This is a genomic window from Stutzerimonas chloritidismutans, assembly GCF_020783375.1.
GTDB classification, from domain to species: domain Bacteria; phylum Pseudomonadota; class Gammaproteobacteria; order Pseudomonadales; family Pseudomonadaceae; genus Stutzerimonas; species Stutzerimonas kunmingensis.
Genome location: NZ_CP086067.1, coordinates 963,287 through 1,018,641, shown reverse-complemented (window position 1 = coordinate 1,018,641; position 55,355 = coordinate 963,287). Strand labels below are relative to the sequence as shown.

The window sequence follows — 55,355 nt, the reverse complement described above, 5'->3', positions numbered from 1 at the left end:
CATCCTCGTCGATGACATGGTCGATACCGCCGGCACCCTGTGCCATGCAGCCAAGGCGCTGAAGGATCATGGCGCCGCCAAGGTCTACGCCTACTGCACGCACCCGATCTTGTCCGGCCGCGCCATCGAGAACATCGAAGGCTCCGTGCTCGACGAGCTGGTGGTGACCAACACCATCCCGCTGTCGGCTGCCGCACAGTCCTGCACCCGAATTCGCCAACTGGACATCGCGCCAGTGGTGGCTGAAGCGGTTCGCCGCATCAGCAATGCCGAATCGATCAGCGCGATGTTCCGCTAAGCGAAAAGCTTCGCGAATCGCACTGAACGTAATGTGCCCCGCCTCGTGCGGGGCTTTTTGCCCAACAGCCCGAGCGCTGGTCGCAAGCGCGACAGGTAATGTTGCTACTGGAGAATCACCATGAACGATTTCACTCTGAATGCCCAAGTGCGTTCCGACCTGGGGAAAGGTGCGAGCCGCCGCCTGCGTCGTAACGCCGCCCTGGTTCCGGCCGTCATCTACGGTGGCGATAAGGCCCCGCAGTCCATCAGCATCCTGGCCAAGGACTTCGCCAAGCTGCTGGAAAACGAAGCCTCCTTCAGCCACGTGCTGAACCTGAACGTCGACGGCCAGAACGAATCCGTTCTGATCAAGGCACTGCAGCGCCATCCGGCCAAGAGCTTTGTCCTGCACGCTGACTTCGTTCGCGTCGTTGCCGGCCACAAGCTGACCGCCACCGTTCCCCTGCACTTCATCAACCAGGAAACCTCCGTGGGCGTGAAGAAGCAAGGCGGCGAAATCCTGCACAACCTGAACGAAGTCGAAGTTTCCTGCCTGCCGCAAGACCTGCCGGAATTCATCGAAGTCGACATGATCAACGTCGAAGTCGGCCAGGTTCTGCACATGACCGACATCAAGCTGCCGAAAGGCGTTGAGCTGGTCGCCCTGGCCCACGGCAGCGACCTGCCGGTAGCCAACGTTCACGCTCCGCGCGTGAGCAAGGAAGACGCTCCGAAAGAAGAAGACGCTGCCGAGTAATCCACTCGCATAGTCGAAGAAGAGGCCCCCGTCGTGACTGCCGTAAAACTGATCGTCGGCCTGGGAAACCCAGGCCCTGAATACGACCAGACCCGGCACAACGCGGGGGCTCTTTTCGTTGAGCGTCTGGCTGCCCGTGAAGGCGTCTCGCTCAGCAACGATCGCAAGTACTTTGGCCTGGTCGGCAAGTTCAGCCATCAGGGTGAAGACATCCGCCTGCTTATCCCCACTACCTACATGAACCGCAGCGGTCAGGCGGTGGCGGCATTGGCCGGCTTTTTCAGAATTCCCCCCGAGTCCATCCTGGTCGCCCATGATGAGCTCGATATGCCCCCGGGCGTCGCCAAACTCAAGCAGGGTGGCGGTCATGGCGGGCACAACGGGCTGCGTGACATCATCGCCAAGCTCGGCAATCAGAACGGCTTTCATCGCCTGCGCCTGGGTATCGGCCATCCTGGCCACGCCAGCCTGGTCAGTGGCTACGTACTGGGCCGCGCACCGCAGACCGAGCGCGAAAAGCTCGACGCCAGCATCGACTTTGCGCTGGATGTCGTGCCAGAAATCCTGGCCGGCGACTGGACCCGCGCGATGCAGCGCCTGCACAGCCAGAAGGCCTGAACCTAACTCCGAGGCAAGATCACCATGGGATTCAACTGCGGCATCGTCGGTCTGCCCAACGTCGGCAAGTCCACCCTGTTCAACGCCCTGACCAAATCCGGCATCGCGGCTGAGAACTTTCCCTTCTGCACCATCGAGCCGAACAGCGGCATCGTGCCGATGCCCGATCCGCGCCTCGACGCGCTGGCGGCGATCGTCAAGCCGGAGCGGGTGATCCCGACCACCATGGAGTTCGTCGACATCGCCGGCCTGGTCGCCGGCGCTTCGAAGGGCGAAGGCCTGGGCAACAAATTCCTCGCCAACATCCGCGAAACCGACGCCATCGCCCATGTGGTGCGCTGCTTCGAAGACGAGAACGTCATCCACGTCGCCAACAGCGTGGACCCCAAGCGTGACATCGAGATCATCGACCTCGAACTGATCATGGCCGACCTCGACAGTTGCGAGAAGCAGCTGCAGCGCGTCGCCCGTACCGCCAAGGGCGGCGACAAGGAAGCGGTCGCACAGAAGGGGCTGCTGGAGAAGCTGATCCCGCACCTCACCGAAGGCAAGCCGGCACGCAGCCTGCTGAAGAGCTTCAGTGACGAGGAAAAGCGCCTGGCCAAGACCTTCCACCTGCTGACCACCAAGCCGGTGATGTACATCGCCAACGTCGCCGAGGATGGCTTCGAGAACAACCCGCTCCTGGACGTGGTCAACGCCATCGCCGAGGAAGAAGGCGCCATCGTCGTGCCGGTGTGCAACAAGATCGAGGCCGAGATCGCCGAGCTGGACGATCTGGAAGAGATGCAGATGTTCCTCGAAACCATGGGTATGGAAGAACCAGGTCTGAACCGTGTGATCCGCGCCGGTTACGAGCTGCTCAACCTGCAGACCTACTTCACCGCCGGCGTGAAGGAAGTCCGCGCCTGGACCGTCAGAATCGGTGCGACCGCTCCGCAGGCGGCCGCGGTGATCCACACCGATTTCGAGAAAGGCTTCATCCGCGCTGAAGTCATCGCGTATGACGACTTCATCCAGTACAAGGGCGAAGCCGGCGCCAAGGAAGCCGGCAAGTGGCGCCTGGAAGGCAAGGAATACATCGTCAAGGACGGTGATGTCATGCACTTCCGCTTCAACGTCTAAGCGTCCTCATGCTGAAAAGGCCCCGACTCGTCGGGGCCTTTTAGTTTCTATCGAAGGGAGTGCAATCCGTTAAAGCGGACCAGGGTCGGGCATCGGATCCGGCGGCGGAGCGACCTTCTCGAGTTGTTCGAGCACTTCTTCCGGCAGCTCGTCCGGGCCTTCGAACTCGGTATCGCTGTCGGCGTCGTCGAGGTCGTTAAGGGGCGATTCGTCGGCTCGCCAGGCCCAAGTGGGTTGCGGCTGCATTTGGGGTTCGGTGCCAGGCATGGCTCTGTCCTCTGAAAGGGGCCTGGGACGTTAGGCATGTATCCCTGCAGCGGGTTCGCCGATGGCGAGACCGTCCGGCGTAATCTGGACGGCCCCGCATCGGATCGCTACTTGAAGTTGCGCTTCACCAGCCGTTCCAGCCAGCCGACGATGCCGGAGCGGAACAGCAGCACGCAGAGCACGAAGATCACCCCGAGGATCACATGCACCCACTCCCCCAACGGTCCGTTGGACAGCGAGCTTTGTAGCGTCACCACCACGGTGGCGCCGACCAGCGGCCCGAGGATGGTGCCGACGCCGCCGAGCAGGGTCATCAGAATGACCTCGCCGGACATGTGCCAGTGCGCGTCGGTCAGCGAGGCCAGCTGGAACACCACGGTCTTGGTCGCGCCAGCCAGGCCGGCAAGCGCCGCGGAGATGACGAACGCCAGCAGCTTGTGCCGGTCGACGTTGTAGCCGAGCGACACGGCGCGCGGCTCGTTCTCGCGGATGGCCTTGAGCACCTGCCCGTAGGGCGAGTGGATGGTGCGCTGGATGATGGCGAAGCCAATGACGAACACCGCCAGCACGAAGTAGTACATGGCCATGTTGTTCTTCATGTCGACGAGGCCGAACAGATGCCCGCGCGGCACGCCCTGCAACCCGTTTTCGCCACCGGTGAACGGCGCCTGGACGAAGACGAAGAACACCAGCTGCGCCAGAGCCAGCGTGATCATCGCGAAATAGATGCCCTGCCTGCGGATCGCCAGCATGCCGAACAGCGCACCGAGCACCGTCGAGGCCAGCGTGCCGGCGAGTATCCCCAGCTCGGTGCTGAGCCCGCTGTAGCTGCTCAGCATGTAGCCGGTGATGTAGCCGCCGGTGGCGAAGAACGCCGCATGGCCGAAGGACAGCAGCCCTGCGTAGCCGAGCAGCAGGTTGAAGGCGCAGGCGAACAGGGCGAAGCACAGCAGCTTCATCAGGAACACCGGATACACCGCCAGCGGCGCCAACAGCGCGATCACCAGCAACACCGCGTAGAAAATCTTCTGCCGCCGTGCGGCCGCGTGCCTGCGCTCGCGTACCACACTGGCCTGCCGTAGCGATGCGGCCTGCACGTTTGCCGGATTCGTCATGCTCATGCCTCCTTACCAAAGAGTCCCGCAGGACGAATCAGCAGCACCGCCACCATGACCAGGAACACCACGGTGTTAGCAGCTTCCGGATAGAACACCTTGGTCAGCCCCTCGATCAGACCCATGGCGATGCCGGTGATGATGGCGCCGAGGATCGAGCCCATGCCGCCGATCACCACCACGGCGAACACCACGATCAGCAGGTTCGAGCCCATGCCCGGCGTCACCGCGTAGATCGGCGCAGCCAGCACGCCGGCGAAGGCCGCCAGAGCCACACCGTAGCCGTAGGTCAGGGTCACCAGCAGCGGCACGTTGATGCCGAAGCCCTGCATCAGTTTCGGGTTCTCGGTGCCGGCGCGCAGATAGGAACCCAGCCGCGTGCGTTCGATGACGTACCAGGTCGCCAGGCACACCACCAGCGCGGCGACGATCACCCAGGCGCGGTAGGTCGGCAGAAACATGAAGCCGAGATTGAAGCCGCCACGCAGCAACTCCGGCATTGGATAGGACGAGCCGGACACGCCGAACAGCTTGACGAAGCTGCCCTCGACGATCAGCGCCAGGCCGAAGGTCAGCAGCAATCCGTAAAGGTGATCCTCACCGGCAATGCGCCGCAGCAGCCCGCGCTCGATGGCCATGCCCAGGCAACCCACCACCAACGGCGCCAGCACCAGCGCGAACCAGTAGCTCACACCCAGGTAGTTCAGCCCGAGGAAGGCCACGAAGGCGCCCAGCATGTACTGCGCACCATGGGCGAAGTTGATGATGCGCAGCAGGCCGAAGATGATCGCCAGGCCCAGGCTCAGCAGTGCGTAGAACGCCCCGTTGATCAGGCCGAGCAGCAGCTGCCCGAGCAGTACGCTCAGGGGTACGCCGAATAGGAGAGTCATGGTTCACCACCCAAAGGAAGTCCGTGGCACCCGGCCGTTACCGACCGGGTGATGGCGCGGCCTAGCCGTTTACTCTTTGGCGACCAGCTTGGTGCACTGGGTTTCGGCGATCGGCCGGTAGGCCTGCTCTCCCGGGATGGTGCTGACGATCTTGTAGAGGTCCCACTCACCGCTGGATTCGGCCGGCGTCTTGACCTGCACCAGATACATGTCATGCACCATGCGGCCGTCCTCACGGATACGGCCATCCTTGGCGAACATGTCGTTGACCGGGGTCTTGGCCATCTGTGCACGCACCGCGACGGTCTCGTCGGTGCCGGCGGCCTTTACAGCGTTCAGATAATGCGTTGTGGCCGAATAGATGCCGGCGTGCACCATGCCCGGCATGCGCTTGGTGCGCTCGTAGTAGCGCTTGGCCCAGGCGCGGGTGTCGTCGTTCATGTCCCAGTACCAGCCGGTAGTCAGCATCAGGCCCTGGGTCACGTCCAGGCCCATGGCATGGATGTCGTTGAGGAACACCACCATGCCGGCGAGCTTCTGCCCGGACTGGGTGACGCCGAATTCGCTGGCGGTCTTCAGCGAGTTGACCGTATCGGCACCGGCGTTGGCCAGGGCGATCACCTCAGCTCCGGAGCCCTGCGCCTGCAGCATGTAGGAAGAGAAATCGTTGCTTGGGAACGGATGGCGGACCTTGCCGACGACGCTGCCGCCCTCGCCTTCCACCACCTTGGTGATGTCGTTTTCCATAGCGTGGCCGAAGGCATAGTCGGCGGTGAGGATGTACCAGCTCTTGCCCCCATCGGCGAGTACGGCCTTGGCCGTGCCATTGGCCAGCGCGTAGGTATCGTAGGTCCAGTGGATATGGTTCGGTGAGCAGAACTCGTTGGTGATGCTGGAGGCCGCCGCGCCGGAGATCAGCGCCAGCTTGCCGCCCTGCTCCACCACCTTGCTTGCGGCCAGCACCACGGAACTGGCGACCATGCCGGTCACCATGTCGACGTTGCGCTCGTCGATCCACTGGCGCACGGTATTGGCGCCGACGTCAGGTTTGTTCAGGTCGTCGGCGTGGAAGACGACGATCTTCTTGCCGTCGACCTTGCCGCCGAAATCCTCCACCGCCATCTTCAACGCTTCCAGGCCGCCCGGGCCGGAGAGGTCGCGATAGGTGCCGGACATGTCGGCCAGGTAGCCGATGCGGATTTCGTCGTTGCTGATCTCGGCCTGGGCGGCCGAAGCGATCAGGGAAGAAGCCAGGATGGCGCTCGCGCTCTTGCGGAAAAAGCTCATGTATTCACCACTCTCGATTGTTTTTGTTGTGGTTCGGGCCGGCATCCACTGCGGCCGGTTTACAGCTTCCTGAGGTTCACACCCCGAGACAGGAATTGAGGAAGTCCTTCTTCGAATCCAGCTCCGCCGCCTCGATCTCCTCGATGATGCGGCCGTGCTCCATGACGTAATGGCGGTCGGCCAACGGCGCGGCGAAGCGGAAGTTCTGCTCCACCAGGACGATGGTCAGGCCGCGCTGCTTGAGCTTGATCAGTACCTCGCCAAGCTTCTGCACGATGACCGGCGCCAGGCCTTCGGTGATCTCGTCGAGCAGCAGCAGGTTGGCACCGGTGCGCAGGATGCGCGCCATGGCCAGCATCTGCTGCTCGCCACCGGAGAGCCGCGTGCCCTGGCTGAAGCGGCGTTCGTAGAGGTTGGGAAACATCTCGTAGAGTTCGTCCAGGCTCATCCCGCCGCTGCGCACCGTCGGCGGCAGCAGCAGGTTCTCCTCGACGCTCAGGCTGGCGAAGATGCCGCGCTCTTCCGGGCAGTAGCCAACGCCCAGCCGCGGAATCTGGTGGGCCGGCATACCGATGGTTTCGTTGCCGTTGACCACGATGGAGCCGGTGCGCCGACCGACCATGTTCATGATCGCCCGCAGCGTGGTGGAGCGCCCGGCGCCGTTGCGTCCGAGCAGGGTCACCAGCTCGCCGCGGCCGACCACCAGATCGACGCCATGCAGAATGTGCGACTCGCCGTAGAAGGCGTGCAGATCGCTGACGCGCAGCTGATCGCGGTCCATGGGCGGGGTCATGCGTGCGCCTCCTCGAGAGCTGCGGCTTCGCTGCCGAGATAGGCTTCGCGCACCTGCGGGTTGGCCGAAACACTTTCGTAGTCGCCCTCGGCGAGCACCGAGCCGCGCGCCAGCACAGTGATGCGATCGCACAGGCGGCTGACCACGCTGAGGTTGTGCTCGACCATCAGCACCGTGCGGTTGGCCGCGGCCTTGCGCACCAGTTCGACGACCATGTCCACGTCTTCGCTGCCCATACCCTGGGTCGGTTCGTCGAGCAGCAGCACGAAGGGGTCGAGCGCCAGGGTGGTGGCCAGCTCCAGCGCGCGCTTGCGGCCGTAGGGCAGCTCGACGGCGAGGGTCTGGGCGAAGGATTGCAGATCGACTTCAGCGAGCAGCTGCATCACCTGGTCGTCCAGCTCGCGCAGGCTGCGTTCGGATTTCCAGAAATGAAAGGAATTGCCCATCTTCTGCTGCAGCGCGACACGCACGTTTTCCAGCACGCTCATGTGGCCGAACACTGCGGAAATCTGGAACGAGCGCACCAGGCCGAGTCGGGCGATCTCGTTGGCCTTCATCGAGGTGATGTTCTTGCCGCGATAGACGATCTCGCCGCGGGTAGGCGTGAGGAATTTGGTGAGCAGATTGAATACGGTGGTCTTGCCGGCGCCGTTGGGGCCGATAAGCGCATGGATGTGACCCTGACGGACCTTCAGATCGACGGAATCCACTGCGGTGAAGCCGCGGAATTCCTTGGTCAGGCCGCGCGTTTCCAGCACGAACTCTGGTTCCATGGGGTGCCCTCTAACCTTGATTGTTGTTGTTGGTTATGGCGCAGGTCGCTGCATGACCTTTACGTAAACGATAACAACCAGTTTCCGTATACGGCAAGTGGCTTTTTCAAACGGGTGATTGAGCGGTAAAGCGGGCAAATCAGAGGCAAAAGGCCAGTATTTGTCGCGCCATTGAGGTAGTTGGTTTGCATCGGCGATGCAAACCGCGAGCGCCGAAAGAAGGCTCGGCCGACGCAGAAAAAGCCGGGCCTATGCGGCCCGGAAATTTCCAACGAGGAGGTTCACAGCGGTTTCGCGGTTACCACAACGGCAGGCTGTAGCTGACGATGAAGCGGTTCTCGTCCAGGTCGCTTTGGAAGTTGCTTCGCGTGGTGGCGTTGCGCAGCTTGAGGCCAAGGTTTTTCAGCGGGCCGCTCTGGATGACGTAGGCGATGTCGGTGTTGCGCTCCCAGGTCTTGCCTTCGCTGGCGCCGGCGCCACGGTCGACGTTGTCACCGGAGACGTAACGGGTCATCAGGCTCAGCCCGGGAATGCCCATGGCGGCGAAGTCGTAGTCGTAGCGGACCTGCCAGGAACGCTCGTCCTGGTTACCGAAATCGTTGATCTGCAACAGGTTGATCAACGCGTTATCGCCACCGGCGACATAGGCGAAACCGGTATCGCCGCTCATGTGCTGATAGCCGCCGGTGAAGGCGTGACCGCCATGCTTGTAGGTGAACAGCGCGCCGAAGGCGTCGTTGTCGACATTGCTGCCGCCATCGTCGGTGGAGCGCACATAGCGCAGGTCGGTCTTGAAGCTCTGCGACTCGCCGATCGGCAGCACATGGACCAGGCTGAGGTTGTGCTGGTCGTAGATGCCGTCCAGCCCACCGTAGTAGTAGCTGGTGGCTAACTGTGGCGACCAGTCGTAGCGTCCGCCGGCAAAGAGGAACTCGTCGCTGCTGTTGCCGCCGCTACCGAAGGTGATGTTGCGCAGCCCGCCGTTGAACACCATCATCTCCTGGTAATCGGAGGAGTCGCGATAGCTCGTGCGATCGAGCATGCCGAGATCCAGCGTCAGGCCTGTGACTTCCTTGCTCTGCAGCCAGGCGCCGCGATAGATGTTCGGCAGCAGACGGCTGTCGTTGCGCATCAGCACCGGGATCACCGGTTGCAGGGTGCCCACGTGCAGCGTGGTGGCGGACAGCTTGGCCTTCGCGGTCAGGCCCGCCGTGCCGTAGTCGTCGGCTGGTTCACCGGAGGCCGAGCGTGGCAGCAGGCCGGTGCCACCGCGACCGGAGCCGGAGTCGAGTTTGACGCCGAGCAGGCCGATGGCATCCAGACCGAAACCGACCGGCCCTTCCGTGTAGCCGGATTCCATTTTCAGGATGAAGCCCTGGGCCCACTCCTCGGCCTTGGACTGGCCGTCCCCCGAACGGAAGTCGCGGTTCATGTAGAAGTTGCGCAGTTCGACAGCGGCCTTGCTGTCTTCGATGAAGGCGGCCGAAGCCGTGTTGGACATGCCCAGAATGGCTGCAGCCAGGCTGGAAAGCAGGAAGGTCCGGCTTGCTGGTTTCAGTTGCATAGCTTTCTCTCTTGTTGTTGTGATCGTTGATGCAGCTGTTGAGCCCGACTGCGAACTGCCCGGGCTCGGATTACCACTTCATGCGGTAATGCGGTGTCGCGCTCAGCGCGCGGTGCTTCTGGGCACGCGGCCCAGCAGGTAGAACTCGTCGTTGGGCGGGGTGCGCGCCATGGACACCAGCCGGTTGGAGAGGCCGAACAGCCCGGCGATGGCGCCGATGTCCCAGATGTCGTCGAGGCTGAAACCCTGGGCTTCCAGCCGCGCTTGCCAGGCGTCGTCCAGCACGCCGCGCCCTGCAGCAAGGTGCAGGGCGAAATCGAGCATCGTGCGCTGACGTTCGGAGATCGGCGCGGTGAGGTAGTTGACGGCGATCTGGTCGGCCAGCTGCGCGTCCTTGGCGAGGATGCGCAAAATCGCGCCATGGGCGACCACGCAATACAGGCAGCCGTGGTCGGCGCTGACCGCCACCACGATCATCTCCTTCTCGGCCTGGGTCAGGCTGTCGGCTTCGCGCTCCATCAGCGCATCGTGATAGGCGAAGAAGGCGCGAAACTCCGCCGGCCGATGAGCCAGCATGAGAAACACGTTGGGGATGAAACCGGCCTTTTCCTGCACGGCGAGAATCCGTTCGCGCAGGTCGGCGGGCAGCGAGTCGAGGCTATCGGGCAACGGAAAACGGCTGATCGACTGAGCAATAGGCAGCGCCATGGAAAGCTCCTTTTCGGATTAGCGAGTGGCCGGCCGGGCGAACCCGGCCGGTGCCGGTCAGTGCTGTTCGCTGATGCCCAGCTCGACCACGCTGATCTCGCGCATGCGGAACTTCTGCACCTTGCCGCTGATGGTCATCGGGAAGTCGTCGACGAACCGGATGTGCCGCGGCGTCTTGAAGTGGGCAATGCGGCCCTTACAGAACTCGCGCAGCGCCTCGGCCTCGACCTGATGGCCCGGGTGCAGCTTGACCCAGGCGACGATCTCCTCGCCGAACTTGCTGTCCGGCACGCCGATCACCTGCACGTCGGCCACCGCCGGATGGGTGAAGAGAAATTCCTCGATTTCGCGCGGGTACACGTTCTCGCCGCCGCGGATGATCATGTCCTTGTTGCGGCCGACGATCTTGATGTAACCCTCATCGTCCATTACCGCGAGGTCACCGGTGTGCATCCAGCGGGCGCCGTCGATGGCATCGCGGGTGGCGTCCGGGTTGTTCCAGTAACCGAGCATCACGCTGTAGCCGCGGGTGCACAGTTCGCCGATCTGCCCGCGCGGCACCACCGCGCCGTGCTCGTCGACGATCTTGCTTTCCAGATGCGGCTGCGTGCGGCCGACGCTGGTCACGCGACGTTCCAGGTCGTCGTCGGCGCTGGTCTGGGTGGAGACCGGGCTGGTTTCGGTCATGCCGTAGGCGATCTGCATTTCCGCCAGATGCATGTCGTCGATGACGCGCTTCATGACCTCTATCGGGCAGGTGGAACCGGCCATGATGCCGGTGCGCAGGCTGCTGAGGTCCAGCGACTGGCGCTCCGGGTGATCGAGCATGGCGATGAACATGGTCGGCACGCCGTACATGCCGGTGGCCCTTTCCTCGGCCGCGGCCTGCAGCGCCGCCAGCGGTTCGAAGGCGGCGCTCGGGTAGATCATGGTGGTGCCGTGGGTGACACAGCCGAGATTGCCCATGACCATGCCGAAGCAGTGGTACAGCGGCACCGGGATCACCAGGCGGTCGTGCTCGGTCAGCCTGAGGCTCTCGCCGACCATGTAGCCGTTATTAAGGATGTTGTAGTGGCTGAGCGTGGCGCCTTTCGGAAAGCCCGTGGTGCCGGAGGTGTACTGGATGTTGATGGGGTCGTCGAACTGCAGGCGTTCGCCGCACTGGCGCAGCTGTTCGGGGCCGACCTGCTCGGCCATCTCCATCAGCGCCTGCCACTGGAGCATGCCGTCCACCGGCTTGTCGCACAGGCTGATCACCCCGCGCAGCTCCGGCAGCATATGACTCTGCAGGGCGCCGACAGCGGCGCTTTCCAGCTCCGGCAGCAGCTCGTGGAGCATGGCGTGGTAATCGGAGGTCTTGAAGGCATCGGCGCAGATCAGCCAGCGGCAGCCGGATTGCTTCAAGGCGTACTCGAGTTCGCTGAGGCGGTAGGCGGGATTGATATTGACCAGCACCACGCCGATCTTCGCCGTGGCGAACTGGGTAATGCACCACTGGGCATTGTTCGGTGACCAGATTCCCACTCGTTCGCCAGCTTGCAGTCCGAGGGCCAGCAGGCCACGCGCGCAACGGTCCACCGCCTCCGCCAGTTCCGCCCAGGTGTAACGCAGCTGCTGATGGCGCACCACCAGGGCCTCGCGCTGGGGAAAGCGCTCCACGGTACGGTCGAATGCCGCGCCGATGGTCATGGGCAACAGGGGTTTGCTCTGCGGTCCGCAGGTATAGCTCGGAAGACTCATGACGATTTTCCTCAGTCTTATGTTTGTTATGAGGCGTGCTCGCAAGGGTGCTGGCGCTGCTGACAGTCACCCTAGGCCACGATTACGTTAACGTAAAGGTAACTAGCTGACAATATGTCGCAGGGTAGGCGAAAGTCGAGGAGCTCGAGCAGTCAAATGGCCATTATCTGGTGACGAATAACGGGGTCAGCCGCGGCCAGATCGGCGCTGACACGACGTGTCGGAAGGCATGCCTGATCGGCGCAAAACGGTTGCGCCAGAGCCTCTGCAACGATGCCGCGCATGCGTCTGCCGAAGACGCCTCGTCAGGCGCCTACACGCTGGTACTCGTGATGGAAGTCCAGCGCGGCGAGGTTCTTGTCCTTGGCTTCGAGCATGATGTCGAAGCGATCGAGAAACTGAAACGCATAGCGATTCGTCCAGTGGTTCCACATGCGTTTGCTATGCGCATAGAGGTCGCGCTTGTTGACCTGCTCCAGCAACTCGGGGATTTCCAGCTTCTGCTCCGGCGCGAAGCCTAGCTCCATCAGGCTCTCCTGCGGCTGCGAGTAGTGCATGGTCGGCCGTACGCCGCGCCAGCTTTCCAGAACGCGCTCGATGCGCGGGTCGTCCGGCTCGATGTAGCGGCCCTCGTGAATCCAGCAGTGATGGATATCCAGCACCACCGGCGCGAGGTCCGCGAGGCTCAGGCAATCGTCCAGGCCATAGGTCTTTTCATCGTTCTCGAAGGTGATGCAGTGGCGCGCCTCGCTCGACAGGCGCGGCCACACGGCACGCACGCCGTCGGCGCCGAGCCGCCCGGCGATATGCAGGTTGCATTTGAAGTCCTGGAAGCGCCGGCCGTAACCCATCATGCGGATCATGTCGGCGTGGTATTCGAATTCCGCCAGGCTGTTTTCCACCACCTGCGGCTTGTCCGATCCCAGCACGCAGTACTGGCCGGGATGCATCGACAGGCGGATTTCGTTGGCCCGTGCCAGTTCGCCGATCGCGGCGAAGCCAGCCTCGAGGCGGTTCCGTATCTCGGCGCGACGGTAGAACGGCGCGATCTCGGCATGGCTGTAGAACGGCAGCAAGTCGCTGGACAGGCGCAACATGCGCAGCATCGGCGGCAACGTGGCGACGTATTCGAGCAACACCCGCTGGGCATTCAGGTTGTGCTCGACGATCTCCTCCAGCCTCGCCTCGGCCGCGGCGCGACCGACCGAGGCCATCCAGCGCAGCGTGGTGCTGCGCGGATTGAAGGTGCGCTCGATGCGCTCCAACTCCTTCAGCGAGAGGCTCTGTTGCGGGTGGCGATACATGCAGGCGAAGCCGATGCGGGGCATGGAGTTTTCTCGTCGTGGCAGGCCGGCGTTGCGGCCACTGCCTGTTTAGTCCCGCCAGCCTCCAGCCAAGTGCCGCTCCACCGACGAAACACCACCGCCCCCCAGCCGGCGACCACACCTTGACGGGCCTATGCTTGCGGCATGCCGACTTGGCGGTGTGTTGACAGACCCGCAGCGGACCTTTACGTTAACGTAAAGCAGCGAGCGATCATCCATGTCGATGACGTCAGACCGCTACCAGAGCGCCGGCCTGCACTCCGCCGGACGAACGAATCCTCTGAAAACAGAACAATTACAAGACAAGCAGGTGGCCCCAATGAACTACTCCAGCCTCAATTTCGCCCTCGGTGAAACCATCGACATGCTGCGCGAGCAGGTCCAGGCCTTCGTCGCCGCCGAGATTGCCCCGCGCGCCGAAGCCATCGATCAGGACAACCTGTTCCCGGCGGACATGTGGAGAAAATTCGGCGAGATGGGCCTGCTCGGCGTGACCGTCTCCGAGGAGTACGGCGGCGCCGGCCTCGGCTACCTGGCCCACGTGGTGGCGATGGAAGAAATCAGCCGCGGCTCGGCCTCGGTCGCCCTCTCCTACGGCGCCCACTCCAACCTGTGCGTCAACCAGATCAACCGCAACGGCAACCCCGAGCAGAAGGCCCGCTACCTGCCCAAGCTGATCAGCGGCGAACACGTCGGTGCGCTGGCCATGAGCGAGCCGAATGCCGGCTCCGACGTGGTCTCCATGAAGCTGCGCGCCGAGAAGCGCGGCGACCGCTACGTGCTCAACGGCAGCAAGACCTGGATCACCAACGGCCCGGACGCCAACACCTACGTGATCTATGCCAAGACCGACCTGGACAAGGGTGCGCACGGCATCACCGCGTTCATCGTCGAGCGCGACTGGAAGGGTTTCTCCCGCGGCAACAAGTTCGACAAGCTCGGCATGCGCGGCTCCAACACCTGCGAGCTGTTCTTCGATGACGTCGAGGTGCCGCAAGAGAATGTGCTGGGCGCCGAGAACGGCGGCGGCAAGGTGCTTATGAGCGGCCTGGACTACGAACGCGTGGTGCTGGCCGGCGGCCCGACCGGGATCATGCAGTCCTGCCTCGATGTGGTGGTGCCCTACATCCATGACCGCAAGCAGTTCGGCCAGAGCATCGGCGAGTTCCAGTTCATCCAGGGCAAGGTGGCGGACATGTACACCCAGCTCAATGCCAGCCGCGCCTATCTGTATGCCGTCGCCCAGGCCTGCGACCGCGGCGAGACCACCCGCAAGGACGCCGCCGGGGTGATCCTCTACACCGCCGAAAACGCCACGCAGATGGCCCTGCAGGCGATCCAGATCCTCGGCGGCAACGGCTACATCAACGAATTCCCCACCGGTCGCCTGCTGCGCGACGCCAAGCTCTACGAGATCGGTGCCGGCACCAGCGAAATACGCCGCATGCTGATCGGCCGCGAGCTGTTCAACGAATCCAGGTGAGCCTGCGGGCGGAAAGAACGCCCCCAGCCTCGTAGGGTGGAAAACCGCGAAGGGTTTTCCGCCGCAGTCGGTGGATGGCAGAGCCATCCATGATGGAATTGAACGGAGCCAACCATGGCCATCCTGCACACCCAGATCAATACCCGTTCGCCGGAGTTCGCCGCCAACAGCGCGGCGATGCTCGAACAGGTGAACGACCTGCGCGCCCTGCTCGGCCGCGTCAGCGAAGGCGGCGGCGCCACCGCCCAGCAGCGCCATGTCTCGCGCGGCAAGCTACTGGTGCGCGAGCGCATCGACTGCCTACTCGACGCCGGCTCGGCCTTTCTCGAACTCGCGCCGCTGGCTGCCCATGAGGTGTACGGCGAAGACGTCGCCGCCGCCGGTGTCGTCGCCGGTATCGGCCGCGTCGAAGGCATCGAGTGCATGATCATCGCCAACGACGCCACCGTGAAAGGCGGCACCTACTACCCGCTGACGGTGAAGAAACACCTGCGCGCGCAGACTGTCGCCCGCGAGAACCGCCTGCCCTGCATCTATCTGGTGGACTCCGGCGGCGCCAACCTGCCGCGCCAGGACGAGGTGTTCCCGGATCGCGAGCACTTCGGCCGCATCTTCTTCAACCAGGCCAACATGAGCGCCATGGGCATTCCGCAGATCGCCGTGGTCATGGGCTCCTGCACCGCCGGTGGCGCCTATGTGCCGGCGATGGCTGACGAAACCATCATGGTGCGCAACCAGGCGACCATCTTTCTCGCCGGCCCGCCGCTGGTAAAAGCCGCCACCGGCGAGGTGGTGACCGCCGAGGAACTGGGCGGCGCCGATGTGCACTGCAAGACCTCGGGCGTTGCCGACCACTACGCCGAGAACGACGAGCACGCGCTTTCCATCGCCCGCCGCTGCGTGGCCAACCTCAACTGGCGCAAGCTCGGCCAGCTGCAGACCCGCGAGCCGCGCGCACCGCTGTATGCCGCCGACGAGCTGTACGGCGTAATTCCGGCGCAGGCCAAGCAGCCCTATGACGTGCGCGAAGTGATCGCACGGCTGGTGGACGGCAGCGAGTTCGATGAATTCAAGGCGCTGTTCGGCACCACCCTGGTCTGCGGTTTCGCCCACCTGCACGGCTACCCGATCGCCATCCTCGCCAACAACGGCATCCTCTTCGCCGAGGCGGCGCAGAAAGGCGCGCACTTCATCGAACTGGCCTGCCAGCGCGGCATCCCGCTGCTGTTCCTGCAGAACATCACCGGCTTTATGGTCGGGCAGAAATACGAGGCCGGCGGCATCGCCAAGCACGGCGCCAAGCTGGTCACCGCCGTGGCCTGCGCCCAGGTACCGAAGTTCACCGTGCTCATCGGTGGCAGCTTCGGTGCCGGCAACTACGGCATGTGCGGCCGCGCCTACGATCCGCGCTTCCTGTGGATGTGGCCCAACGCGCGCATCGCCGTGATGGGCGGCGAACAGGCCGCCGGGGTGCTCGCCCAGGTCAAGCAAGAGCAGAGCGAGCGTGCTGGCAAGAGTCTCGCCGACGATGAGGTGGCGGCCATCAAGCAGCCGATCCTCGAACAGTACGAGCGCCAGGGCCATCCCTATTACTCCAGCGCGCGGCTGTGGGACGACGGCGTGATCGACCCGGCGCAGACCCGCGAGGTGCTGGGGCTGGCGTTGTCCGCCGCGCTGAATGCGCCGATCGAGCCGACCCGCTTCGGCGTGTTCCGCATGTAATCCGTGCCGCCGGCAGCCGAACGCGCCGGCGACTGCAGTCGCATCGAGGATGCCGAGATGACCGATTTCCAGACCATCGAACTGAACAAAGACGCGCGCGGCGTGGCCACCCTCTGGCTCAACCGCGCGGACAAGAACAATGCTTTCGACGCCCGGGTGATCGGCGAATTGAACGCGGCCCTGGCCCAGGTGCAGGACGATGCGAGCATCCGCTTCCTGATCCTGCGCGGGCGCGGCAAGCATTTCTCCGCCGGCGCCGATCTGGGCTGGATGCGCGAGTCGGCCAAGCTCGACTACCAGGCCAATCTCGCTGATGCCCATGAACTCGGCGAGCTGATGCAACGCCTCTACCAGCTGCCGCAGCCGACCCTGGCCGTGGTGCAGGGCGCGGCCTTTGGCGGCGCCTTGGGGCTGATCGCCTGCTGCGACATGGCCATCGGTGCCAGCGATGCGCTGTTCTGCCTGTCAGAAGTACGCATCGGCCTGGCCCCGGCGGTGATCAGCCCGTTCGTGGTCAAGGCCATCGGCGAGCGCGCCACCCGCCGCTACGCGCTGACCGCCGAACGCTTCGACGGTAAGCGTGCCCGCGAACTCGGCCTGCTCGCCGAGACCTACCCGGCCAGTGAACTGGACGCCGCGCTCGAGCAGTGGGTCGACAACCTGCTATTGAACAGCCCGCAAGCGCTCAAGGCCTGCAAGGACCTGCTGCTGGAAGTGGGTGATGGCGATTTCAGCGCCGACCTGCGCCAGACCACCGAACAGGGCATTGCGCGCCTGCGCACCAGCCCGGAAGGTCAGGAAGGCCTGAGCGCCTTCCTGGAAAAACGCACGCCCGCCTGGCAGGAGCGCGCGTGATGACTGGGCTGCTGTGGGGTGCTCGCTCGTATACGTTGTCGCGTACGCGCGGTGAGAGGGTTGCGTTGTGTGGTGGTCGGGCGATGGTGCAAGTCCTCGACACCGCCCCCTCACCCCAGCCCTCTCCCCAAAGGGGTGAGGGGGTTGGTCTGTGCAATGGCTGGACGGGAGTGCACGTGCGTAGCATCGCCCCCTCACCCCAGCCCTCTCCCCAAGGGGGCGAGGGGGTTTGGCCGTGCGGGGTCTGGAGCGCGATGCAGTTGCAGCCAAAAAACCAAAGCGCACCACACGGCCACCGCCACGACGCTCGGCCTGCTGCCTCCATCCGGCAAGCCGCCGACAACCAAACCACATCATTCCTCCGCCTCACTCCGTCATCCCCTCGCCCCTCAGGGGAGAGGGCTAGGGTGAGGGGAAACCCACTGAAGGCCACGCAGGAGCCACAACAATGATTACCACCCTCCTGGTTGCCAACCGCGGCGAGATCGCCTGCCGCGTAATGCGCACCGCCAAGGCCATGGGCCTGACCACCGTTGCCGTGCACAGCGCCATCGACGCAACGGCGCGCCATGCCCGCGAGGCCGATATCCGCATCGACCTGGGCGGCGCCAAGCCGGCCGAGAGCTACCTGCGCATCGACAAGCTGATCGAGGCGGCCAAGGCCAGCGGCGCCCAGGCGATCCACCCGGGCTACGGCTTCCTCTCGGAGAACGCCGAGTTCGCCCGCGCCATCGAACAGGCCGGGCTGATCTTCCTCGGCCCACCCGCCTCCGCCATCGACGCCATGGGCAGCAAGTCCGCCGCCAAGGCGCTGATGGAAGAAGCCGGCGTGCCGCTGGTACCGGGCTACCACGGCGAAGCGCAGGACGTGGAAACCTTCCGTGCTGCCGCGGAAAAGATCGGCTACCCGGTGCTGCTCAAGGCCACCGCCGGTGGCGGCGGCAAGGGCATGAAGGTGGTCGAGCGCGAGGCGGACCTGGCCGAGGCGCTGGCGTCCGCGCAGCGCGAGGCGCAGTCGTCGTTCGGCGATTCGCGCATGCTGGTCGAGAAATACGTCCTCAAGCCGCGCCATGTGGAAATCCAGGTCTTCGCCGATCAGCACGGCAACTGCCTGTACCTGAACGAACGCGACTGCTCGATCCAGCGCCGCCATCAGAAAGTGGTTGAAGAGGCGCCGGCGCCAGGCCTCTCCCCCGAGCTGCGCCGCGCCATGGGTGAAGCTGCGGTAAAGGCGGCCAAGGCCATCGGCTACGTCGGTGCCGGCACGGTGGAATTTCTGCTGGATGCCCGTGGCGAATTCTTCTTTATGGAAATGAATACCCGCCTGCAGGTCGAGCACCCGGTCACCGAAGCCATCACCGGCCTCGATCTGGTCGCCTGGCAGATTCGCGTCGCCCGCGGCGAGCCGCTGCCGATCAGCCAGGAGCAAGTGCCGCTGATCGGCCATGCCATCGAGGTACGGCTGTACGCCGAGGATCCGGACAACGATTTCCTCCCCGCCACCGGCACCCTCGATCTCTATCGTGAAGCGGCGGATGGCCCGGGCCGTCGCGTCGACAGCGGCGTCGCCGAGGGCGATACCGTGTCGCCGTTCTACGACCCGATGCTCGGCAAGCTGATCGCCTGGGGCGAGAACCGCGAGGAAGCGCGTCTGCGCCTGCTGGCCATGCTCGACGAGACCGCCGTCGGCGGCGTGCGCACCAACCTCGCGTTCCTGCGCCGCGTCGTCGGCCACCGCGCCTTCGCCGAGGCCGAGCTGGATACCGGCTTTATCCCGCGTCACGAAAGCGAATTGCTGCGTCCGGCTGGCGAGCTATCCGATGCGTTTTGGCAGCAGGCTGCGGAGTGCTTCGTGCAGACCGAACCGACCAAGGTACGCGGCGACGATGCCCATTCGCCGTGGTCCAAACGCGACGGGTTGCGTTTCGGCATGCCGGCGCAGATCAGCCTGCACCTGCAGTGCAATGGCGAAAGCCGCCGGCTGAAGGTCGATCCGGCAGCGCCGCAGCCAAACGTCCGCACGCCCAAGGCGATCCGCCAGGGCGATGCGCTGTATCTGCAGTGGAACGGCGAATGGCTGGCCGTGCGCGCCTTCGACCCCATCGCCGAAGCCGAAGCGAGCCACCAGCATCAAGGCGGCCTGACCGCGCCGATGAACGGCAGCATCGTTCGTGTACTGGTGGAGGCCGGCCAGCATGTCGAAGCCGGCACCGCGCTGATCGTGCTGGAAGCGATGAAGATGGAACACAGCATCCGCAGTGCCCAGGCAGGCGTGGTCAAGAGCCTGTTCTGCAGCGAAGGCGAGATGGTCAGTGAAGGCGCGGTGCTGCTGGAGATGGAAGAGGCCTGAAGGATGCACAAGGTGGACAAGGCTTCGCCATTGTCCACCCTACGCACGAACGCAAAGCCGTAGGGTGGAAAACGCCGCAGGCTTTTCCACCGGTAGCCGGACGCCTCGGCTGACACACATGAACCGGCGAGCCCGCCAATCGCGCTCGCCCCTGGAGGACATATGAGCCTGCCCAAACAGGTCCGGATGGTCGAAGTCGGCCCGCGTGACGGCCTGCAGAACGAGCAGCAGCCGATCAGCGTGACGGACAAGGTGCGCCTGGTGGACGACCTCAGCGCCGCTGGCCTCAGCTATATCGAAGTCGGCAGCTTCGTCTCGCCCAAGTGGGTGCCGCAGATGGCCGGCTCCGCCGAGGTCTTTGCGCAGATCCAGCACAAGCCGGGCGTCACCTACGCGGCGCTGACGCCGAACATGAAGGGCCTGGAGGCGGCCATCGAGGCCGGCGTGAAGGAAGTCGCGGTGTTCGGTGCAGCATCCGAAGCCTTCTCGCAGAAGAACATCAACTGCTCCATCGCCGAGAGCCTGGCGCGCTTCGCGCCGCTGATGGAGGCCGCCCGCGAGCAGGACATCCGTGTGCGGGGCTACGTTTCCTGCGTGCTCGGCTGCCCCTACGAAGGTGAAGTGGCGCCAGCCAAGGTCGGCGAAGTCGCCCGCGAACTGTATGCCATGGGCTGCTACGAGGTTTCCCTGGGCGACACCATCGGCACCGGCACACCGGGCAAGACCCGCACCCTGTTCGATACCGTCGCCCGCGAGGTGCCGCGCGAACGGTTGGCCGGGCATTTCCACGACACTTACGGCCAGGCGCTGGCGAATATCTATGCCAGCCTGCTGGAGGGCATCGCCGTGTTCGACAGCTCGGTCGCCGGCCTCGGTGGCTGCCCGTACGCGAAGGGAGCCAGCGGCAATGTCGCCAGCGAAGACGTGCTGTACATGTTCAACGGTCTGGACATAGCCACCGGCATCGACCTCGACAAGCTGATCGCCGCCGGCCAGCGCATCAGCCAGCTGCTGGGGCGGGCCAACGGTTCGCGGGTCGCCCGCGCCAGGCAGGCCGGTTAGCGGCACCGATTTTGCTAAACCCTATTCGTCGGGCGGCCACCTATCGGACCACCCGGCACAGACAGAACAACAAGTAGAGGTAATTCATGAACAAGATTTACCCCAGCGCCGCCCACGCCCTGGAAGGCCTGGTCGAGGACGGCATGACCATCGCCGTCGGCGGCTTCGGCCTGTGCGGCATCCCCGAGCAGCTGATCGCCGCCCTGCGCGACAGCGGCAAGAAAGACCTGACTGCCATCAGCAACAACGCCGGCGTCGACGGCTTCGGTCTCGGCCTGCTGTTGGAGACGCGGCAGATCAGCAAGATGGTTTCCTCCTACGTGGGTGAGAACAAGGAGTTCGAGCGCCAGTACCTGGCCGGCGAGCTGGCCCTGGAATTCACCCCGCAGGGCACCCTGGCCGAGAAGCTGCGTGCCGGCGGCGCGGGCATCCCGGCGTTCTACACCAAGACCGGCTACGGCACGCTGGTGGCAGAAGGCAAGGAGACCCGCCAGTTCAACGGCGAGTGGTACGTGATGGAAGAGTCGCTGACCGCGGACCTGGCCCTGGTCAAGGCATGGAAGGCCGACAAGGCCGGCAACCTGCTGTTTCGCAAGACCGCGCGCAACTTCAACCCGCTGGCAGCGATGGCCGGCGAGGTCTGCGTCGTCGAGGTGGAGGAGATCGTCGAGACCGGCGAGCTGGACCCGGACCAGATTCACCTGCCGGGTATCTACGTGCATCGCATCGTGCACAACCCGAACCCGGAAAAACGCATCGAAAAACGCACGGTGAGGAGCTGAGACCATGGCCTGGACACGTGAACAGATGGCGCAACGCGCCGCCCAGGAGCTGCAGGACGGCTTCTACGTCAACCTCGGTATCGGCCTGCCGACCCTGGTAGCCAACTACATCCCCGAAGGCATGGACGTCTGGCTGCAGAGCGAGAACGGCCTGCTCGGCATCGGCCCCTTCCCGACCGAGGAAGAGATCGACCCGGACCTGATCAACGCCGGCAAGCAGACCGTCACCGCCCTGCCCGGCTCGAGCTTCTTCGACAACGCGCAGAGCTTTGCCATGATCCGCGGCGGCCACATCAACCTGGCCATCCTCGGCGCCATGCAGGTGTCGGAAAAGGGCGACCTGGCCAACTGGATGATCCCCGGCAAGATGGTCAAGGGCATGGGCGGCGCGATGGATCTGGTAGCCGGCGTCAAGCGCGTCGTAGTGCTGATGGAGCACACCGCCAAGGGCGGCGCGCACAAGATCCTGCCGGCCTGCGACCTGCCACTGACTGGCCTCGGCGTGGTCGACCGGATCATCACCGACCTCGGCGTACTGGACGTCACCGAGCAGGGCCTGAAGCTGGTCGAACTGGCCGAAGGCGTCAGCTTCGATGAGCTGCAAGAGGCTACCGGCAGCCCGATCCAGCGCTAAAGCCAGGGTGCGGGAGGGACGCCGGCGCCTACCTCGCCCGCTGTGTCTCCCGCCCGATCGAACGCCGCGAACCAGCTGCGTGCCAGCACTGGCCAGTCACTTAGGCGCCCGTATACTGCGGCATTGACTGGCCCGCCAGGCCGCTTCCCCCCTGTCGTTCGAGGTCACCCTTTCCCGGAGCCAGGCCGTGTGCCTGATCCTCGCGTTACGCCCCGGCGTAGCGCCTTTTTATTCGGAGTCCGTCATGCAAGACGTCGTCATCGTAGCTGCAACCCGCACCGCCATCGGCAGTTTCCAGGGCTCGCTGGCCAATGTGCCGGCAGTCGAACTGGGCGCCACCGTGATCCGCGCCCTGCTGGAAAAGACCGGTATCGATCCGGCCCAGGTCGATGAAGTCATCCTCGGCCATGTGCTCACCGCCGGCGCCGGACAGAACACCGCGCGCCAGGCCTCGATCAAGGCCGGCCTGCCCCACGCCGTACCGTCCATGACGCTGAACAAGGTCTGCGGCTCGGGCCTCAAGGCCGTGCATCTGGCCGTGCAGGCGATCCGCTGCGGCGATGCCGAAGTGGTCATCGCCGGCGGCATGGAGAACATGAGCCTGGCGCCCTACGTTCTGCCCGGCGCACGCACCGGCCTGCGCATGGGCCACGCACAGATGGTCGACAGCATGATCACCGACGGCCTGTGGGATGCCTTCAATGACTACCACATGGGCATTACCGCAGAGAACCTGGCCGACAAGTACGGCATCGACCGCGCCCAGCAGGACGCCTTCGCCGCGCAGTCGCAGCAGCGTGCCGCCGCCGCCATCGAGAGCGGCCGCTTCGATGCCGAGATCACCCCGGTCATGATTCCCCAGCGCAAGGGCGAGCCGCTCGCCTTCGCCCGTGACGAGCAGCCCCGCGCCGGCACCACGGCCGACTCCCTCGGCGGCCTGCGTGCGGCGTTCAAGAAGGACGGCAGCGTTACCGCCGGCAACGCTTCGACCCTCAACGACGGCGCCGCCGCGGTGGTGCTGATGAGCGCCAGCAAGGCCGAAGCCCTGGGCCTGCCGGTGCTGGCGAAGATCGCCGGCTACGCCAACGCCGGTGTCGACCCGGCGATCATGGGCATCGGCCCGGTCACCGCCACCCGTCGCTGCCTGGACAAGGCCGGCTGGACGCTGGCCGAGCTGGACCTGATCGAAGCCAACGAAGCCTTCGCCGTGCAGGCGCTGTCGGTGGGTAAGGAATTGGGCTGGGATGCCGATAAGGTCAACGTGAACGGCGGCGCCATCGCCCTCGGCCACCCGATCGGCGCCTCGGGCTGCCGCATCCTGGTGACCCTGCTGCACGAGATGCAGCGCCGCGATGTTCGCAAGGGCCTGGCAACACTGTGCATTGGTGGTGGCCAGGGAGTAGCCTTGGCAGTCGAACGCCCCTGAGCGCACCGTCGCGGCAGGGCATGCTGGCAGACACGCGCCCGGTTCGCCGGGCGCGACAGAGGATGATCGGAAGAATCATGGCGAAACAGACCTACAGTATTTCCGACCTGGCCAATGAGCTGGATATCACCACTCGCGCCATCCGCTTCTACGAAGAACAGGGCATGCTCACGCCGACCCGCCGCGGTCAGGAACGCATCTATTCACCCAAGGATCGCGTCGCGCTGAAGCTGATCCTGCGCGGGAAGCGCATCGGCTTTTCGCTGGCTGAATGCAAGACGCTGATCGAGCTCTACGACCCCAAGGCCGGCAACCAGAAGCAGCTGAACATCATGCTGCAGATGATCGCCGAGCGGCGCCAGCAGCTGGAGCAGCAACTGCTCGACATCCAGCAGATGCAGCTGGAGCTGGACACCGCCGAGGAGCGCTGCCGCAGCGCCCTGGAAAGCACCCTGGCCAAGCAAGCCGCCAGCTGATCGCACACCCTCCGCTCTACTCCTTTCATCTGGCGTCGCGCCCCGCGCAACGCCGGATTTTGTTTGTCCAGCAGTCAGTCATTGCTGACGTCCATGAAACTGGACATGTTCCAGAATTCCAGACACCGCCGCATGCCTACCTGAAACGTGTCTGCCGCAGCGGACACCGCCATCGCCCTGCAAGCATCCGAATGCCGCTGCAGACCGCGCCTTTCCTCGATCGCGAGTGATAGGCACAGAACCTGCAATCCACCCTGCGACGCCAGAACAAACCAAAGAACAAGACTGGCGCCGGATCGGCAGCATCGGCTCGGCCTCTGTTCTTGTTCTGGCCTGTTAACGCCTCTCGACCCACGGGCGGTTACGCGTCCGCCCTCGGGCACCAGAACAACAACAAGAAGGAAACCTGCATGTCGACCAAGAACAAACTCTCCCGTATCGCCTGCGCCATCGGTGCCACCACCCTGCTCGGCGCCAGCCTGCTCAGTGGCGTCGCCAGCGCCGCGGAAAAGATCCGCTGGCAGGTGCCGCTGGCCTTCCCCTCCCACCTGATCGGCCTCTCCACTCCGGTCAAGCACCTCTCCGAATCGCTCAAGGCCGTGTCCGGCGGCGATATCCAGCTGCGCTACTACGAGCCGGGCGAGCTGGTGCCGCCGTTCGAGATCATGGATGCGGTGAGCAGCGGCAAGTACCCGGCCGGCTACACCTGGATTGGCTACGACCAGGGCACCATCCCGGCCCTGCCGCTGTACTCCGGCGCGCCGTTCAACATGGAGCCGCCGGCGCACCTGGCCTGGTACTACCAGGGCGATGGCAAGAAGCTGCTCGAGGAGATCTACGCCGAGCGCAATATCCACCCGATGCTGTGCAGCATCATCGGCCCGGAAGGCGCCGGCTGGTTCGCCAAGCCCATCGAGAAGCTGGAGGACTTCGATGGCCTGCGTATCCGCTTCGCCGGCATCGGCGGCAAGGTGCTGGAAAAGCTCGGCGCCTCGGTGACCATGGTGCCGGGCGGCGAGATCTACCAGGCGCTGGAGCGCAAGACCATCGACGCCACCGAGTTCTCGCAACCGGCGGTGGACAAGATGCTCGGCCTGGACCAGATCATCAAGAACTACATCATGCCCGGCTGGCACCAGACGCTGACCACCTCGCACCTGCTGGTGAACAAGGACGTCTGGGACAAGCTCGCACCGGAAAGCCGCGCACTCATCGAGATGGGTTGCGAATCGGCCACCCTCAAGGGCTTTGCCGAAAGCGAGTGGGCCCAGCCGACCGCGCTGCGTGACTACCAGAAGCAGGGTGTGAAGGCCCAGGTGCTGCCCGAACCGGTACTGCGCGAGCTGCAGAAGGTCACCGACGAGGTGCTCGACGAGATGGCCGCCAAGGACGAGATGTTCAAGCGCGTGCTGACCAGCCAGCGTGAGTTCATGCAGCACCACTCGATCTGGCACGGCATGGGCTATCTGCCGCGCGACTTCTACAAGTACGACTGACAGCTGCGCGCTGTGGCCTGTGCGGTGAGTGGGTTGAGGCAATGAGCAGCAACGCTGTATCGGGGCCATGGGCGCCGAAATTGACCAACCAGACTTACCAAACAGGCCACTAACCCGCGCGCACGGCAGCGTGCCCGCCTCCTACCCCTGTGCCGAGATTCCGAGGTCCGCCGTGTCCTTCAAGCCCGTCTCTCCCGATGCGCCAGCGCCCGACGCGCTGCCGTACAACCGCATCTCGCGGCCGCTGGATCGCCTGCTGGTGGCCATCGGCGAAGCCAGCGCCTGGCTCTGGCTGGCCGTGCTGCTGGTCGTGCTGGCCAATGTGTTCAGCCGCTTCGCCCTCTCGCGTGGCTCCATCGCGCTGGAGGAAATGTCCTGGCACCTGTTCGGCGCCGCGCTGATGCTTGCCCTCGCCTATGCCGTAGTGCGCGACGACCATGTGCGCGTCGATGTGCTGAGCGAACGCTTCAGTCTGCGCAGCCGCGCCTGGATCGAGCTGGTCGCCATCGTGCTGCTGGCCCTGCCGGTGATCGCGCTGATGATCGATGCGCTGATTCCCTACGCCTACAAGGCCTACCTCTACAACGAGCGCTCCCAGGCACCCAGCGGGCTGCCCCATCGCTTCATCTTCAAGAGCGTGCTGCCCATCGGCCTCGCCCTGGTGGCGCTGGCGCTGCTGTCCCGCGCGTTGCGCTGCAGCACCCTGCTGTTCAATTTCCCGCGGGCCCTGACGGCCCCCTCGGACGAGCGCGACCGCACTCGTTCGCAGCCCTGATGGAGTAGTCGCAATCATGGGTCTGGAAGAAATCCTCGTCATCGCCATGTTCGCCAGCTTCATGGGCCTGCTGCTGCTCGGCTTCCCGGTCGCCTGGTCGCTGGCCGGCATCGGCCTGCTGTTCGCCGTGGTCGGCTATGTGCTGGTGGAACACTTCGACGCCAATCTCTGGTTTACCTGGGACGGCACCATCGGCGTGCTCGACGCGCGCATCTACGGCATCGTCGCCAATGAGCTGATGGTGGCCCTGCCGCTGTTCATCTTCATGGGCATCATGCTCGACCGCTCCGGCATCGCCGAACGCCTGATGCACAGCCTGGTGCGCGTGCTCGGCCCGCTGCGCGGCGGCTACGCGGTGACCGTGGTGGTGGTCGGCATCCTGCTCGCCGCCTCCACCGGCATCGTCGGCGCCTCGGTGGCGCTGCTCGGCATGCTCTCCATCGGGCCGATGCTGCAGGCCAACTACAACAAGAGCTTGGCGGTGGGCACCGCCTGCTCGGTGGGCACGCTGGGCATCCTCATCCCGCCGAGCATCATGCTGGTGCTGATGGCCGACCGCCTCGGCACCTCGGAAGCCTCGGTGGGCAAGCTGTTCATGGGCGCGTTGATCCCGGGGATGATGCTGGCGCTGGCGTACATCCTCTACATCGTGGTCGTCGCCTGGCTGAAAAAGGACTTCGCCCCGGCCCCGGTCAACCGGCCGAAGCTCGACGCCCGTGCCCTGCTCGACGTGTTCTGGGCCGTGGTGCCGCCGCTGGCACTGATCTTCGCCGTGCTCGGCTCGATCTTCTTCGGTATCGCCACCACCACCGAGGCCTCCGCCGTCGGCGCCTTCGGTGCACTGTTGATGGCAGCGGCCAGCCGCCGGCTGAACCTGCCGGTGCTCAAGGATGCGCTGTACCAGACCAGCCGCACCGCGGCGTTCATCTTCGGCATCTTCATCGGCGCCACGGTATTCGCCGCCGTGCTGCGCGGTCTGGGTGGCGATGACGTGATCCGCGCCGCGCTGACCGGCCTGCCGTTCGGCCAGACCGGCGTGCTGCTCACGGTGCTGGCGATCACCTTTCTGCTGGGGTTCTTCCTCGACTGGGTGGAGATCACCCTGATCATCCTGCCGCTGGTGGCGCCGGTGCTGTTCTCCATGGGCGTCGATCCGCTGTGGTTCGCGATTCTCTTCGCGCTCTGCCTGCAGACTTCGTTCCTCACTCCGCCGGTGGGCTTCGCCCTGTTCTACATCAAGGGCGTCTGCCCGCCAGGCATCACCACCCGCGATGTCTACCTCGGCGTGCTGCCGTACATTGTCATCCAACTGATCGGCCTGGCACTGGTGTTTTACTTCGCCCCGCTGGCCACCTGGCTGCCCAACGAAGTGTATAGCCCCTGAAAACTACCTGCGTTGGCAATACTGCGTTAGAACCGGCCTCAGAATGCTCATTTACAACACGTAAACTCCGCTTCTTCGGCCGCTTCTGCCTTGTCTTGCCTGCCTCGGCATCGTTTTCTCCAGCGTCTCCAACTTCCTCCGGCTGCCTTGCCCGTGGCAGCCGGGGCCAACCATAATCGGTCGCCCCAGAACGGACCCTGACTGCCCATGAGCATTGCCCGCGACGCACTCGACAACCACGGCCTGATCGTCGGCGTATCCCCGGAACGCTTCCGTGCCGTGGCCATGCCGCTGCTGTTCGATCACCTGAACGCGCAGTGCGAGGGCACTATCGCGGTCAACCGCCAGGCGCGCATCGTCTGGATCAACGACAAGTACGCCGAGAAGGTCGGCATTCGCGATCCGGCCAGCGTGCTCGGCAAGGAAATCGAAGAAGTCCTGCCGGCCAGCCGCCTGCGCGAGGTGGTGGAAAGCGGCCTGCCGAGCATCATCGACCTGATGGCCTTCGGCGACGAGCACTTCGTCGTCACGCGCATTCCGCTGCGCGACGAGGACGGCACCCTGGTCGGCGCGCTGGGCTTCGTGCTGTTCGACCGCGCACGGCATCTCAAACCGCTGATGTCCAAGTACACCAGCCTGCAGACCCAGCTGGTCGCTACCCAGAACGAACTGGCCAAGGCGCGCCGGGCGCGCTACACCATCGCCGGCTTCATCGGTAACAGCCCGGCCGCCAGCGAGATCAAGCGCCAGGCGCGGCGCGCCGCGCAGCTCGATGCCACCGTGCTCCTGCGCGGCGAAACCGGCACCGGCAAGGAGCTGCTGGCCCAGGGCATCCATAACCTGTCGCCACGGGCGCGCGGCCCCTTCGTCGCGGTCAACGTCGCGGCGATCCCGGAAAGTCTGGTCGAGGCCGAACTGTTCGGCACGGCCCCCGGCGCCTTTACCGGCGCCGACCGCAAGGCGCGCATCGGCAAGTTCGAGGTGGCCAATGGCGGCACGCTGTTCCTCGACGAGATCGGCGACCTGCCCCTGCCGCTACAGGCCAAGCTGCTGCGCGTGCTGCAGGAACAGGAGGTCGAGCCGCTCGGCTCCAATCAGGTCAAGGCGCTCAACGTGCGGGTGATTGCCGCGACGCATATCGACCTGGAAGCCAAGGTCACCGCCGGCCAGTTCCGCGACGACCTCTACTACCGCCTCAACGTCCTCGCCCTGCGCGTGCCGCCGTTGCGCGAGCGCGCCAGCGACATCCCCGCCGTGGTCGAACACTTGCTCGACGACATCGCCAACCGCTCCGGCCAGCCGCCCATGGAGCTGAGCCCCGAAGCGCTGGCGCTACTCTGCGCGCAACCCTGGCGCGGAAACGTGCGTGAGCTGGGCAACCTGCTGGAGCGCGCGCAACTGTCCGCCGACGGCCCGCAGCTGCAGGCGGCACACTTGATGCCATTGCTCGGCGATCAGGCACGCCCGGTAGACGCCAGCAGCCATCTGGCAGCCGTGTCTCCACCTGCTCAAGCCGCAGCGGCAGCCAGTCTCGAAGAACTGCCGCTGCAACCGCTGGCCCAGACCATCGCCCAGGCCGAGCGTCGCGCGCTGCAGAGCGCACTGGCCGCCTGCAAGGGCAACCGCCGGCGCGCCGCGATGGAGCTCGGCATCTCCCGCGCCAGCCTCTACAGCAAACTGCAGCAGCATGGCCTGAGCCAGCGCTGAGCGGTCTAATCCGCGGCTTGGCCGTCGTTGACGACGCGGCAATGTCACAGCGGCTGATCTACATTGGAGGCAGGGCCGCCGATTCCCGGCGCCGCAAGGGGACGCGCAACGATGACAGACGATGCAGGCAAACTGGTTCTCAGGCTCTCGGTCGGCGTATTGATGCTGCTGCACGGCATCCACAAACTGCTGCACGGCGTCGATGGCATCGGTGGCATGCTGGCCGGCATGGGCCTGCCGACGGTCCTCGCCTACGGCGTCTACCTGGGTGAGGTGGTCGGACCGCTGCTGGTGATCCTTGGCCTTTACACCCGCCTCGGCGCTCTGCTGATGCTGGGCAACATGGTCGTCGCGCTGGCGCTGGCGCACCGGGCCGAACTGTTCGACATCGGGCCGATGGGCGGCTGGGCCATCGAACTGCAGGGTCTGTTCCTGTTCGGCTCGCTGGCCATCATGCTGCTCGGTGCCGGGCGCTACAGCGTCGGCGGGATCAACGGCCGCTACAACTAGCAACCCGAGTGTCCGGCGCGGCGGACAGTCGTCCAGCGCGCCGGACACCTCTCTTCGCCGCTTCCTGCCCTTCGGCCATCCCGCAGCCTCCTGCGCTTCCGACTTTCCCCCTGAGCTAGAGCCTTCGCCCAAGCCGCGGCGACCGGCCATCGCCTGCTGCGCGCCCGCCCACGGCGGTGGCATGGCATTGGCTTTAGCGCTGTTGCGCCCGCGTGGCGCACGGCCCGACAACAAGAAGAAGGAAAGCCTCAATGATGCGTTCATCCTGCAACTCGCTTGCGCGCTGTTCCCTGCCCCTGGCCTCCCTCGCCGTGGCGCTGCTGGCCAGCCAGTCCGCCCAGGCGGCGACCTGCACCGAGCTGCTCGGCCGCGAGATACCGGCCGAGGCCATCGGCCTGCCCACCAGCGGCGCGCGCGTCACCGCGGCGACCCCGGTCGCGGCTGGCGGCAGCGCACCGCAGACCTTCGGCGCCTATTGCGATGTCAGCGCCGAGATTCGCCCGGTCGATCCGGCCGCACCGGCGATCCGCATGCGCCTGGTGCTGCCCGAGCAGTGGAACCGCAAGGCGATGATGTTCGGCGGCGGCGGTTACAACGGCACGGTGCCGAACGTCGCCGGCAACGTACCCGCCGGCCCGATCGATCAACCCACGCCGCTCGGCCGTGGCTACGCGGTATTCGGCAGCGATTCCGGGCATGTGGCCGATCCGCTGAGCCCCGGCTCCTTTGCCTGGAACGACGAAGCGCTGGCCAACTACGCCCACGACGCGCTGAAGAAAACCCGCGATGCCGCCGTCTACCTGATCGAACAACGCTACGGCGCCGCACCCGAGCGCAGCTATTTCGCCGGCGGCTCCACCGGTGGCCGCGAGGCGCTGGCCGTGGTGCAGCAATGGCCGACCGACTTCAACGGCGCCATCGTCCTCTACCCCGCCTACAACGCCCTGGCGCTGGACCTGCAGTTCGGCCGCATCACCCGCGCCCTCGCCCAGCCCGGCGCCTTTCCCAGCCTGGAGAAGCGCGCCGCACTGCTGGAAGCCGCGATGCAGGCCTGCGACAAGTTGGATGGCGTGCGCGACGGCATGATCAGCCATCAGGCCGCCTGCAATGCGCAGTTCGACCCGGCCCGCGCCAAGCTCAACGGCAAACCGCTGCGCTGCCCGGGCGGTGCCGACACCTCGCAACGTTGCCTGTCGGATGCGCAGATCCAGGCGCTGCGGGTGTTCAACACGCCGATCCGCTTCAACTTCCGGCTGGCCAGCGGCGAAACCCACTACCCCGGCTTCAACACCTGGGGCACCGACCTCGGCCGGCCGGGTGAAGGCCTGCAGCTGGTGGTCAACCGCCTCGGCCTCAACACCCTGCAGCCGAGCTATCCGATGCCCGTGCACGGCACCGGCTTCGCCGAGGGCGCGCCCTACCACTCGGGGTTCTGGGATGAATGGGTGCGCTTCTTCGTGACGCGCAACCCCACCTTCAGCTCGCTGACCCTCGACCCGCAGAACCCCGGCCCATGGCAGGCGCGCATCAGCGAGCTGTCGCTGCGCCAGGACGTCAACCAGACCGACCTCACCGCCTTTGCCCGCAACGGCGGCAAGATCCTCATGGCCCACGGCAGTTCCGACCAGCTGGTGAGCACCCGCGCCACCGCCGAGTATTACGAGCGCGTGCGCCGCGACATGGGCCCGGGCAGGACCAAGCACTTCCTGCGGTACTACGAGATCCCTGGCTACGGCCACGCCGCCAGCACCGTGTTCAACGCCGCCTGGGATTCGCTGACCGCGCTGGAAGACTGGGTCGAACAGGGCCGCCCGCCGCGCCGGCAGATCGTTGCCGACAGCGTCGGCGTGCCCGGCCGCACCCGCCCGCTGTGCGAATACCCCGGCTGGCCGAAGTACGTCGGCAAGGGCGATGTGAACGCCGCATCGAGCTTCGTTTGCGTACAGAGCCGTAAGGGCACCCGCTAGCAGCTGAACGGCGCCAGCTCCCGGGCCGGCGCCCTCCTCCAACCGTCTGCCGTGCTGGACACAGCCCCGCCAAAGCTGGCCGCACGCCATACATGTCCAGCCAGCCGGACGCTTCCCTGACCGCACCCGAGGCCTGCCACCGCACAGCGAAACCGCTCTGGCGCGCAGCATCCAGCCGATCAAATCCGCTATTCCCGCCACTGGCACGCCTTTCGCTCTATGCCTTGTAGCCGCCCGAGAGCGGCCCAAAACAACAACAAGAGGAAATACCATGCGACCGCACCACAAATCCCTCTGCCACATCCTCTGCGGCGGCGCCGTAGTGATCGCCACCAATCCCGCCAGCGCCGCCTTCATCGAAGACAGCAAGGCCGCTGTCGAACTGCGCAACTTCTACATGAACCGCGACTTCCGGCAGTCTGGCGCTGCTCAGTCCAAGGCCGAGGAGTGGGCCCAGGGCTTCATCCTGAAAATGGAGTCCGGTTACACCGAAGGACCGGTCGGCTTCGGCCTGGATGCCATCGGGCTGCTCGGCGTCAAGCTCGACTCCGGCTCCGGCCGTGGCGGCACCGGCCTCCTGCCACGCTCGGCTTCCGGTGAACCGGCGGACGACTACGGCACGGCAGGCCTGACGGCGAAGGCCAAGCTGTCCGCCACCACGCTGCACGTGGGTACCCTGCAACCGGTGATTCCGGTGCTGATGCGCAACGACAGCCGCCTGTTGCCCAACATCTATCGCGGCGCCTGGCTGCAGAGCAAGGACGTCGAAGGCTTCACGCTGGATCTCGGCATGCTGGATCGCACGAGCTACCGCGACTCTTCCAACTACGAAGAGATGACGGTGTTCAATGGCGGGCTGCGCAACATCACCTTTGGCAGCAATACGACAAGCGACGAGTTCCGCTTCGCCGGTGGTCGTTACGACTGGTCGCCACAATTGGCCACCAGCTACTACTACGGTGGGCTGGACGGCATCTACGACCAGCACAACCTCAGCCTGGTCCATGTGCTGCCGATCGGCGAGTCGCAGAGCTTCAAGACCGACCTGCGCTATGTGCGCTCCACCGACGATGGCGGCAGCAACGTCGACAACGACGCCTTCGGCGCGCTGTTCACCTACAAACATGGCGGTCACGCCTTCACCGGCGGTTACCAGCACATGAGTGGCGATACCGGTTTCGCCTACGTCGCCGGTGGTGATAACGCGTTGATCAACCTGCTGCAGATCAACGATTTCGGTAACCAGGACGAGCGTTCCTGGCAGGTCCGTTATGACTACGACTTCGCCGCCATGGGCATTCCGGAACTAAGCCTGATGACCCGCTACGTCTCCGGCGACAACGTCGACCGTGGCGCCGGCGCCAGCGAAGGCAAGACCTGGGAGCGCAACACCGACATCGCCTACGTCATCCAGAGCGGCCCGCTGAAGAACCTCGGCTTCAAGCTGCGCAACGCCACCACGCGAAGCAACTTCCAGAGCGACCTGGACGAGAACCGCTTTATCGTCAGTTACAGCCTGCCGCTCTGGTAAGCACCCACGCCGCAGCACCTCTCCTCGTTGGACTTCGCCGGGCTTGCGCCCGGCTTTTTTCGGGCATGAAAAAGGCGACCCTCGGGCCGCCTCTTTTATTCCGCCGCCTTGCCTCTCGGCTCAGCTCTGCTTGGTATTACGCCGCAAAATCTCGTTTACCCGCTCGGCGGTATACACCCGCTTCGCCTCGTCGCTCGGCTTGTGCCGAACATCGAGCATCACACCCGCACTGATCGCCAACACACAAACGATCACCGAGACCGCAGACAGCAACGTATTCATCACACGCCCTTCAGACACCAAAGAAACCGCTAGCGGAGGATGGCTCCCCGCGAAATGGCGCCGATTCTGCGCCGCACCACGGGTAACGTCAACGGCAAGAGAAGGCGCCACAGCCCGCTGATACCGCGGCCTCACAAGAACCTGTTCGCCAGCCTAACGCCCCAGCTTTCACGGCACCGCAATCTGCAAACTGCCCAAGGCAATTCGCACAAACACCGCCCAACCCACGGCGCTCAAAACACCCAACGCCAGATAACCCACCACAATCCCCAACGCGATCTGCTTCCACAGCCCGGCATGGGGATCACGGTTGTAAACAACCGGCTCCACGGAACGAACATCCCGCTCAGCACGAATCTCATCGAAACGGTCACGCATGGTTTACCTCGGTAAACGGAACAGCAAATAGAAGGAATGAAAAAAGGCGGCTAGCTTTGGCTAGGCGCCTTTAGATGTCTAGTGGGGAGCGATTAAATGCAGCGCTGAGCATTATGAATCACTGACGTAAGGCCTTGCTGAACCAAAGAAACCCATAAATCGGGCCTTCCAGCTCCTCTCTTCCCCCGCTGTGCCAGAGCGTTTCAGAAACGGTTATTGATGTAGTCACCCTACAAAACCTCGACCCTCTCGATGCTCATCATTTATCGCAGCTAGAAATTTATATAGGCAGTCAGGGGTCTTTACATATTGAGAAACTGTTGAGAGAACATGATTGGACATGGCTGGGTTCTCTGTTTTGACTTTTATTCCAAAGTTTTTATGCGTAATGTCAGATAGGTATCCATCATGTTTCAGTGAGTCAAGGTAAGCTTTCAATAGCAGTATCTCCTGCTTTCCTCTAAAGCGCCTCATGGGTTGTTCTGAGATTTCTTTCCAAATTCCATTGGTGTTAACGAATTCTCTGAAGTGCGTCTTTTCGCTGTGCCGATTTTCTAGAAAAGCAGGGCCTCTCTTAAGTTTGATTTTTATATTTCCTCTTGGCAGGCTTACCTCTATTTTTAAAATCTTGTCGAGACTTATTTTTCTATCATTCTTAATTCTTCTTACATAGAGAAATACTGAATTTATTAGCTTTATCTTGTTACTGCGATGGAACTCGGCCTGCAGTGCTTGATATTCTTGCAGAAGGAAATCTAATATTTCGTCTCGGTTCTTTATTTCGGACTTGGTAAGTCCGCACTCCGCCTCTAAAAGCCTTTTTATTGTTGTTGGGTCACAATATAAATTCTCAACCGAATAGCAAGGGGTTGTGTAGACATCCATTGACGGAATTTTTTCATCGAAGTCGCGATCAACAAAGAAGTATACACTATCCTCTTTAAACTTCGGGTGCTTTCTTATTCTATCTCTTAGTTCAATTACTTTAGATTTTCCGCCAACGGATAGGGTTTTCCATTCTCTTTTTATTATCGCGTCAAATTTTGCTGTATAGAATTTGGGGTCATCTTTCCCCTCAAGCACAAAGATGGCTTTTTCCCTGCCGTCTTTAGTTCTGGATTTTATATACTCTACAAAATAGACTTCTGGCTCTTCGGCGAATTCCAATAGCTTCTCTAGGCGGTCTTTCATTTTAGCTCTGCCGCATCAATGAAATAAGATTTTAGGTCGCTTGCATAGTCTGTTGTGTTCGCAATAATAAATGGGCTGTGCGTCATTGCTAACAGCATTTCACAACTACCGCTTTCAATTACATCTGGCAAAAGCTGCCGCTGCCACTCTACAGATAAAGAAAGCTCCGGTTCGTCGAAAAGCACAAATAGTCCTTTGCCTTTCTCAAGCATCAATTTGGAGAAGAGAGACACAATTTGCTTTTCGCCTGATGATAGCTGCTCGAACTTAATGTCATTTCCTGTTTCGTCGCAGGTTATGAATACTTCCAGCGTTGTTTCGTCATAAGTCATTTTTTTATTTACGAAATATTTAGAGCATATTTCCGAAAATTTGCTTAGTGCATTATCTTTTTCTCGCTGCTCCAGAAATGCGCTATACATTTTGGACAGGAAATACACAAGCGCTTCGTTTTTTGCATCATTGAAATCCTCTGGGGATTTTACTTTGTGCGTGATTAGTTCCTTGTCCTCAGGCGAGAGTGATTTCCCAAATCGATTAAGGACAAGGCCTAGTGATTCGATATTGTCAAGAATCAGCTCCCGGTCCTCTTTAGTGAGGGAGAGCCCTTTAACGAGGCGGTTAAGAATTTCCCCGTTAATGCGAGACATGGAATCATTGCAAGAGGTTAGTATTTCTTTTTTAATTGACTCTAGTGTGGCCTCTACATCTGAAAGACCAAAACGTATATGTTCGTTACCTTGAATTCCTTCATCCAAATTCAGGGATGAGATTAAGTCCTCAACCCTTCGGTATGTCGGAAGGTATAAGGTCTTTAATGGAAAGTTATCCTTAATCGACTTGAAAAAACCTAAGTTTTGCTTTTTTAAAGCGACTGATTCTTTTTCTTCTATCAGCTCGCGAAGTGCAATTGAGCTGAAGGGATAATTCCTGCTTAGGTGTCTTTCTTGTGAGTCGTTGCGGAACAGATCTCGCAACTCGCTGTGGATGTTTTTGCTTGATGTGTTTCTTGAGACTATCTCAAGGATTGTTGAGAATGTCTCTTCGTCTGTTTTTGATCTTATGTGTTCGTATGCCCTAGATTCCCACTCATACTCAAGGTCGCTTTTTAAAATGCTTATTGAGTCCTTTACATTGGAGAATTTTATTTCGATCGATCTAAAGCTGGCGTCCCGTAGTTTTTTTATGTTTCCAGTGAGTGTTGCGTCAATGATTTTGAGTATTGTTGTTTTGCCCTGTCCGTTCTCGGACAGCAAAATGCTGTAAGGTGTAGAGAACTCGATGCTAATGTCTTTATGGCCGTGCATGCCATATATTGAGAAATACTCAATTATTGGGACACTCATTTTGTTTCCTTTTCTATTTGCGTCGATATGATTTTGGGGATGTGGGGAAGCTGCTACCGGTGCGGTAATTTTTATCTAAGTTTATATCGCAATTGGTTGTGGCTAAGGCGGGATTGGAACGGTTCCGGCTATGTGGCCTCGGAAATGCCTCCTTTAGCTTGCCGACAACAATTACGTTGCCGAAATTCATGGGCAAGCTGCCCAAGGTAAGGAAAGTGTCTGTGATCGTGATAACGATAATTCGCCAAGTACCGGATTTCTTCGCATATAAATGTTCCGGTGCGTCATTCCAATCAGCTTGCATGACTTCTCCCTAAGTCTTTCGGGCGTACCAGCACCTAGCTACTTTCTGTGTGATCGATGTTTCCGTTTGGGTTAGGCGAGTCTTCGTCGGTCTCGCCAGGAACAGAACTCGCTGCTTCCGAGCGGCGCCGTTCGGCTTCCTTCACACGAAGGGATTCGATGTAGCCCTCGGCTTGTTCTTTTTTCTCCCGCTCCATTTGCTGCGCCTGGACTTCTTGGTGGGCTTTCTCTGAGCGCGACTTGGCAAACTCTTGCATCCCTTGCGTGCCTTGGTAGATGGCAAACATCGCAGCCACGGTCACGCCTGCTTTAAGCAGCGCACGCTCAATATCCATATCCGTCCCCTCCTCCGTTCCTTCGGGCGTACCAGCGCCTAGCTACTTCCTGTGTAATCGCTATCCCGCGTTTGGATTGGTCAAGTTTCGGTTGGCCTCATCGTACTCGGGGCTTGTCTGGCCGCACTCGGGTGCGGTGGTCCCAGTAACAAGCCATAAAGCGTACTGAGGAAAGACCTTCACGACAGCTTCGATCTCTGCATCAGAAAGGCGCGCCTTACCGTTGCGAATGTTGCCCCACCGATACCGGTCGATGCCGGTTTCTTTCTCAAACCAGACACTTGTTCGCTTGCTATCAAAAAGGCTTATAAGCCGCTCTTTTATCATTCTAAAATGATCTACTTAGTAGCTTGTACTCAGTAACGCATGAGGCATAATGCGCTCAGCTTAGTAAGTATTACTTAGTGGTCGATTGGATGATTATAGGGCAAAAGCTATGGAGCAGTCTGGTGTAGTGGGGTTAACCATCGAAGGCCAAGCCGAACGGATCGTCAGCTTCCGAGAAGCGCCGTTCTGCACGCAGCTCGTGTTGGCCGAAATGATGGGCGTCGAGCAGATCACCGAAGACGTTGTGCGCGGCTGGGTGGAAACCTACACCCTCCCGACGGTGAAGATAGGCCGCCGCCGCGTCATCAACCTGCACCGCATCCGCCGCGACATTGAGCGGGGCAAGTCGGTGTTCTGCCAGGGGGATTACGCCGATGAATGAGGCCATCGACCATGAGCGCCTACAACCGGCTTCCCCACGCACCGGACTGCGACTGCTCTGTCTGCTGGTCCGGACACGAAGTGGCGAAACCCGCTCCCTCCCCGTCCACACGCTGCGCCCAATGCCTCCCCGCCGCTGCACGGCCGATACGCACGCTGCAAATGGGCTGCGTCGGTGGAACCTGGAAGCCTCTGGTCTCGGAGTGGACAGTGGAACCGGCCTTTATCTGCGAGAAGCACATGCCACCCGACCGCCCCGCGAAGTGGTGGAGCGTTGCTTACCAAGATTCAACCTCGGCGCCGAGCGAGCAGTTTCCGTTCTAGCCGAAACCCCGACCGAGGCCGAACAGGTCCTGGGCCGCGCTCCCGGCTCGTCGGATCACGCTTCACCGATCCGGCGAACGGAAGCACGGGCGGAGCGCACCCTTGACCCTGCACGAACAGAAACAGCCTCCGCTCGTGAGTGTGGGGCAGCTTCACCGCCCCGCGCTCCCGAGCCCTCGGCGGCAAGAGTGGGATGACAAGGGCAAAGCCCTTGGTGTTAACCAACTAGAGAACACGCACAACGCGAAGTTTTAACCGGTAGGCCAAGTAACAGATCACCTCGGCGAACTTGCGAGTTCACCGGTTCGGGATCGCTCGGCCTGCAGAAAGCAAAGCCGCGCAATAAAGCGCAACTAGAGAGAGGAAACACAAGATGGCACGTTCGACTATGGAAGTTGCATTTCTCGGCACTCAGAAACTCGCCTTCAGCCAAAACGGCAGCGAAGTAAAGATCGTCAAAGTCTTCTATGGCGATGAGCCGGACGGCCAGACCGAAAACGGCCTGTCCATCGTCAGCATGGATGTTCCCCTGGAAGTGGCCGACGAAGTGTTTGCCTCCGGCGCCAACTTCGAACCGCTGGAAACCGTCCGCATCCACTTCGAGGTTGCCCGAGCCGGCAAACAGAAGGGCAACAATCTCTGCCTGCACTTGGAATCGGTGAAGCCCGCCACCCAGCCCGCCAAGCCCACCCAGCAACCGACCCCAACCGCCAAGCCATCCGGCACCCAGCCGGAACCGGCCAAAGCGAACTAACCGGGAGGGGCGGCCATGCTGATCGATGACCGGGTGTACTGCGACTGCTGCGGAAACGACATGGGCAAGCTCATGGCGCTCCCCGCGCCGCAAAGCGACCTGCTGCCAGACCTCAGCCTGCCGCCCCACTTCGCCGTCTGCCCCGACTGCGAACCCTCCGAAGCAACCGCCGACCTCGAGCAGGCCGGCGAATGAATTTCCTCGCCTGTGACGGTGACTGGCTGCAAGGCGCCGATGGCTCGCCCATCTGCTCCGGCTCGCTGGTCGCCCTCACGGTCGAGGAAATGCAAAGCCTCTACGGCTCTGCACTGACCTGGGACCAAGTCTCCGAGCTGCAAGGCGAAGCGATTGTTCTATTCGCCACCGTGTTCGGCTTCCTGGTCCTGAAAAAAGCCCTGAAACAGTGAGGTATCAACCATGCAACACATCAAGACCCTGCGCCGCTCCCTGGGCGCCGCTGCTGCAACCGGCCTGCTGGCTGTTCAACAGGCCTACGCCGCCGTCCCGGCCGAAGCCACCGAAGCCCTCGACACCGCCGGCACCGACGTTGGGACCATCGGCTGGGCGGTGTTCGCCGTGATCATCGCCGCGATGGCGTTCAAGTACATGCGCCGCGCCCTGTAACCGGAAACCACGCACTGCATGTGCCGAAGCAAACAAACCCCGCTCCGGCGGGGTTTTCTCTTCCAGGGAAACGCCATGAGCTACGAACTGTACGTCCTGATCCTCACCACTCTGGCGTTTTATCTCGTGTTTTTTGGGCGGGTGTAGGGATGGATCGTTCACCACTGATCATTCTCGTCTTCGCTTTGGCCTCGCTCTTCATGCAGGTAGCACAGGCAGAAGACTTTTATTGGACCGCTGGAGTGAGTGCTGGCGCGTACAAATTTGATTGGCGTGGCGCCGACCCTGCGCAGGGCTGCGCCGCGTTCGCCACCAGTCGGTCGGCGAGCATCACCTCGCAGGCCTACAACACCACGGGCATCTCCTATTCCTGTGTAACCAACGCTCTGGCCAGTCCCCGAAGCATCACCATCTTTCGCCACGGGACCAGTTGCCCAGCAGGCACCGTTTACAACCCGTCCACCTTCCGGTGCGAGACGCCGAACCGCTGCGAAGCGACCATCGGCCAGGTCGTCACCCACGAACACAAGATGAAGGAAGCGGTCGGTCAGCCTGTGATCGATCCGCCCGGCTCGGTCTGCGCCAATAGCTGCCAGTACGCCTTCGGCTTCACCCCGGCCAGCAACGTCTACGTCTACAGCAGCGGCAATCCGTCCGGCGTGTTTGGCGTTTACAGCTATACCGGCAACGGCATCGAGTGCAACGAAGACACCCGCAAGGAGCCGGGCAATCCTGGCCAACAGACCGACCCCGACGAAACCCCGACACCTGACCCCGATAACACGTGCCCAGATGGCTACGTCTGGAACGGCACCTTCTGCAGCGTTGAGCCTCCGGAGCCGTGTGACCCCGAAGTCGAGGTCGGTGGCTGTGATGACACCGAAAACCCCGATCCCGATGAGCCCGGCGATGGCGATGAGGACGGCGAGGGTGACGGTGAAGGTGATGGAGACGGCGAGGGGGATGGCGAAGGAGACGGTGACGGCGACGGTGACGGCGATGGCGAAGGTGATGGCGAAGGTGATGGCGAGGGCAACGGTGATGGTGATGGCGATGGCGATGGCGAAGGAGACGGTGAAGGTGATGGCGAAGCCGAATGCGACCCCGCCAAGGACCCAAACAAGTGCGGCAAGTCCAGCGTAGAAGGCGAAGCCTGTGACGCTGAGGTGAAGTGCACGGGCGATGCCGTGCAGTGCGCCATCCTTCGCCAGCAAAAGGAACTGCGCTGCCACGCTGAAGAACAGGCCGACTTCGAAAAGCACAAGCCGGCCATCGAATCCGCTGTCCAGGGCGACAAGTTTCAGCTCGAGGAAGGCGCCGAGATTCAGCTGCCGTCCTTCATCAACCAGGGCACCCGCTTCCTGCCGGCTACGTGCCCTGCCGCCGAGAGCTTCAGCCTGCGCACTGGCGGCGGGCGCTCCTTCCAGCTCAGTTACGAGCCCCTCTGCCGCGCCGCCAGTGACTTGAGCGGCCTATTCGTGGCCGTGGCTACCGTGCTCGCTGCCCTGTATGTGGGCCGCTCCGTAGGAGGTCAGTGATGCAGTTTCTCTTCATCGTGCAGATGCTCGTCATCATCCTCGGCCCGCTGGTGAAGATGGTGCTGAAGATGATCGGTTTCGGCTTCGTCTCGTATATCGGCTTCAACCTGATCATCGGCCAAGCCCAGGACTACCTGTTCGGCCTGATGGGCGATGTGGGGCCGGTGATCCAGGGGATTCTCGGGCTGGCCAAATTCGATGTGGTGGTGAACCTGTACTTCGCCGCCATCTCCACGCGCTTCATGCTCGCCGGGATCGACAAGGCCACCGACCGCCGTCGCAATCAGGTCTGGCACAAGCCGGGCGGCACCTCCATCGAAGCCTAAGGAGGCGCCGCTATGCTCGTTATCCGCACCGGCAAGCCCGGCCATGGCAAGACCCTGAACACCATCCGCGAAGTCGATCAGAAGGCCCACGCCGAAGGTCGTGTCGTCTACTTCCACAACATCAACGGCCTCAAGCCCGATCAGCTGCAAGCGCAGTGGTTCGAGTTCGAAGATCCCGAAAAGTGGTTCGAGCTGCCGAACGATTCAATCATCGTCGTCGACGAAGCGCAGGGCTGGTTCGGCGCGCGCGATCCACGGGCGCGGCCACCGGAGCACATCACCCGCTTCGAGACCATGCGCCACCAGGGTCACGAAGTGCATCTCGTCACTCAGGACCCGCGATATCTCGATGTGCACCTGCGCCGGCTGTGCAACACGCACATCCACTACTGGCGCGTCTTCAAGTCCGCCCAGCTGCTGCGCTTCGAGTCGGAAGTGGTAGTGGAAAAGGTCGAGCTGAAGACAAGCTTCAAGGACGCCGACAAGAAGTCGCTGCGCCTGGATAAGCGCTACTTCGGTGCCTACACCAGCAGCAACGCCAAGCACCACTTCCAGGCCAAGGTGCCGACCAAGTTCATCCTGGCCATCTGCGTGCTGGTCGGTGCCGGCATCCTCGTTTATCGCGCTTACGAGCGCTACAACACCGAGAAAACCGCGCTCGAAGCCACCAGCAGCGCGCCGGCCGGGAGCATGGTCGATCAGGTAAGGGATACGGTCGGCGCCTTTATCCGGCCAAGCGCCGACACCGAACGGGCCGCACCGCTCACCGTCGAGCAGTACCTGGGCAAGCGCGTGCCCAGGGTGCAGGACCTGCCGGCATCGGCGCCGGTGTATGACGGCCTTACAGCGCCGCAGACCTTTCCGAAGCCCGTGTGTATCGCCACCACCGACCGCGATCTGATCGCCCGCAATTACAAGCGCATGCAGGTTGGTGACAGCGATGAAGGGCTGACGGGGTGTCGGTGCAACACCCAGCAAGGCACGCGGCTGGAAGTGTCGTTCGGCTTCTGCATGTCGGTCGTGCAGAACGGCTACTTCGACGACACCAAGCCCGACCCGGAACCGCCACAAGCGCCGATGCACGCCGACAGTCCGCCTCCGGCACTTGAACAGGCGGTCGCCAGCGGCCTGCAGTCAGCCCCTAAAGGCTCGTCTGTGGTCGTCGTGCCCTATGAGAAGGGGAAATTCCTGTGGTGATGACCGTCAGCGCGCGTGCGCTCCGCGCTCTTTGCACGCGCGGCGAGGCACGAGCCGGCGTGCAAACGCGCGCGCTGACGTCCCTGTAGCACGTCAGATAAATCCAACCGAACAACCTTAGTAACCCATAGTGAAGGGGAAACAGAATGGCCAATAAAGACTTCAAACGAATCGATCTCCTGACCGGGTTGGAAGACAGCCGAAGCCGGTTGTTCGTTGACCCGGGCACAGCCCGGATAGCCGATCTATCCAACGTCCGCTTGTTGCACTGCGGCGTCGATACGGTCCGCCAGCTGTACCGCGGACTGATCCGTCCCGAGGTCATGGCCCTGTTCGAGAAACCGGGCGTCATGGTCGAGTTCGCCGGGGAGTTCTGGCACGCCGGTCGTGTTGGCCGGGACTCGGGCTACCAGTACAAGCTGCAGAACGCTGACCTCGGCTTCATCCTGCTCATCAAGAATTTCAACGCGAAGCTGGAACAGATCGGCCCACACCTGAAAATCGAAGTGTCACCGCATGCCATCGACGCCCTGTCGCCTGAGCGTCTGCAAGAGCGGATGGACTACTACGCTGCAGCCGTAATGACCAACCGCGAGCGGAACCAATGCGCCGTCCACCTCGCCTTGGATCTGCAAGGCTGGACGCCCCCAGCTGACCTGACCGCTCGCATGCACTGTCGCGCTCGTGCAAACCGCGATATTTCGGGCATCAAGGAGATTCAATGGACCATGGAAGCTGCCACCTATGGTCGGGGGCAATCCTTCCTGTTCGGCTCCGCTGGTGGCGTACAGCTCGGAATCTACAACAAGACGATCCAGGCTCGCTCCCAAGACAAACTCGACTACTGGGAAAGCGTCTGGCGTCGCCGTAATTCGTTCGATTCGACCGATCCCGAGAACTACGATCCGAGCCAGGATGTATGGCGCATCGAGCTGCGCTATCACCATTCGGTCGTCCAGCAGTTCGCCAGCGGCTCGATTGACGCGAAGACCGGCCAAGCCCTCGAAACGGACTCCTATGCCGCCTTCTCAGCCCATCTGGACGGTCTGTGGCGTTACGGGCTGGGTCAATTCAAGCTGCTCGCCCGCCCCGGCTATTTCGAGCCCATTTGGACGCTGATTCGCGATGACATCCGTGTCGATGTGCCGGTCGACTCTCTGGTCGATGAAACCGAATACAAGCGCTACTACAAGACGTCACGGGGCTTCTCGGGCAAGAACGTGGAACTGTTCTTGGGAAACTTCGTAAGCCTGCTGGCACGGGAGCGAGTGGGCGCTAAAACCGCATTTGATCGACTGAAGGAATGGGAATGCTGGCCGGTGATTCGCGATCACTACGCTGCCAAGGACATGGCAGAGCGGGATCTATACAAGCACATCAAGAACCTGCTCCAGGAACGGCATGTGCGATGGGGTCGCGCTATATGACGGCAAGGAAGGACGGTAAGACGTGGACCGCTGACTTCTACGAAAACGGGAGAAGCGGACGCCGTATCCGCAAGAAGGGCTTTCTGACCAAGGCCGCTGCCCAGCGCTACGAAACGGATTTCTTCAAGAGCCTGACGCTAACCGGGCGACCGCTAGATGATCGGCTGTCGGATCTGGTGAACCTCTGGCATCAGCTGCACGGTTGCACGCTCAAGGACGAGAAGACACGCCTGTCGAGAACGTTGGCGATCGCGAAACGGCTTGGCGATCCGCTCGCCTCTTCCTTCGATGCACTGGCATGGGCGCGGTATCGGCAGCAACGGTTGAAAGAGGCGTCTCCGCATACGGTCAACCACGAGCAACGCTACCTGTCCGCCGTGTTCGCGGAGCTGATCCGGCTCGGTGCCTGGGTAGGAAAGAACCCGCTCGCCAATGTCCGCCAGATCAAGACCGATCAGGTAGAGCTGACCTTTCTCACGCTGCCGCAGATCCGCCAGCTGCTCGAAGAGTGCAAACGCTCCACCAACAATCACACCTACCCCGTCGCCCTACTCTGCTTGGCTACCGGTGCCCGCTGGGACGAAGCCGAGTCGCTGACCCGTGCCGCGATCTACGGTGGCAAGGCTCACTTCCACCGAACCAAGAATCGACAGTCGAGATCCGTACCGATCCCGAAGGATGTTGAGGATCTGGCGTTGAAGGTGGGCATGCCTGGAAACGGTCGGCTGTTCATGCCCTGCCGGTCGGCCTTTCGGTGTGCATACAAGCGTTGCGGCTTCGATACACCGGGCCAGATGACCCACATCCTGCGGCACACGTTCGCCAGTCATTACATGATGGCCGGTGGGGACATTCTTGGCTTGCAACGGATCCTGGGGCACTCGTCGATCACGATGACCATGCGCTACGCGCACCTGTCGCCGGATCACTTGGAATCGGCACTGCGGCTCTCGCCACTCTCACAACTCCGTGTAATGGCGAAAGCTACTCAGCCCTGAGCTGCTTTGAACGGTACCAGCGAACCCACTTTCCCGTGATCTCATCTTTTCTCTTGATGAGCTCAAAGCACCCTGACTCGGCAACAAGCTGCTGCCAACTGTTAAGTCCGATTTGGCGAAAAGCGTCCTCGGCTACGCCTAGGCATTGAAGGTATGCGGTTGCGCTAGCTAGATCAGTGTATCCGTCTGGCGCACTGAGCTTTTCGGCATCCCGGAGCGCTTTCACCTCATCCAACGCGCTCCACTCGTCGCGGTTGCGTGGTGGCAAAGTAAACAATCTGCAGGCCACGTTCGGATCGGCCAAGCGCTTAGCCGCCTCTTCACGCGCTCGAGTCATAAGCTCAGCGAACATCTTCAACTCGCTTAACCACTCCCTGGTTCGCAGCAACAAGCTGTTGAGATAAAGCTCAGCTCCTTCGCACGAATCTTCGCTATCGAGGCTGAAATCTTCGAGGAAGTGATGAGCCAGGTAATTCCGCTCCCTTACCAAGCTTTCTAATGACTCCAGCTGAGCAACGTAACTTTCTTCAGTCGCAAAGACTTGGTAGAACCTTATGTTCAGACTTTCCCGAGCCTCGGTTTGATTCGGTGTCTCGATCGCTCCGCATCGGCCTTCATAGGAAAGAGCTACAGAGCGAAAAGCTTTGATCAGCGAGCCAAGGGTCGTATTAAAAGCAATCTGCTTCGCTCCCGCATCAGATGCATCGAAAGTCTGATCAAGAAGAGGCAGGAGCTCCTTAAGGAAAACTTCGTATCGCTGAAAATTGAGAGTGCACTTACCGACTAGCGTTGCGATTTTCTCGCGTGACGCGTCAGTGCTTTGAGGCAGGGGGTGTGGCATTCCATGCATCCGGGCTCGAATGCTGGCGAGAGTATCCGGCTCCACGGGGAGTAGTCGAGCCGTAGTCACTTCGTAGTCACCGGCACAAACAAAAAAGGGGCTAGCTTTCGCTAACCCCTTGTTTTGTCTGGTGGCTACACCGGGACTTGAACCTGGGACATCAGCATTATGAATGCTGCGCTCTAACCAACTGAGCTATGTAGCCAAGTGGCGCGCATTATTCTCTTGTCGGTTTGGGCTGTCAACCCTGGCTCTGTAGATTTTTTATCCTTTTCAAACGGTTAGTTACGAACGGTTGGGGGCGCATAGCTCGGGCCGCGTAGGTAGGAATGCTACGGGCTTAGCGAAACGACGGCCGCGTGGCCAACAGCAGGCCGGCGAAGATCAGGGCGCCGCCGATCCAGTGGAAGGGCTGCAGGGCTTCGCCGAGTAATAGCCAGCCGAGCAGCGCGGTGAACACGGGCATCAGGTAGCTGGCCATGGCGGCCTTGGCGGCGCCGACGACTTTTACGCCGTGGTTCCAGGCGAGGTAGGCGATCAGCGAGGCGAACACAGCGGTGTAGCCGATGGCGCCGAGGTTGGCCGGTGTGGCGGCGAAGCCCCCTACCCGGCTCAGTTCGTACAGGTAGAACGGCAGGATCAGCGGCACGCCCAGCAGCATCAGCACGCCGAGCAGCACCAGCGGTGGCACGGTGAGGAAACTCGACCAGCGCCGCAGCAGCAGCGTGTACAGCGCCCACACCAGCACGGCCAGCAGCATGATGAGGTCGCCGGCCTTGAACGACAGGCTGGCGAACGTCTGCCAGCTGCCACGGCTGATCAGGTAGAGCAGCCCCGCCGCCGCCACAGCCATGCCGAACCAGGCGCGGCGCAGCGGCCATTCACCGAGCAGAAAACCCGCGCCGATGAAGGTTGCTAGCGGCAGGCAGGTATTCACCAGCGTCAGGTTGATCGCTTCGGTGCTTTGCGCAGCGGTGTAGAGCAGCGAGTTGTAACTGGCGATGCCGAGCGCGGCGATCACCGGCAGGCGCCAGCCGGCAGCACGCAGGGCCGCTCGATGGGTCCAGATGCCTTTCGCCACGAAGGGCAACAGCATTGTCGTGGCCAGCACCCAGCGCCAGAACGACAGGCTCAGCGGCGGGATCTGGTCATAGAAGGCACGGGCGACCAATGCGTTGCCGCTCCAGCAGAGCACAGCGATAAGCAGACCGGCAAAGGCCGGGGCGTGGCGGCTGTTCATCAGGCGTTACGCGGTGGGCGCAGGCGGTATTGCGACGGCAGCTGATCGAGCCCGCTGACGGTGACGTTGAGGTTCTTCCACAGGCCATCCTTGATGCCGTAGATGCAGCCGTGCACGGCCAGCGGCTGGCCGCGGTGCCAGGCATTCTGAACGATGGTGGTGTGGCTGACGTTGGCGACCTGCTGGATCACGTTGAGCTCGCACAGGCGGTCGACCTGCTCCTCTTCGCTGGCCAGCTTGGACAGGTGCACGCGATGCTCGTAGTAGAGGTCGCGGATGCTGCGCAGCCAGCCGTCGATCAGGCCCAGCTGGTCGTCACGCATGGAGGCGCGCACGCCACCGCAGCCGTAATGACCGGTGACGAGGATGTGTTTGACCTTGAGCACGTCGACCGCGTACTGGATGACCGACAGGCAGTTGAGGTCGGTGTGCAGCACGACATTGGCGACGTTGCGATGGACGAACAGGTCGCCCGGCAGCAGGCCTACGATCTCGTTGGCGGGCACGCGGGCATCGGAGCAGCCGATCCACAGGTATTCCGGCGCCTGCTGCTTGGACAGTTTCTCGAAGAAGGTGGGGTCTTCTTCCTTGATGGCCTCGGCCCAGCGGGCGTTGTTCTCGAACAGCGGTTCCAGCTCGCTCATCTACGTTGTCCCTATGGTTCGGCCCCGCACCTTACGAGCCGGCCTGGCCTTTGACAAGCAAGGCCGGCTCGCACGGGCGATCAGTCCGGCTCGACGAGTTCTTCCGTCTCGATGACCGTGGTGCTGGGCTGGGAGACGAACGAGCGCAGGTCACGCATGAAGTTGTCACGCCAGGCATCCAGATCGGCGGCGCGGATCGCGCGCATCAGGTGCTCGTAGCGGTCCTTGCGCTCGGCCAGCGGCATGCTCAGGGCACGGTCGAGCGCTTCCGCCATGCCGACGCAGTCGTACGGATTGACGATCAGCGCGGAGGTCAGCTCGCGTGCGGCGCCGGCGAAGCGCGACAGCACCAGCACGCCGGGATCTTCCGGGTCCTGCGCGGCGACGTATTCCTTGGCGACCAGGTTCATGCCGTCGCGCAGCGGCGTGACGAAGCCGACGTCGGCGGTGCGGAACAGCCCCATCAGCACGCGGCGGTCGTAGCTCTTGTTGAGGTAGTGCAGCGGCGTCCAGTCAAGATCGGACAGGCGCCCGTTGAGATGCCCGGCCTGGCTTTCGAGCTGCTCGCGGATGTGCTGATAGGTGCGCACGTCGGAACGCGAGGTCGGCGCGATCTGCAGGAATTCGACGTTGTTGCGGTGCTTGGGATAGCGGTCGAGAAACTCCTCGTAGGCGCGGAAGCGCTCCACCAGGCCCTTGGAGTAGTCCAGGCGGTCGACCGAGATGATGGTCTGGCGCCGGGTATCGCTGGCCCGGCGCATGGGATGGGCGCGGCCCTTGTAGCCTTCGGCGAGCTTCTGGATTTCGTCCGGTACCACGCCGATCGGGTAAACCCCGGCGCGGAAGTTCTGCCCGTAGGCGGTCAGGCTGCCGTCCGGCTCGATCACACCGCGCACTTCGCGGGTGATGTAGTCCTGAAAGGCCAGGCGATCGGTGTCGGTCTGGAAGCCGATCAGGTCGTAGTAGCAGAGGGTCTTCAGCAGCTCGTTGTGCGGCGGAATGGCGGTGAGGATTTCCGGCGCGGGAAACGGGATATGCAGGAAGAAGCCGATGCGGTTGCGGATGCCCAGCTGGCGACAGGCTTCGGCGAACGGGATCAGGTGGTAGTCATGAATCCAGATGATGTCGTCAGGTTCAAGCAGCGGTAGGAGCTTCTCGGCCAGCATGCCGTTGACCCGCCGGTAGCCGTCGTATTCTTCGCGGCTGTAGCGCGCCAGGTCGATACGGTAGTGGAAGATCGGCCAGAGTGTGTTGTTGGAGAAGCCGCGGTAGTACTGGTCGTAGTCACGCTTGTTCAGCGGCAGCGTGACGTAGGTGATGTTGCCCACTTCCTCGGTGTTGATCGTCGGGGTCGCGCTGATCTCGCCACTCCAGCCGAACCAGATGCCACCGGCCTGGCGCAGCGCATCGTAGACACCGACGGCCAGCCCTCCGGCGGCTACCTTGCCCGGTTTGATTGGCGCCACGCGGTTGGAAACCACTACTAAACGGCTCATGGCAGTAAATCTCGCTCTAGTCGGGTTTTGTTCTGGGTTCGGCCGGCACACCGAGTTCGTTCAGCAGCGCTTCGATCCAGGTGCCGACGGCAGCCACCGACGCCACCCGTTCGCGGGCCTCGCTGGGGCCGTCGCCGACCTTGATGGACCGACCGCCGAGCGCATTGACGGCGGCAAAGCCGGCTTCGTCGGTGAGATCGTCGCCAAGGAACACGGGAGTGCAGCCGGAGAACGGCGCTTCCTGCATGAAGGCGCGGATCACCTCGCCCTTGCTCGCGCCGCGGGGCTTGAGTTCGAACACGCACTTTCCGGGCTGCAGGGTCAGTACCTCGGCGTAACGCTGGGCGAAGTCTTCGGCGAGTGTGCGGGCAACCTCCTCCAGCTCCGGCGCCTGACGAAAATGCAGGGCAAAGGCGACGCTCTTGTTCTCCAGGTGCAGGCCGGGGTGCTCGCTGCAGGCCTGCTGCAACTCACGCTGGATGCGCGCCAGGGCCTGATTGTCGAGTGCCAGGTTGCGCAGCTCACCCGTGGCATCACGGCGCTCGGCACCGTGCACGCCGGCGGCGGGAAGTTGCAGGGGCGCCAGCAGCGCATCGAGCTGCGCGAGCGGCCTGCCGGAGATCACGGCGACGGGAATGCCGCCGGCATGCAGGCGTTCCAGGGCCGCGAGGGTGGCCGGTGGAATGAAGACGAGTTCCGGTCGGGGCTGAATCTCAGCCAGCGTTCCGTCGACATCGAAGAAGAAGGCGTAGCGCCGAGGCTCTGGCGCGGGTTGGTCGTTTTGATCATTCATGCAGAGTAGGACTCCGGATCACGCGCGGTGGTTCGTCCCCTTTTCTCAAGACGCTCAGGCATCTATGGCCGCAGGAAAGGATGGACCCGAATGGCGTTATCGGCCAGCGGACAGCCCTGAATCTTCCCAGGGCGGCCGGGTCACAACCTGCATGACCGACGTTCTGACAGGAGACGATCATGAGCGATCAAAAAACCTACACCCCAACGGAAATCGACAACACCGAAGACCGCATGGGCTCCATCGAACAGCTCGATTTCGATCAGCGCCGTGACGAGCGCAAGGGCCGCATCGGTGACGAAGTGCCCGGTGAGCAGGTGGCCGACGAGTTCACCGCCGAACGTGCCGCCGAAGCAGGCATGACCGCGGGTGAAGTCCCGGATGGCGAGACCACAATGGACGACATGTCTCCGGAAACGCTGATCCCCGAGGACGGCGCACGCTCGCCGAGCGAACGCGGCCATGGCGAGCCGGCCGATCAGGACCTGAGCGTGGTTTCCGAGCATGAGATCGGCGCCGATGTGGATCTCGACGAGGCCGAACTCGGCCGCTATGACCCGCTCGACGGCAAACCCTGGGATGGCCCCGCCGAAGGCGACGAAGACACCGGCCTCAGCGGCGGCGATGCGGTATTGCGCGAGGACGACAGTGTGCTGTCGGACGAAGAGCTGGAAGGCGAAGCCCCACTGGATTCGGGACGGGACAAGCGGCCGGGGGAATAGAGCGGAGCCATTTGCCGCACTCGGTAGGCGGAAGCGACAGGGCCGCGGAACTCATAAGGCGGCCTCGGCTGCCTTGCGTAGGCGTGGTGGATGTTTGCTTTTTACATCCACCATGACGCGAGCATGGTGGATCGGTGAAGCGCGATCCACCCTACAAGGCTGGCGACAGTCAGAGATCGGCAACAGCGAGACGTGGGCGCCGACGAGCGCCGGCCCAAAAGCCGGGGCGTCGGCCCGCAGCAATCAGTCCAGTGGGTGTAGGGTGGATGTCGCTTTTTACATCCACCAGGGCGCGGGCACGGTGGATCGGTGAAGCGTGATCCACCCTACCGAGGCTGGTGACAGTCAGAGGTCGGCAACCGTGATCGTGGCGCCGGCGAACTCCAGCACAAAAACCGAAGCCCGCAGCAATCAATCCAGCAACGTACAGGCCATCACCAGCGCATCTTCACGGCCGTCTGCCGCCGGGTAGTAGGCCCGGCGCCGGCCAACTTCGTTGAAGCCATAACGCTCGTAAAGCCGATAGGCCGTGGTGTTGCTCGCACGTACCTCGAGGAAGCATTCGCGGCCGCCGCGTTCGCGGGCACGCTCCATCAGATGCTCGAGCAGGCACAGGCCGAGGCCGCGGCCCTGGCTCTGCGGCTTGACGGTGATATTGAGCAGGTGCGCCTCGTCGAGGATCAGGTTGATCACGCCGTGCCCGACCTGCTGCTCGCCCTCGAACATCACCCAGCACTCGTAGGCACTCAGCGCGTCGTTGAAGATGCCGCGCGTCCAGGGGTGGCTGAAGGCGGCGTACTCGATCTTCAACACGGCTTCGATGTCCGCCGCGGTCATCGGGCGGAAGCTGACAGCATCACTCATCACACGTACTCATGAACCTATGTGCCAGCGCGGCATGCTGCGGCGCAGGGTTTTCCACAGCTCGGCCTTGGCGGCTGGCTGCTCCATCAGCTGTTCCAGGCCGGGCATCGCCAGTGCGCGACCGAGCCCCTCGACAGCCAGTTCGCGATAGCAGGCGTCGACATCCACTTCACCGGCGAAACGCAGCGCCGGGCGACCGATCAGCCAGATGCAGTCGCAGCCCATGTTTTCCAGCTCGGCGGCCATCACGCCTTGCACATAATCGCGTGCGGCCTCGGCACCCTGGTCGAGGCTGCCCTTATTCAGCAGCGGCCAGCGAATCGGCTCGCCATCGCCGACCTGCTGCGGCTTGTCCGGCAGGCGTGCGGCGCGCAGCAGGTCCTTGAGCAGGATGTAGGCCGGGTCGCGGCTCTGGAAGGATTCGCCGGTGGGCAGTTCAACCACCAGCAGCACGTTGCCGGCGCGCATCAGCTGCAGCGAGAAACGTGGCGGCGGCTCGATCGGTTTGGCTGGCTCGGCCGCTTGTTCTTCCGTCGCGGCAGCAACCGGTTCCGGCTGCTTGGGTTCCGGCATGGCGATACGCGGACGCGGCGCCTGCGGCGGCTCGACGACAGGTGCTGCGGGTGCCCGTTCCACTACCGGCGCGGCCACCGGCACCTCGGCTGGCGGAGCGACGGCAATGTCCGGCTCCGCTTCGGCCGCGACCGGCAACAGCAGCTCCGGCCGCGACGGCGCAGCGAAAGGCAGTTCGGTACGCGGCAGCCAGCTGGCCACCTGCATGGCGTCGAGGTAGGCGAGACGCCGGGCTTCGTTGATCAAACGCCTTCCACCTGTGGGTGAGCCTTGGCGCCGACCTGCATCAGATTCAGCGCGTTCAGGTAAGCCTTGGCCGACGCGACGACGATATCGGTATCGGCGCCGTTGCCATTGACGATGCGCCCGCCCTTCTCCAGCCGCACGGTGACTTCACCCTGGGAGTCGGTGCCCTGGGTGATGGCGTTGACCGAATACAATTGCAGCGTGGCGCCCGATTCGGCGACCGCCTCGATGGCCTTGAAGGTTGCATCGACCGGGCCGGAGCCCTGGGCCTGGGCGCTGCGCTCGGCACCGTCGACGCTGAGCACCAGCTTGGCTTCGGGGATGGTGCCGGTCTTGCTCGCGACTTCCAGGCTGGCCAGCTTGAAGTGCTCAGGCGCTTCGTCGGCCAGGGTGTCGGAGACCAGTGCCTGCAGATCTTCGTCGAAGATTTCGTGCTTCTTGTCGGCCAGCTCCTTGAAGCGGGCGAACGCGGCATTCAGCTCGTCGCCTTCGAGCACGATGCCCAGCTCATCCAGACGCGAACGGAATGCGGCGCGGCCGGAATGCTTGCCCATCACCATCTTGTTGGCGTTCCAGCCAACCGACTGGGCGGACATAATTTCGTAAGTCTCGCGGTGCTTGAGCACGCCGTCCTGGTGGATGCCCGACTCGTGGGCGAAGGCGTTGGCGCCGACAATGGCCTTGTTCGGCTGCACCGGGAAGCCGGTGATGCCCGAGACAAGGCGCGAGGCCGCGAGAATGTGCTCGGTCTCGATGCGGGTGTGTACGTCGAGCAGGTCCTGGCGGGTCTTGATCGCCATGACGATCTCTTCCAGCGCGGCGTTGCCGGCACGCTCGCCGAGGCCGTTGATGGTGCACTCCACCTGCCGCGCACCGGCGACCACTGCCGCGAGGGAGTTGGCCACGGCCAGGCCCAGGTCGTTGTGGCAATGCACCGAGAACACTGCCTTGTCGGCGTTGGGGATGCGTTCGAGCAGCTGGCGGATGGTGTCGGCGTACTGGTGCGGAATCGCATAGCCGACGGTGTCCGGGATGTTGATAGTGCGCGCACCGGCGTCGATGGCAGCCTCGATGATGCGGCAGAGGAAATCGATCTCCGAGCGCCCGGCATCCTCGCAGGAGAACTCCACGTCGGCGCACAGGCTGCGCGCCTTCTTCACCGCACGCACCGCCTGCTCGACCACCTGGTCCGGCTGCATGCGCAGCTTGTACTGCATGTGGATCGGGCTGGTGGCGATAAAGGTGTGGATGCGCCCGGAATTGGCGCCGGCCAGCGCTTCGGCGGCACGCTCGATGTCGGCATCGACAGCGCGCGCCAGGCTGCACACGGTGCTGTCCTTGATGTTGTCGGCAACCAGCTTCACCGCGGCGAAGTCGCCGGGGCTGGCGATGGCGAAGCCGGCCTCGATCACGTCCACCTTCAGCCGCTCCAGCGCCCGGGCGATGCGCAGCTTTTCCTCACCGGTCATGGACGCGCCAGGGCTCTGCTCGCCGTCGCGCAGGGTGGTGTCGAAGATGATGACGCGATCATTGCTGCTCATAGGAAATCCTCACGGCTGCCGAGCGCCTCTCAGGGGGCGCTGTAGTCCGCGGATTGTCGCGTGAAATGAACAAAGCGGGAAGGCGAAGCTGCGTTTGGCTTGGGTTGTCGCAGCGTTGGGTGGAAAACGCCGAAGGCTTTTCCACCGCGGGGGAACGTTGGTGGAAAACGCTTCGAGGTTTTCCACCCTACGAAGGCCAGCCCCCAACGCAGGGTGGATGTCGCTTTTTACATCCACCGCCGCGCCGCCAACAAAGCAAAAGGCCCCGCTACCAGAGCAGCGGGGCCTTTCGCTCTTGCGTGCAACTTGTCGCTGGCTTACTGATCCCAGGCCCGGTCGCCGTGCTCATCCCTGATCCGGGTCGGCAGACCCATCACATCGAGCAGCTTGAGGAACGGCTGGGCCGGCAGCTCTTCGACGTTGACCATACGCTGCGCATCCCACTCGCCACGCGCTACCAGCAGCGCGGCGGCAACCGGCGGTACGCCGGCGGTGTAGGAGATGCCCTGGCTGTCGGTCTCGGCATAGGCTTCTTCATGGTCGGCAACGTTGTAGATGAACAGCTCGCGAGGCTGCCCGTCCTTCGTGCCCTTGACCAGATCGCCAATGCAGGTCTTGCCGGTATAGCCCGGCGCCAGCGAGGCGGGATCAGGCAATACGGCCTTGACCACCTTGAGCGGTACCACTTCCAGGCCTTCGGCGGTGCGCACCGGCTGCTCGGAGAGCAGGCCAAGGCTGTTCAGCACCGTAAAGACGTTGATGTAGTGCTCGCCGAAGCTCATCCAGAAGCGGATGTTCGGTACATCGAGGTGCTTGGAGAGCGAGTGCACCTCGTCGTGGCCGGTCAGGTAGAGACTCTGTTCGCCCACGACCGGCAGGTCGTCGGTGCGTTTGACCTCGAACATGCGATTGGTCGTCCACTGGCTGTTCTGCCAGCTGTAAACCTGACCGGTGAATTCGCGGAAATTGATTTCCGGATCGAAATTGGTGGCGAAATACTTGCCGTGGGAACCGGCGTTGACGTCGAGGATGTCGATCGACTCGATCTTGTCGAAGTATTCCTGCTGCGCCAGGGCAGCGTAAGCGTTGACCACGCCCGGGTCGAAACCGACGCCGAGGATGGCGGTGACGCCCTTTTCCTGGCACTCGGCCAGATGTTTCCACTCGTAGTTGCCATACCACGGCGGCGTTTCGCAGATCTTGCCCGGCTCTTCGTGGATCGCGGTATCGAGATACGCGGCGCCGGTGTCGATGCAGGCGCGC

Annotated in this window: 57 protein-coding genes and 1 tRNA gene (2 of these 58 running past the window's edge); 32 read left to right on the top strand and 26 right to left on the bottom strand. The window is 62.8% G+C overall.

The genetic code is table 11. The features are described from left to right. The 4 genes from LLJ08_RS04660 to ychF all read left to right on the top strand — a co-directional run. Positions 1-298, top strand: the end of a protein-coding gene (locus tag LLJ08_RS04660) for a ribose-phosphate pyrophosphokinase (RefSeq protein WP_003294564.1). It extends 644 nt beyond the left edge of the window; only the last 298 of its 942 coding nucleotides appear in the window; the start codon falls outside the window, past its left edge; the stop codon is at positions 296-298. 120 nt (positions 299-418) lie between these two features. Further along, complete coding sequence (locus tag LLJ08_RS04655; protein WP_125862834.1) at positions 419-1,036, top strand: 50S ribosomal protein L25/general stress protein Ctc; 618 nt, start codon at positions 419-421, stop codon at positions 1,034-1,036. A gap of 33 nt (positions 1,037-1,069) precedes the next feature. Continuing rightward, positions 1,070-1,654: an aminoacyl-tRNA hydrolase gene (gene pth, locus LLJ08_RS04650; RefSeq protein WP_014819341.1), complete on the top strand. Its 585-nt coding sequence runs from the start codon at positions 1,070-1,072 to the stop codon at positions 1,652-1,654. 24 nt (positions 1,655-1,678) lie between these two features. Continuing rightward, the gene (gene ychF / locus LLJ08_RS04645; RefSeq protein WP_023446969.1) at positions 1,679-2,779 is read left to right on the top strand and encodes a redox-regulated ATPase YchF; all 1,101 of its coding nucleotides are present in this window, start codon (positions 1,679-1,681) and stop codon (positions 2,777-2,779) included. A gap of 69 nt (positions 2,780-2,848) precedes the next feature. Here the strand turns inward: ychF and LLJ08_RS04640 are convergent, their stop codons facing one another. From LLJ08_RS04640 to LLJ08_RS04595, 10 genes are all read right to left on the bottom strand, one after another. Further along, positions 2,849-3,046 carry a hypothetical protein gene (locus tag LLJ08_RS04640; protein ID WP_228208320.1) on the bottom strand — a complete coding sequence of 66 codons (198 nt, stop codon included), beginning with the start codon at positions 3,044-3,046 and terminating at the stop codon, positions 2,849-2,851. A 107-nt stretch (positions 3,047-3,153) separates the two neighbouring features. Continuing rightward, entirely contained in the window at positions 3,154-4,161 is a 1,008-nt protein-coding gene (locus tag LLJ08_RS04635) for a branched-chain amino acid ABC transporter permease (protein WP_038662708.1), read from the bottom strand. A gap of 2 nt (positions 4,162-4,163) precedes the next feature. Further along, on the bottom strand, positions 4,164-5,051 hold the full coding sequence (locus LLJ08_RS04630) for a branched-chain amino acid ABC transporter permease (RefSeq protein WP_044316223.1): 888 nt from the start codon (positions 5,049-5,051) through the stop codon (positions 4,164-4,166). 69 nt (positions 5,052-5,120) lie between these two features. Continuing rightward, positions 5,121-6,338 carry an ABC transporter substrate-binding protein gene (locus LLJ08_RS04625; protein ID WP_228208319.1) on the bottom strand — a complete coding sequence of 406 codons (1,218 nt, stop codon included), beginning with the start codon at positions 6,336-6,338 and terminating at the stop codon, positions 5,121-5,123. Positions 6,339-6,414: 76 nt separating this feature from the next. Further along, positions 6,415-7,131 (bottom strand): ABC transporter ATP-binding protein, encoded by a 717-nt coding sequence (locus tag LLJ08_RS04620; protein ID WP_038662714.1) that lies wholly within the window; start codon positions 7,129-7,131, stop codon positions 6,415-6,417. Beyond that, on the bottom strand, positions 7,128-7,904 hold the full coding sequence (locus tag LLJ08_RS04615; protein WP_228208318.1) for an ABC transporter ATP-binding protein: 777 nt from the start codon (positions 7,902-7,904) through the stop codon (positions 7,128-7,130). Before LLJ08_RS04615 ends, LLJ08_RS04620 begins: the two co-directional genes overlap by 4 nt. 298 nt (positions 7,905-8,202) lie before the next feature. Continuing rightward, on the bottom strand, positions 8,203-9,468 hold the full coding sequence (locus LLJ08_RS04610) for an OprD family porin (RefSeq protein ID WP_228208317.1): 1,266 nt from the start codon (positions 9,466-9,468) through the stop codon (positions 8,203-8,205). Between the two features lie 102 nt (positions 9,469-9,570). After that, the gene (locus LLJ08_RS04605; protein ID WP_228208316.1) at positions 9,571-10,176 is read right to left on the bottom strand and encodes a peroxidase-related enzyme; all 606 of its coding nucleotides are present in this window, start codon (positions 10,174-10,176) and stop codon (positions 9,571-9,573) included. A 57-nt stretch (positions 10,177-10,233) separates the two neighbouring features. After that, a complete protein-coding gene (locus LLJ08_RS04600; protein WP_228208315.1) occupies positions 10,234-11,916 on the bottom strand; it encodes an AMP-binding protein in 1,683 nt (560 codons plus the stop codon). Positions 11,917-12,221: 305 nt separating this feature from the next. Next, a complete protein-coding gene (locus LLJ08_RS04595; protein WP_221102722.1) occupies positions 12,222-13,244 on the bottom strand; it encodes an apurinic/apyrimidinic endonuclease family protein in 1,023 nt (340 codons plus the stop codon). Positions 13,245-13,560: 316 nt separating this feature from the next. Between LLJ08_RS04595 and LLJ08_RS04590 the strand changes: the two genes are divergently transcribed. The 16 genes from LLJ08_RS04590 to LLJ08_RS04515 all read left to right on the top strand — a co-directional run bounded on the left by LLJ08_RS04590 (position 13,561) and on the right by LLJ08_RS04515 (position 33,401). After that, positions 13,561-14,724, top strand: a complete 1,164-nt coding sequence (locus tag LLJ08_RS04590) for an isovaleryl-CoA dehydrogenase (protein WP_228208314.1) — start codon at positions 13,561-13,563, stop codon at positions 14,722-14,724. A gap of 114 nt (positions 14,725-14,838) precedes the next feature. Beyond that, positions 14,839-16,446, top strand: a complete 1,608-nt coding sequence (locus LLJ08_RS04585; protein WP_228208313.1) for a carboxyl transferase domain-containing protein — start codon at positions 14,839-14,841, stop codon at positions 16,444-16,446. 57 nt (positions 16,447-16,503) lie between these two features. Continuing rightward, complete coding sequence (locus LLJ08_RS04580) at positions 16,504-17,301, top strand: gamma-carboxygeranoyl-CoA hydratase (protein ID WP_228208312.1); 798 nt, start codon at positions 16,504-16,506, stop codon at positions 17,299-17,301. 448 nt (positions 17,302-17,749) lie between these two features. Then, positions 17,750-19,651: an acetyl/propionyl/methylcrotonyl-CoA carboxylase subunit alpha gene (locus LLJ08_RS04575; RefSeq protein ID WP_228208311.1), complete on the top strand. Its 1,902-nt coding sequence runs from the start codon at positions 17,750-17,752 to the stop codon at positions 19,649-19,651. Between the two features lie 162 nt (positions 19,652-19,813). Further along, positions 19,814-20,713 carry a hydroxymethylglutaryl-CoA lyase gene (locus tag LLJ08_RS04570; RefSeq protein ID WP_228208310.1) on the top strand — a complete coding sequence of 300 codons (900 nt, stop codon included), beginning with the start codon at positions 19,814-19,816 and terminating at the stop codon, positions 20,711-20,713. 86 nt (positions 20,714-20,799) lie between these two features. Then, positions 20,800-21,495 (top strand): CoA transferase subunit A, encoded by a 696-nt coding sequence (locus tag LLJ08_RS04565; RefSeq protein ID WP_003294550.1) that lies wholly within the window; start codon positions 20,800-20,802, stop codon positions 21,493-21,495. Positions 21,496-21,499: 4 nt separating this feature from the next. After that, a complete protein-coding gene (locus tag LLJ08_RS04560) occupies positions 21,500-22,129 on the top strand; it encodes a CoA transferase subunit B (RefSeq protein WP_003280093.1) in 630 nt (209 codons plus the stop codon). A 244-nt stretch (positions 22,130-22,373) separates the two neighbouring features. Next, on the top strand, positions 22,374-23,555 hold the full coding sequence (locus tag LLJ08_RS04555; protein ID WP_228208309.1) for an acetyl-CoA C-acetyltransferase: 1,182 nt from the start codon (positions 22,374-22,376) through the stop codon (positions 23,553-23,555). A gap of 77 nt (positions 23,556-23,632) precedes the next feature. Continuing rightward, positions 23,633-24,031, top strand: coding sequence for a MerR family transcriptional regulator (locus LLJ08_RS04550; protein WP_014597531.1), 399 nt, complete (start codon positions 23,633-23,635; stop codon positions 24,029-24,031). A gap of 410 nt (positions 24,032-24,441) precedes the next feature. Continuing rightward, a complete protein-coding gene (locus LLJ08_RS04545) occupies positions 24,442-25,527 on the top strand; it encodes a TRAP transporter substrate-binding protein (protein WP_110776094.1) in 1,086 nt (361 codons plus the stop codon). 172 nt (positions 25,528-25,699) lie between these two features. Continuing rightward, positions 25,700-26,302: a TRAP transporter small permease subunit gene (locus LLJ08_RS04540; protein WP_042922371.1), complete on the top strand. Its 603-nt coding sequence runs from the start codon at positions 25,700-25,702 to the stop codon at positions 26,300-26,302. A gap of 16 nt (positions 26,303-26,318) precedes the next feature. Next, positions 26,319-27,686 (top strand): TRAP transporter large permease, encoded by a 1,368-nt coding sequence (locus tag LLJ08_RS04535; RefSeq protein WP_228208308.1) that lies wholly within the window; start codon positions 26,319-26,321, stop codon positions 27,684-27,686. 207 nt (positions 27,687-27,893) lie between these two features. Then, entirely contained in the window at positions 27,894-29,393 is a 1,500-nt protein-coding gene (locus LLJ08_RS04530) for a sigma-54 interaction domain-containing protein (protein WP_228208307.1), read from the top strand. A gap of 111 nt (positions 29,394-29,504) precedes the next feature. After that, positions 29,505-29,903 (top strand): DoxX family protein, encoded by a 399-nt coding sequence (locus tag LLJ08_RS04525; protein ID WP_023445827.1) that lies wholly within the window; start codon positions 29,505-29,507, stop codon positions 29,901-29,903. A 251-nt stretch (positions 29,904-30,154) separates the two neighbouring features. Next, the gene (locus LLJ08_RS04520) at positions 30,155-31,870 is read left to right on the top strand and encodes a tannase/feruloyl esterase family alpha/beta hydrolase (RefSeq protein ID WP_228208306.1); all 1,716 of its coding nucleotides are present in this window, start codon (positions 30,155-30,157) and stop codon (positions 31,868-31,870) included. A gap of 271 nt (positions 31,871-32,141) precedes the next feature. Continuing rightward, the gene (locus LLJ08_RS04515) at positions 32,142-33,401 is read left to right on the top strand and encodes an OprD family porin (protein ID WP_228208305.1); all 1,260 of its coding nucleotides are present in this window, start codon (positions 32,142-32,144) and stop codon (positions 33,399-33,401) included. Positions 33,402-33,521: 120 nt separating this feature from the next. On the opposite strand, the gene LLJ08_RS04510 is transcribed toward LLJ08_RS04515, so the two are convergent. The 6 genes from LLJ08_RS04510 to LLJ08_RS21075 form a co-directional block, all read right to left on the bottom strand. Then, the gene (locus tag LLJ08_RS04510; RefSeq protein WP_172602747.1) at positions 33,522-33,683 is read right to left on the bottom strand and encodes a hypothetical protein; all 162 of its coding nucleotides are present in this window, start codon (positions 33,681-33,683) and stop codon (positions 33,522-33,524) included. 168 nt (positions 33,684-33,851) lie between these two features. Next, the gene (locus LLJ08_RS04505; protein ID WP_228208304.1) at positions 33,852-34,061 is read right to left on the bottom strand and encodes a hypothetical protein; all 210 of its coding nucleotides are present in this window, start codon (positions 34,059-34,061) and stop codon (positions 33,852-33,854) included. Between the two features lie 225 nt (positions 34,062-34,286). Further along, positions 34,287-35,252 carry a DUF4435 domain-containing protein gene (locus LLJ08_RS04500; RefSeq protein ID WP_228208303.1) on the bottom strand — a complete coding sequence of 322 codons (966 nt, stop codon included), beginning with the start codon at positions 35,250-35,252 and terminating at the stop codon, positions 34,287-34,289. Beyond that, positions 35,249-36,598, bottom strand: a complete 1,350-nt coding sequence (locus tag LLJ08_RS04495) for an AAA family ATPase (RefSeq protein WP_228208302.1) — start codon at positions 36,596-36,598, stop codon at positions 35,249-35,251. Before LLJ08_RS04495 ends, LLJ08_RS04500 begins: the two co-directional genes overlap by 4 nt. Before the next feature lie 338 nt (positions 36,599-36,936). Further along, complete coding sequence (locus LLJ08_RS04490) at positions 36,937-37,236, bottom strand: hypothetical protein (protein WP_228208301.1); 300 nt, start codon at positions 37,234-37,236, stop codon at positions 36,937-36,939. 60 nt (positions 37,237-37,296) lie between these two features. Further along, the gene (locus tag LLJ08_RS21075; RefSeq protein WP_080977928.1) at positions 37,297-37,563 is read right to left on the bottom strand and encodes a DNA-binding protein; all 267 of its coding nucleotides are present in this window, start codon (positions 37,561-37,563) and stop codon (positions 37,297-37,299) included. A 109-nt stretch (positions 37,564-37,672) separates the two neighbouring features. Between LLJ08_RS21075 and LLJ08_RS04480 the strand changes: the two genes are divergently transcribed. The 11 genes from LLJ08_RS04480 (at position 37,673) to LLJ08_RS04430 (ending at position 45,132) form a co-directional block, all read left to right on the top strand. Beyond that, positions 37,673-37,945 carry a hypothetical protein gene (locus LLJ08_RS04480; RefSeq protein WP_023445839.1) on the top strand — a complete coding sequence of 91 codons (273 nt, stop codon included), beginning with the start codon at positions 37,673-37,675 and terminating at the stop codon, positions 37,943-37,945. Next, positions 37,942-38,268, top strand: a complete 327-nt coding sequence (pflM, locus tag LLJ08_RS04475) for a lysogeny maintenance protein PflM (protein WP_336512828.1) — start codon at positions 37,942-37,944, stop codon at positions 38,266-38,268. Before LLJ08_RS04480 ends, pflM begins: the two co-directional genes overlap by 4 nt. Positions 38,269-38,641: 373 nt before the next feature. Beyond that, positions 38,642-39,022 (top strand): hypothetical protein, encoded by a 381-nt coding sequence (locus LLJ08_RS04470; RefSeq protein ID WP_228208299.1) that lies wholly within the window; start codon positions 38,642-38,644, stop codon positions 39,020-39,022. Positions 39,023-39,037: 15 nt separating this feature from the next. After that, positions 39,038-39,217 (top strand): hypothetical protein, encoded by a 180-nt coding sequence (locus LLJ08_RS04465; RefSeq protein WP_104098622.1) that lies wholly within the window; start codon positions 39,038-39,040, stop codon positions 39,215-39,217. After that, complete coding sequence (locus tag LLJ08_RS04460) at positions 39,214-39,429, top strand: hypothetical protein (protein WP_015277797.1); 216 nt, start codon at positions 39,214-39,216, stop codon at positions 39,427-39,429. The genes LLJ08_RS04465 and LLJ08_RS04460 overlap by 4 nt, the downstream gene beginning before the upstream one ends. A 10-nt stretch (positions 39,430-39,439) precedes the next feature. After that, the gene (locus tag LLJ08_RS04455; RefSeq protein ID WP_049325188.1) at positions 39,440-39,646 is read left to right on the top strand and encodes a major capsid protein; all 207 of its coding nucleotides are present in this window, start codon (positions 39,440-39,442) and stop codon (positions 39,644-39,646) included. A gap of 149 nt (positions 39,647-39,795) precedes the next feature. Beyond that, the gene (locus tag LLJ08_RS04450) at positions 39,796-41,184 is read left to right on the top strand and encodes a virulence factor TspB C-terminal domain-related protein (RefSeq protein WP_228208298.1); all 1,389 of its coding nucleotides are present in this window, start codon (positions 39,796-39,798) and stop codon (positions 41,182-41,184) included. Further along, positions 41,184-41,510: a DUF2523 domain-containing protein gene (locus LLJ08_RS04445; RefSeq protein WP_179485150.1), complete on the top strand. Its 327-nt coding sequence runs from the start codon at positions 41,184-41,186 to the stop codon at positions 41,508-41,510. The genes LLJ08_RS04450 and LLJ08_RS04445 overlap by 1 nt, the downstream gene beginning before the upstream one ends. Positions 41,511-41,522: 12 nt before the next feature. Beyond that, positions 41,523-42,707, top strand: coding sequence for a zonular occludens toxin domain-containing protein (locus LLJ08_RS04440; protein WP_179485809.1), 1,185 nt, complete (start codon positions 41,523-41,525; stop codon positions 42,705-42,707). 146 nt (positions 42,708-42,853) lie between these two features. Continuing rightward, complete coding sequence (locus LLJ08_RS04435) at positions 42,854-44,134, top strand: hypothetical protein (RefSeq protein WP_228208297.1); 1,281 nt, start codon at positions 42,854-42,856, stop codon at positions 44,132-44,134. After that, positions 44,131-45,132, top strand: a complete 1,002-nt coding sequence (locus tag LLJ08_RS04430) for a phage integrase (RefSeq protein ID WP_179486396.1) — start codon at positions 44,131-44,133, stop codon at positions 45,130-45,132. Before LLJ08_RS04435 ends, LLJ08_RS04430 begins: the two co-directional genes overlap by 4 nt. On the opposite strand, the gene LLJ08_RS04425 is transcribed toward LLJ08_RS04430, so the two are convergent. The 6 genes from LLJ08_RS04425 to otsB form a co-directional block, all read right to left on the bottom strand. Further along, positions 45,119-45,973, bottom strand: a complete 855-nt coding sequence (locus tag LLJ08_RS04425) for a hypothetical protein (RefSeq protein WP_228208296.1) — start codon at positions 45,971-45,973, stop codon at positions 45,119-45,121. The genes LLJ08_RS04430 and LLJ08_RS04425 overlap by 14 nt on opposite strands. A 128-nt stretch (positions 45,974-46,101) precedes the next feature. Next, a tRNA-Met gene (locus tag LLJ08_RS04420) sits at positions 46,102-46,178 on the bottom strand. 135 nt (positions 46,179-46,313) lie between these two features. Next, on the bottom strand, positions 46,314-47,213 hold the full coding sequence (locus tag LLJ08_RS04415) for a DMT family transporter (RefSeq protein ID WP_218421794.1): 900 nt from the start codon (positions 47,211-47,213) through the stop codon (positions 46,314-46,316). Further along, complete coding sequence (can, locus tag LLJ08_RS04410) at positions 47,213-47,857, bottom strand: carbonate dehydratase (RefSeq protein ID WP_003298965.1); 645 nt, start codon at positions 47,855-47,857, stop codon at positions 47,213-47,215. The genes LLJ08_RS04415 and can overlap by 1 nt, the downstream gene beginning before the upstream one ends. An 80-nt stretch (positions 47,858-47,937) precedes the next feature. Further along, the gene (otsA, locus tag LLJ08_RS04405; RefSeq protein ID WP_011914307.1) at positions 47,938-49,353 is read right to left on the bottom strand and encodes an alpha,alpha-trehalose-phosphate synthase (UDP-forming); all 1,416 of its coding nucleotides are present in this window, start codon (positions 49,351-49,353) and stop codon (positions 47,938-47,940) included. 16 nt (positions 49,354-49,369) lie between these two features. Continuing rightward, positions 49,370-50,146, bottom strand: a complete 777-nt coding sequence (gene otsB, locus LLJ08_RS04400) for a trehalose-phosphatase (protein WP_023445851.1) — start codon at positions 50,144-50,146, stop codon at positions 49,370-49,372. Between the two features lie 179 nt (positions 50,147-50,325). Here otsB and LLJ08_RS04395 point away from each other — a divergent pair, with 179 nt between their 5' ends. Continuing rightward, positions 50,326-50,868, top strand: a complete 543-nt coding sequence (locus tag LLJ08_RS04395) for a hypothetical protein (protein WP_228208295.1) — start codon at positions 50,326-50,328, stop codon at positions 50,866-50,868. A gap of 411 nt (positions 50,869-51,279) precedes the next feature. On the opposite strand, the gene rimI is transcribed toward LLJ08_RS04395, so the two are convergent. The 4 genes from rimI to LLJ08_RS04375 all read right to left on the bottom strand — a co-directional run. Next, positions 51,280-51,732 carry a ribosomal protein S18-alanine N-acetyltransferase gene (rimI, locus tag LLJ08_RS04390; RefSeq protein WP_228208294.1) on the bottom strand — a complete coding sequence of 151 codons (453 nt, stop codon included), beginning with the start codon at positions 51,730-51,732 and terminating at the stop codon, positions 51,280-51,282. A gap of 9 nt (positions 51,733-51,741) precedes the next feature. Further along, positions 51,742-52,551, bottom strand: coding sequence for an energy transducer TonB (locus LLJ08_RS04385; protein WP_228208293.1), 810 nt, complete (start codon positions 52,549-52,551; stop codon positions 51,742-51,744). Next, positions 52,548-54,092 carry a 2-isopropylmalate synthase gene (locus LLJ08_RS04380; protein WP_014819297.1) on the bottom strand — a complete coding sequence of 515 codons (1,545 nt, stop codon included), beginning with the start codon at positions 54,090-54,092 and terminating at the stop codon, positions 52,548-52,550. The genes LLJ08_RS04385 and LLJ08_RS04380 overlap by 4 nt, the downstream gene beginning before the upstream one ends. A 317-nt stretch (positions 54,093-54,409) precedes the next feature. Further along, positions 54,410-55,355 carry the 3' portion of a saccharopine dehydrogenase family protein gene (locus LLJ08_RS04375; RefSeq protein WP_179485800.1) on the bottom strand. 293 nt of this gene lie beyond the right edge of the window, so the window shows 946 of its 1,239 coding nt (coding positions 294-1,239); its start codon lies off the right edge, out of view — the gene reads right to left on this strand; it ends in the stop codon at positions 54,410-54,412.

Excerpts from the sequence above, each read along its gene's own strand:
- LLJ08_RS04570 (WP_228208310.1), top strand. The coding sequence starts at position 19,814 with ATGAGCCTGCCCAAACAGGTCCGGATGGTCGAAGTCGGCCCGCGTGAC.
- LLJ08_RS04510 (WP_172602747.1), bottom strand. The coding sequence starts at position 33,683 with ATGAATACGTTGCTGTCTGCGGTCTCGGTGATCGTTTGTGTGTTGGCG.
- LLJ08_RS04460 (WP_015277797.1), top strand. The coding sequence starts at position 39,214 with ATGAATTTCCTCGCCTGTGACGGTGACTGGCTGCAAGGCGCCGATGGC.
- LLJ08_RS04465 (WP_104098622.1), top strand. The coding sequence starts at position 39,038 with ATGCTGATCGATGACCGGGTGTACTGCGACTGCTGCGGAAACGACATG.
- LLJ08_RS04585 (WP_228208313.1), top strand. The coding sequence starts at position 14,839 with ATGGCCATCCTGCACACCCAGATCAATACCCGTTCGCCGGAGTTCGCC.
- LLJ08_RS04520 (WP_228208306.1), top strand. The coding sequence starts at position 30,155 with ATGATGCGTTCATCCTGCAACTCGCTTGCGCGCTGTTCCCTGCCCCTG.
- LLJ08_RS04440 (WP_179485809.1), top strand. The coding sequence starts at position 41,523 with ATGCTCGTTATCCGCACCGGCAAGCCCGGCCATGGCAAGACCCTGAAC.
- LLJ08_RS04655 (WP_125862834.1), top strand. The coding sequence starts at position 419 with ATGAACGATTTCACTCTGAATGCCCAAGTGCGTTCCGACCTGGGGAAA.
- LLJ08_RS04575 (WP_228208311.1), top strand. The coding sequence starts at position 17,750 with ATGATTACCACCCTCCTGGTTGCCAACCGCGGCGAGATCGCCTGCCGC.
- LLJ08_RS04580 (WP_228208312.1), top strand. The coding sequence starts at position 16,504 with ATGACCGATTTCCAGACCATCGAACTGAACAAAGACGCGCGCGGCGTG.
- LLJ08_RS04500 (WP_228208303.1), bottom strand. The coding sequence starts at position 35,252 with ATGAAAGACCGCCTAGAGAAGCTATTGGAATTCGCCGAAGAGCCAGAA.
- LLJ08_RS04380 (WP_014819297.1), bottom strand. The coding sequence starts at position 54,092 with ATGAGCAGCAATGATCGCGTCATCATCTTCGACACCACCCTGCGCGAC.
- rimI (WP_228208294.1), bottom strand. The coding sequence starts at position 51,732 with ATGAGTGATGCTGTCAGCTTCCGCCCGATGACCGCGGCGGACATCGAA.
- LLJ08_RS04455 (WP_049325188.1), top strand. The coding sequence starts at position 39,440 with ATGCAACACATCAAGACCCTGCGCCGCTCCCTGGGCGCCGCTGCTGCA.
- LLJ08_RS04640 (WP_228208320.1), bottom strand. The coding sequence starts at position 3,046 with ATGCCTGGCACCGAACCCCAAATGCAGCCGCAACCCACTTGGGCCTGG.
- LLJ08_RS04545 (WP_110776094.1), top strand. The coding sequence starts at position 24,442 with ATGTCGACCAAGAACAAACTCTCCCGTATCGCCTGCGCCATCGGTGCC.
- LLJ08_RS04565 (WP_003294550.1), top strand. The coding sequence starts at position 20,800 with ATGAACAAGATTTACCCCAGCGCCGCCCACGCCCTGGAAGGCCTGGTC.
- LLJ08_RS04445 (WP_179485150.1), top strand. The coding sequence starts at position 41,184 with ATGCAGTTTCTCTTCATCGTGCAGATGCTCGTCATCATCCTCGGCCCG.
- LLJ08_RS04595 (WP_221102722.1), bottom strand. The coding sequence starts at position 13,244 with ATGCCCCGCATCGGCTTCGCCTGCATGTATCGCCACCCGCAACAGAGC.
- LLJ08_RS04505 (WP_228208304.1), bottom strand. The coding sequence starts at position 34,061 with ATGCGTGACCGTTTCGATGAGATTCGTGCTGAGCGGGATGTTCGTTCC.
- LLJ08_RS04470 (WP_228208299.1), top strand. The coding sequence starts at position 38,642 with ATGGCACGTTCGACTATGGAAGTTGCATTTCTCGGCACTCAGAAACTC.
- LLJ08_RS04590 (WP_228208314.1), top strand. The coding sequence starts at position 13,561 with ATGAACTACTCCAGCCTCAATTTCGCCCTCGGTGAAACCATCGACATG.
- can (WP_003298965.1), bottom strand. The coding sequence starts at position 47,857 with ATGAGCGAGCTGGAACCGCTGTTCGAGAACAACGCCCGCTGGGCCGAG.
- LLJ08_RS04560 (WP_003280093.1), top strand. The coding sequence starts at position 21,500 with ATGGCCTGGACACGTGAACAGATGGCGCAACGCGCCGCCCAGGAGCTG.
- LLJ08_RS04535 (WP_228208308.1), top strand. The coding sequence starts at position 26,319 with ATGGGTCTGGAAGAAATCCTCGTCATCGCCATGTTCGCCAGCTTCATG.
- ychF (WP_023446969.1), top strand. The coding sequence starts at position 1,679 with ATGGGATTCAACTGCGGCATCGTCGGTCTGCCCAACGTCGGCAAGTCC.
- LLJ08_RS04430 (WP_179486396.1), top strand. The coding sequence starts at position 44,131 with ATGACGGCAAGGAAGGACGGTAAGACGTGGACCGCTGACTTCTACGAA.
- LLJ08_RS04480 (WP_023445839.1), top strand. The coding sequence starts at position 37,673 with ATGGAGCAGTCTGGTGTAGTGGGGTTAACCATCGAAGGCCAAGCCGAA.
- otsA (WP_011914307.1), bottom strand. The coding sequence starts at position 49,353 with ATGAGCCGTTTAGTAGTGGTTTCCAACCGCGTGGCGCCAATCAAACCG.
- LLJ08_RS04620 (WP_038662714.1), bottom strand. The coding sequence starts at position 7,131 with ATGACCCCGCCCATGGACCGCGATCAGCTGCGCGTCAGCGATCTGCAC.
- LLJ08_RS04625 (WP_228208319.1), bottom strand. The coding sequence starts at position 6,338 with ATGAGCTTTTTCCGCAAGAGCGCGAGCGCCATCCTGGCTTCTTCCCTG.
- LLJ08_RS04425 (WP_228208296.1), bottom strand. The coding sequence starts at position 45,973 with ATGCCACACCCCCTGCCTCAAAGCACTGACGCGTCACGCGAGAAAATC.
- LLJ08_RS04395 (WP_228208295.1), top strand. The coding sequence starts at position 50,326 with ATGAGCGATCAAAAAACCTACACCCCAACGGAAATCGACAACACCGAA.
- otsB (WP_023445851.1), bottom strand. The coding sequence starts at position 50,146 with ATGAATGATCAAAACGACCAACCCGCGCCAGAGCCTCGGCGCTACGCC.
- LLJ08_RS21075 (WP_080977928.1), bottom strand. The coding sequence starts at position 37,563 with ATGATAAAAGAGCGGCTTATAAGCCTTTTTGATAGCAAGCGAACAAGT.
- LLJ08_RS04550 (WP_014597531.1), top strand. The coding sequence starts at position 23,633 with ATGGCGAAACAGACCTACAGTATTTCCGACCTGGCCAATGAGCTGGAT.
- pflM (WP_336512828.1), top strand. The coding sequence starts at position 37,942 with ATGAGGCCATCGACCATGAGCGCCTACAACCGGCTTCCCCACGCACCG.
- LLJ08_RS04605 (WP_228208316.1), bottom strand. The coding sequence starts at position 10,176 with ATGGCGCTGCCTATTGCTCAGTCGATCAGCCGTTTTCCGTTGCCCGAT.
- LLJ08_RS04615 (WP_228208318.1), bottom strand. The coding sequence starts at position 7,904 with ATGGAACCAGAGTTCGTGCTGGAAACGCGCGGCCTGACCAAGGAATTC.
- LLJ08_RS04495 (WP_228208302.1), bottom strand. The coding sequence starts at position 36,598 with ATGAGTGTCCCAATAATTGAGTATTTCTCAATATATGGCATGCACGGC.
- LLJ08_RS04490 (WP_228208301.1), bottom strand. The coding sequence starts at position 37,236 with ATGGATATTGAGCGTGCGCTGCTTAAAGCAGGCGTGACCGTGGCTGCG.
- LLJ08_RS04630 (WP_044316223.1), bottom strand. The coding sequence starts at position 5,051 with ATGACTCTCCTATTCGGCGTACCCCTGAGCGTACTGCTCGGGCAGCTG.
- LLJ08_RS04610 (WP_228208317.1), bottom strand. The coding sequence starts at position 9,468 with ATGCAACTGAAACCAGCAAGCCGGACCTTCCTGCTTTCCAGCCTGGCT.
- LLJ08_RS04555 (WP_228208309.1), top strand. The coding sequence starts at position 22,374 with ATGCAAGACGTCGTCATCGTAGCTGCAACCCGCACCGCCATCGGCAGT.
- LLJ08_RS04515 (WP_228208305.1), top strand. The coding sequence starts at position 32,142 with ATGCGACCGCACCACAAATCCCTCTGCCACATCCTCTGCGGCGGCGCC.
- LLJ08_RS04635 (WP_038662708.1), bottom strand. The coding sequence starts at position 4,161 with ATGACGAATCCGGCAAACGTGCAGGCCGCATCGCTACGGCAGGCCAGT.
- LLJ08_RS04530 (WP_228208307.1), top strand. The coding sequence starts at position 27,894 with ATGAGCATTGCCCGCGACGCACTCGACAACCACGGCCTGATCGTCGGC.
- LLJ08_RS04435 (WP_228208297.1), top strand. The coding sequence starts at position 42,854 with ATGGCCAATAAAGACTTCAAACGAATCGATCTCCTGACCGGGTTGGAA.
- LLJ08_RS04525 (WP_023445827.1), top strand. The coding sequence starts at position 29,505 with ATGACAGACGATGCAGGCAAACTGGTTCTCAGGCTCTCGGTCGGCGTA.
- LLJ08_RS04600 (WP_228208315.1), bottom strand. The coding sequence starts at position 11,916 with ATGAGTCTTCCGAGCTATACCTGCGGACCGCAGAGCAAACCCCTGTTG.
- LLJ08_RS04415 (WP_218421794.1), bottom strand. The coding sequence starts at position 47,213 with ATGAACAGCCGCCACGCCCCGGCCTTTGCCGGTCTGCTTATCGCTGTG.
- LLJ08_RS04450 (WP_228208298.1), top strand. The coding sequence starts at position 39,796 with ATGGATCGTTCACCACTGATCATTCTCGTCTTCGCTTTGGCCTCGCTC.